This is a genomic window from Streptomyces sp. NPDC047043, from assembly GCF_040644055.1.
Classification (GTDB): Bacteria; Actinomycetota; Actinomycetes; order Streptomycetales; family Streptomycetaceae; genus Streptomyces.
Map to the genome: position 1 here is coordinate 57,672 of NZ_JBEYVO010000045.1, position 41,033 is coordinate 98,704.

Genomic DNA, 41,033 nt, shown 5'->3' on the forward strand with positions numbered 1-41,033 from the left:
GACGAGGTGGATGGTCGACGCGTACTGACCGGGGATCGGCCCGTCGTCCCCGACGAGAGCGTGGAAGTACGGATCCTGGCCGAGCACGCTGGCGCAGGCGGCGTCGAGGTCGGCGGGGGTCAACGCCTGGGCCTGGATGGTGTGTTGTGCGTCGCAGGCGTGGGTGATGGGCAGCGCCGCGTTCGTCAGCCGGGCGGTCAGGTCGCAGATGTCGTAGTACGAGCACTGGGCGCGGTCGTAGTAGTCGGCCTGCCAGGCCACGGTGACCCACAGGGCGGCGGTCGAGCCGGTGATGCGGGAGGCGGCCAGCAGTTCCCTGATCAGCGGTCGGACCGTGGACTGCAGGGCGGGGTGCTCGACGTAACGGGCAAGGTTCATCCCGGCGTTGGAGTCCAGGTAGGCGCGGTCGGTGCCGAGCAGGTCCCGGTGCGCGAGGGCGAACGCGCGCAGAGTGCGGACGATGCCCGGGTCGGCGGTGACCGCGCTCACGTAGTCCGTGTTCCAATTGCCGCGCCACAGCGGGGTGTAGACGTCGTTGACGGCCGCGAGCATGCCGGCAACGGTGTCGTAGGAGCTGTCGTAGGCATCGAGCAGCCGCTGGTAGACCTTCAGGTAGCGGGCCTGCTGGTCTGCACTGTCGGTGAGGATGACCACCTCTCCCAGGACATCACCGTTGGCCGACGTGACGTCCCTGGAACGGCCGTTGGCGAAGAAGGCGTCCAGGCCGCGGGTGGTGGATCGGGCCAGGGATGCGCCGTAGGGGCCGGTGTCGGCGGGATGGTTGAACTGCACGTAGTAACCGGCGCGCAGGAAGAGCACGAGCTGCCACACCCCGGACGCGTTGTCGCCCCCGTAGCGCTGCGCCTCGCGCGTGAAGGCGTTCGCCACGGTGACCATCTGGGACTGGCGGAAGATGTCACGGGCGTCGGTGCCGGTCACGGTGAACAGGGTGTTGACGCAGCCCGTGGTCGAGGCCTGCACGAACGCGACGAGCGCGGAGCCGGTCCTGCGGCCGAAGTCGGCGGGGCTGCACGCGGCCGGTTTCGGTGCGGCCGCCGTTGCGTGGTGCGTAGTGGGTGGCGGTGCCAACGGCGGCAACTGGGCTGCAGTGAGGGGGCGGTGCTGTACGGCGGGACGATCGGTGGCGGCTGCACCGGAGCCGGTGGGCGGCGGCGCCTTCCGGGCGCCCGTAACGGAAGCGGGGGCGTGCTGGGCCTGGGGTGCCGCAAGGGCCGGTGTGGACAGCAGGCCGGCGAGGACGATGCAGATGGTGAGGGCGCCGGGCACGCGTCTGGGCAGCGCGAAGCGGTAGCGCATCTGGACTCCTCCACGGATGGATGCGCCTCGGTCGGGGTGGTGAGGCGTGTGAGGCACCCTCTCAACGCGGGCCCGCGCCAACAATGGTGTGTGACATAGCACTGTGCCCCGACAAGCCATAACACCGGCAGCCCGGGGATTCTCCGCCCTACCGCCTACGCCCCGCCGTCACTCCACGTCCGCGCAGCCCAGGCCCTCAAGTGCGGTGACCGTCCGGCGAGTTCGCGGTACGCGGAGGCGGCGGACTGGAACAGCGTCTCCGCCACGTCCCCGGTCACCGCGTCGGGCCGCCAGGCCAGCACGTAACGGCACCACAGCGGCGTACCGACCAGCGGTCTGATCACCACGTCCGGGATCGGCCGCAGCGTCGCCTGGACGACGGACACCCCGAGACCGTCCGCGATCATGCTCTGCAACTGCGCCTGGTCGCCCAGGAATTCGTGCACGGCGACCGGCGAGAAACCGGCCGCCGCACAGGCGGTGTAGAAGACCCCCGGCCAGCCCGCCCCGTCGTCCGGGGTCAGGAACCACGCCTCCCCGGCCAGGTCGGCGAGCGAGACCTGGGCCTGCTGTCCGAGGCGGTGACGGGAGGACAGGGCCACGAACGTGGGCTCGGTGACGATCCCGCGATGCGTCACCGAGTCCGCGTGCTCGAGCTCCATGCCGGGATAGTCCGCGGCGACGGCCGCGTCCACCGCGCCCTGCTCCAGGAGTTCGACGATCCGCGCGGAGGAGTACACGCTGCTGACCGCCAGCGAGAGGTCCGGCAGCCGGACGCGCACCCGGGAGACCAGGCCCGACAGCACCGGGGAGTTGGTCGCCGCCACCCGCAGGGTGCTACGGCATCCCGCGGCCTCGGCGGCCGGACGGCAGCCGATCGCGGCGGCACCGGCCAGGACGTCCCGCGCCTGGGCGACGACTTCGAGGCCGTACTGTGTCAGCCTCACGCCTGTCGTCCCGCGGTCGAACAGCGTCTGGCCGAAGTACCGCTCGATGCGCCGCAGTTGGGTGCTGATGGCGGGCTGCGAGTAGCCCAGGTCGACCGCGGCCCGGCTGACGCTCCCGGCATCGGCGATCGCGCACAGCACGCGCAGATGCCGAAGCTCCAGCTCCATCGGCCCGCTCCCCCGTCCGTCGGCTCCGACCGCTCCCCTGTCCGGTCACCCGAACAGGAGCGTTCCATCGAGGCGTCGCACAGACAAGACGCAGGTCAGCCACGGACCGCTCGCCGGCCCCGGTCTCAGGCCAGGGTCACCTCGACCGGCAGCTTCTTGATGCCGTTGACGAAGTTGGACCGCACCCGCGGGACGTCACCGACCAGGCGGATGCCCGCCAGCCGCGGGATCAGCTCCTCGAACATGATGCGGATCTCGGTACGGGCCAGCAGGTTGCCCAGGCACAGGTGGGGGCTGCCCTTGCCGAAGGTGACGTGGTCGTTGTCGGTGCGGGTGACGTCGAAGTCATAGGGGTTGCCGAAGACCTCCTCGTCGCGGTTGCCGGAGGCGAACCACATGACGACCTTGTCGCCCTCCTTGACCTGCTTGCCGCCGAGTTCCACGTCCCGGGTCGCGGTGCGCCGGAAGTGGTAGACGGGCGAGGCCCAGCGCAGGAACTCCTCGACCGCCCCCGGGATCAGGGACGGGTCCTGCTGGAGGCGGGCGAGCTGCTCCGGGTGCTGCAGCAGGGCCAGCATGGAGTGGCTGATGGTGTGGCGGGTGGTCTCGTTGCCGGCGACGACCAGGAGCAGGAAGTAGTTGTCGAAGTCCTGCGCGGACAGCGGCACTCCGTCCCGCGGGGTGGTGTTGACCAGCTTGGAGACCAGGTCGGTTCCGTCGCCGCCGCGCCGCTGGCGGGCCAACTCCCGTCCGTACTCGAAGACTTCGATCGAGGCCGGGGAACGGAAGGGCAGGTCGCGGTACTTCTCGCTCTCCGCGCTGTGCAGCAGGACGTCCGCGTAGTCGGGGTCGGTGTTGCCGATGATGCGGTTGCCCCAGTCGATGAGCTGCTGGTTGTCCTCCGGCGGCACGTCGAGGAGACGGGCGAGGACGTTGATCGGGAAGTCCGCGGAGACGTCGGCGACGAAGTCGAAGGTGCCCTTGGCGAGCGCCGCGTCCAGGGTCTTGGCGGTCAGGCCGCGCAGGAAGTCGCCGTAGCTGTTGATGACGCTCGCGCCGAACTGCCGCTGGATCACGCTGCGCAGGGCCCGGTGGCGGACTCCGTCCATCTCCAGGATGGAGGCCCGCTTCTTGATCTGGTCCTCGTCGACCTCCTCCAGGTTGACGAACTTCGTCGAGGTGAAGGTCTCCGCGTCACGGTCGACGCGGGCGATGTCCGCGTGCCGGGTCACCGCCCAGAAACCGGAGTTGGGCTCCTCCTCCGGCTGCCAGTGCACCGGGTCCTCGTGGCGCAGGGTGTGGAACATCCGCCAGGGCGTGATGCCGTCGGTGAAGTTGTCGAGGTTGGCGAGGTCGACGTCGGCGAGCGGCATCGGTTCGTTCACGGCCGGGGTCAGGATCTCGGTCATCGGTGGCTCCCAAACGTCACAGGTGGTAGGCGTACTCGGTGAACTCCCAGTCGGTGACGTGCCGCCCGAAGCGTTCGACCTCGTTGCGCTTGTAGCTGAGGTAAGAGGTGGTGAAGTCCTTGCCGAGCACCTCGGTCAGGGCGGTGTCCGCCTCCAGCGCGTCGAGGGCGGCGGGCAGGCTCATGGGGAGTACGGCCGCGCGTGCGGTGTCGTAGCCGTAGCCCTCCAGCGGGGCGGGCGGTTCCTCCCCCGCCTGGACCCCGAGCAGGGCGGCGGCGATGGTGCCCGCGATCAGCAGGTACGGGTTGGCGCTCGCGTCGCCGAGCCGCAGCTCGAGGCGGGCGCCGGAACCCCGCTCGGGCGGGATGCGGACCATGGCGCTGCGGTTGTCCAGGCCCCAGTCGATCAGCCAGGGCGCGAGGGTGTCCGGGCCGAAGCGTTTGTACGAGTTCACGGTCGGGTTGGCCAGCGCGGCGAGGGCCGGGGCGTGGGCGAGGATGCCGGCGATCGCGTGGCGGGCGGTGGCCGAGAGTCCGTAGGCACCCGTCGGGTCGTCGAAGGAGTTGCGGCCCTGCTCGTCGTCGCACGAGAGATGGAGGTGGAAGCCGGAGCCGCCGGCGTCGTTGAACGGCTTGGCCATGAAGGTGGCGAGCCGGCCCTCCTTGCGCGCGAGTTCCTTGACGGCGGCCTTGAACCGGAAGGAGCGGTCGGCGGCCGACAGCGCCTCGGAGTGGGTCAGGTTGATCTCGAACTGTCCGCCGTCGAATTCGTGGTTGCCGTTGGTGACGCCGACGCGCAGGTCGCGCAGCAGGCGCAGGGTGCGCAGCAGGTGGTTGTCGGGGTCGGCGCGCAGACCGGCCGTGTAGACGACGCCGGCGGCCGCGGAGTACCGCTTCCATCCGCTCGGGGACGCCGGGTCCTCGTCGCACAGGAAGTACTCGAGCTCGGGGCCTGCGATCGGGCGCAGCCCCTGCTCGGCGCACCGGGCGAGGACCGCGCGCAGCAGGTCGCGGGGCGACTCGGGGGCGGGCGCACCGGTCGCCGGGTCGACGGTCTCGCCGAGACAGGCGGCGACCCCGGGCTCCCAGGGAAGCGCGACCAGGGTGTCCAGGTCCGGGCGTACGTGGATGTCGGGCAGGCCGGCGTCCAGGCCGCCGGTCACGGGGACGACGTCGCCCTGCGGCGAGGTGTGGTAGACCGCCCGGCAGAAGGCGAGCCCGTGCTCGCACGCCGTCGGCAGCTGCTCGACCAGGACGTCGCGGGCGCGGTCGGTGCCGATGAGATCGGGATAGGTCACACGGACCACGTCGATGCCCTCGGCGGCGAGCCGCTCCTGGTACTGACGGACGTCCGGTGTTTCGGATGCGCTCACCGTGATCTCCTCGGCGGCCGACGGATTGTTTGAAGCCAAACGATAAGAAGGGCCCCATCCACCCGCAAGGGGGTGGGGTCAAAAAATTATCCACCTGGACAGCTATTGACCAGGGGCATGCGGCTTTCTATGTTGTTTGAAGCCAAACGAAGCTGTACGAACTCCCCCTCTCCCCGACGCCCTCACTCCCAGGAGGACCGGCCATGAAGGTCGTCGTCGACATGAACAAGTGCCAGGACCACGGCCAGTGCGTTTTCGCGGCCCCCGACGTCTTCTCGCTGGACGACGACGGGCACCTGGCCTACGTCTCCGACCCGGACGACGCGCTGCGCGACGAGGTCGAGGAAGCCGCCGACGTGTGCCCGCTCCAGGCCATCCGGATCGAGGACTGAGCCCCGTGACCGGACACATCGTCGTCGCGGGCGCCTCCATGGCCGGCCTGCGCGCCGCCGAGCAGCTGCGCGCGGCCGGCTGGACCGGGGCCATCACGCTCGTCGGCGACGAACCGCACATGCCCTACAACCGGCCGCCGCTCTCCAAGGAGGTGCTCGCCGGAAAGGCGCCCTTCGAGTCGCTGGCCTTCCGCCCCCGCGCGAGCGTGGCCGACGTGCAGTGGCGCCTCGGCACCAGGGTCGTCGCCGCCCGCCTCGCCGAACGGATCGTCGAGCTCGACGACGGCGAGGCGCTCTCCTACGACGGTCTCGTCGTCGCCACCGGTATGCGCCCGCGGCGGCTGCGCTGCCCCGGCCCGCTCACCGGCCGCCACACGGTCCGCACCCTCGCCGACGCACAGGGCCTGCGGGACGAGCTGACCCGGCCCGGTGCCCGGGTGGTCGTCGTCGGCGCCGGGTTCATCGGCTGCGAGGTGGCCGCCACCGCCGTAGGACTCGGCGTCGCGGAGGTGACCGTGGTCGATCCGCTGCCGCTGCCCATGGTCGGCCCGCTCGGCGAGCTGCTCGGACGCACGCTGCTCGAGCGGCACGAACAGCGCGGGGTGCGCTTCGCGCTCGGCACGGGAGTCGCCGGGTTCGAGGGCGAGGACCGTGTCACCGGCGTGGTGCTCGACGACGGGACCGTGCTGCCCGCCGACGTCGTGGTGGAGTCGGTCGGCTCGCTCGCCAACACCGAGTGGCTGGACGGCAACGGGCTCGATCTCTCCGACGGCGTGCTCACCGACGAACAGCTCAGGGTCGGTGGACGGCCGGATGTGGTCGCAGTGGGCGACGTGGCCCGCTTCCCCAACGCCCGCTACGACGGCGTACCGCGCCGGGTCGAGCACTGGTGCATCCCGACCGACACGGCCAAGCACGCGGCCAAGGTGCTGGTCGCCCATCTCACCGGCGTCGAGGCCGAGTCGGCGCCCTTCTTGCCGCTGCCCACCTTCTGGAGCGACCAGCACGACTTCCGGCTCCAGTCCTTCGGCGCGCCCGTGCTCGGCAAGGACGACGTACGGATCCTGCACGGCGACCCGTCCACGGACGTCCTCGTCGGCTACCACCACGGCGGCCGGCTCGTCGGCGTCGTGGCGCTGGGCGGTCCCGCCGCCGTGTCCGCCGCCGCCCGCCACCGCGCCGAACTGCTCGAGCAGCCCGCCCTCACCGCGTAAGGAACGCCCGCCATGTCCAGTCTCCGTGGTTACTTCCATCCCAAGACGGCGAGCGGTGCCTCGTCGCTGATTCCGTCGCCGCCGTGGCGCTACTCGGGCGACCTGCTCACCGTCGAGTACCGGACCGATCCGGCGCGGGTGCGTGAACTGCTGCCCGAGCCACTGGAGTTGGCCGACGAGGACCCCGGCGCGGTCGCACTGATCTGGGCCGACTGGCAGTCCTGCTCGGCCTCCGGCGACGAGCTGCTGGACCCGGTGCTCTCCCAGTACAAGGAGGCCTTCGCGGTCGTGCGCTGCAAGTACCGGGGGCAGACGTACTCGCGGTGCGTGTACATCTGGGTCGACAAGGACTTCGCCATCGCGCGCGGGCTGCACCAGGGGTATCCGAAGAAGCTCGGGTCGATCCATCAGACGCGGCCCCATCCGTACGGGCCCGCTCCGCACGTTTCGGCGGGGGCGCGGTTCGGGGCGACGCTCGCTGCCGCCGACCGGAGGCTGGCCCAGGCCGTGGTGACCTTGCGGGAGCCGTCGGAGACGAACGGCTTCGTGAACGGGCATCCGATGGTTCATCACCGGTGGCTGCCGTCCATCGAGAAGGGCAAGGGGCTTGCGCTCGACGAGCTGATCGAGTCGGGGGCGGATTCCTTCGAGGGCGGTCAACCGTGGGTCGGGGACGCCGAGTTGGAGCTTTTCGAGGCTCCTACGGAGGAGTTGGCTCGGTTGGGGATTCGAGAGCCCATCGCCGCGTATTACCGGCAGGTCGGGGTGGTTTGGGACGGTGGGCGGCTTCTGGAGTCGGGCACGTCGGGTGCGTCCGCCGCGTAAGGCCGTCGTCGATGCGCGGCTTGTTCGTGGCTGGTCGCGCCCGCGCGGCGGAGCCGCATATCGATACAGCCCCGCGCCCTCGGCAGGACACCTCCCCCTCTCGTCCGAAATGGAGCCCTTCTCATGCCTGACAAGATCATCGTTTCCGGTGTTTCCGTTGACACCCGGCACTGGATCGGGGGTCAACGTGTCGCTTCCGCCCAGACGTTCGCCGATTCGTCGCCGATCGACGGTGCCGTCCTCGGGGAGATCGCCCGCGGTGGGCCCGCCGAGGCGCAGGCCGCCGTCGCTGCCGCCAAGGCCGCCTTTCCCGGCTGGGCGGCGACCTCCCGTGCCGAGCGTGCCCGCATTCTGCATGCCGTCGCTGACGGTGTGGAGAAGCGGATCGAAGAGCTGGCCATCGTCGAGACCACCGACAACGGCGCCCTGTTGCGCTCGCACCGGCGGGGTGTGATGCCGCGAGTGGCGCACAACTTCCGGTTCTTTGCCGACTGGCTGCTGGAGTTGGAGAACGAGGACTTCGAGACCCGCGGGCACACGAATCATGTCTCGTGGGACCCGGCGGGGCCCTGTGTGCTGATCACTCCGTGGAACGCCCCGCTGATGCTGGCCACTTGGAAGGTCGCCCCGGCACTCGCCGCCGGCAACACCGTGGTGCTGAAGCCCGCCGAGTGGTCGCCGCTGACCGCCTCCCTGCTCGCGGACATCGCCGCCGAGGCGGGGCTGCCCGCCGGAGTGCTCAACGTCGTCCAGGGTTACGGCGCCGAGATCGGCGACGCCCTCACCTCGCACCCGGACGTGCGGCGGATCAGCTTCACCGGATCGGTGCCGACGGCCAAGCGGATCGCCGAGTCGGCCGCCGTCAACCTCACCCCGCTCAGCCTCGAACTGGGCGGCAAGTCACCGCTGCTGGTGTTCGCCGACGCCGATCTGGATCTCGCCGTCGACCTCGCGGTGGAGCAGTACGACAACGCCGGGCAGGTCTGCCTGGCCGCGACGCGCTTCCTTGTCGAGGAGTCGATCGCGGAGGAATTCACTCGGCGGTTTGTCGACAGGGCGACCAGTCTGCAGCAGGGCGATCCGCGGGACGAGGGCACCGACATCGGGCCCAACATCCATCCCCGTCAGCTGGAGAAGATCGACGGCTTCGTGCGGCGGGCGCTCGCGGCCGGGGCCCGCGCGGTCATCGGCGGGCAGCGCAAGGACGGGCAGTACTACGCGCCGACCCTGCTCACCGATGTCGCCCAGGACTCGGAGATCGTGCAGGAGGAGGTCTTCGGGCCGGTCCTGACCCTGCAGACCTTCAGCAGCGAGGACGAGGCCGTCCGCCTCGCCAACGACACCCGCTTCGGGCTGGCCGCCACACTCGCCACCGGCGACCCCGAGCGCGCCGAACGCGTCACCGCACAGCTGGTCGCGGGCACGGTCTGGGTCAACTGCTTCTTCGTACGGGACCTGCAGGCCCCGTTCGGCGGCTCGCGCCTGTCCGGGGTCGGTCGTGAGGGCGGCACCTGGAGCTTCGACTTCTACTGCGACCTGAAGAACACCGTGACCGCCCCCAACGGATGGAGCCGGAACCATGGGTGAGATCGTCGGGGCCGGGCTGCTCGCCCACGTCCCCACCATCGTCCTGCCGGAGGCCGAACGGCTGGAGCTCAACGAGGGCAAGGAGATCACCCTCGTCACCGGGCTCCAGGAGCTGCGCCGGGAGGTGTTCGAGCGGGACGACTACGACACCGTCGTCGTCCTGGACTCGCACTGGGCCACGACGGTCGAGTTCGTCGTGACCGCCCAGCAGCGCCGCGCAGGGCTCTTCACCTCCGAGGAGCTGCCGCGGGGGATGTGCCGGATGCCGTACGACTTCCCGGGCGATCCCGAACTCGCCCGCAACGTCGAGAAGTTCGCGGACAAGCACGGCACCTGGATCACCGCGATCGACGACGAGTACCTGCCGATCTACTACGCCACCATCAATCTGTGGAAGTTCCTCGGCGAGGGGCTGCCGGACAAGCGGTGGGTGACCATCGGTGTCTGCCAGACCGGCGACATGGAGGACCATCTGCGGCTGGGGCGTGCGCTGGCCGACGGGATCGCCGCGACCCCCGGGCGGCGTGTGCTGCTCATCGCCTCCGGCGCGCTGTCGCACACCTTCTGGCCGCTGCGCGAACTGCGCGACCACGAGGCGAGCGACCCGGTGCACATCCGCACGCCCGAGGCCCGCGCCGCGGACTACGAGCGCATCGCCTGGTTCAAGGAGGGCCGGCACGACAAGGTCCTCGACACCATGGCCGAGTTCTGGAAGTACAAGCCCGAGGCGAAGTTCTTCCACTACCTGATGATGGCCGGCGCACTGGGCGAACAGGCCTGCATCGCCAAGGGCCGCCAGTACGGCGAGTACGAGAACTCCGTCGGCACCGGCCAGGTGCACCTGTGGTTCGACCGCCCGGCCGACGGCTGGACCGGCACCCCTCACCGACTCCCCTAGGAAGGCCCGCCATGCCCGAATACCGCCGCATCCTCCTCGACGGCGCCGCCGTCCAGGTCACCGTCGACGGGGACGAACTCGTCGCCGGGGACGGCCGACGCGTCAAGACCGAGGAGGCCCGGCACCTGCCGCCGGTCGTGCCGTCGAAGGTGATCGCCGTCCACCTCAACCACCAGAGCCGCGTGGACGAGTTCCGGATCCAACTCCCGGACACCCCCACGTACTTCCACAAGCCGACCTCCGCGCTCAACTCCCACCAGGGCGCGATCGTCCGCCCCGAGGGCTGCAAGTGGCTCAACTACGAGGGCGAGGTCGCCATCGTCATCGGGAGGACGGCGCGGAACATCTCCGCCGCCGAGGCAGGGGAGTTCATCGCGGGCTACACGATCGCCAACGACTACGGCCTGCACGACTTCCGCGACACCGACGCCGGTTCGATGCTCCGGGTGAAGGGCTCCGACACCCTCTGCCCGCTCGGCCCCGGCCTGGTCACCGACTGGGACTTCCGCGGCAAGAGCCTGAAGACGTACGTCAACGGCCAGGTGGTGCAGGACGGTTCGACCGACGAGATGAAGTGGGACATGCACTACCTCGTCGCCGACATCGCCCGCACCATCACCCTCTTCCCCGGCGACGTGCTGCTGTCCGGCACCCCGGCCAACTCCCGCCCCGTGCAACCCGGCGACGTCGTCGAGGTCGAGGTGGAGGGCCTCGGCAGGCTCACCAACCACATCGTCACCGGCCCCACCGCGATCCGCACCGACGTCGGCGCCCAGCCCACCGAGTCCGAGGAGGTGCTGTCCACTGCGCTCGGCGGCGACTGGGAGTTCCGCGGCATCCGCCCGCCAAGGCGCTGACGTACCGGGCGGAAGGGGGCAGGTAGGGTCACCGCATGACCGACTCCGCCGACGCCCCCAAGAGCCGACGCAAGCCCCGAAAGCGCCTGCACTACGGCGAGGGGCGCGAGGCCCTGCTCAACGCCGCCGTACGTGTCGTGGCGCGCGGCGGGCTGCGCAAGCTCACCTACCGGGCCGTCGCGGAGGAGGCCGGGGTCACCCACGGCCTCGTCGTGCACCACTTCGGCTCGCGCGACGCGCTGATCGAGGAGGCCCTCACCCACACGATCCGCACATCGCTGAGCACCAGCTCCCTCGAACCCGGCACCGGCAAGGTCGCGGACTTCTCGGCAGGGCTGTCCGAGATGGTCACGGCGGATCCGGACACGCAGGCGTTCCAGTACGAGCTGCTGCTGGAGTCGCGCCGCCGGCCGGAGCTGCTGCCGCATCTCCGCGAGCTGTACGACGAGTACTTCGACGCCACACAGCGCGAGCTGAGCCGTATGCTCCCGGCCGGCGCGGACAAGGCGCTGACCCGTCTGGTCTTCGCCGCGCTCGACGGTCTCGTCCTGCACCAGCTCGTCCTCGGCGAGCCCGAGGTCACGGACTCCGCCCTGGAGGAGCTGCGCGCCCTGCTGCGACTGCTCGACGCCGATGGCGACAGTAGCGGCGACACCCCCACATGACCATTTGACCTGCGCGTTTTCAGGCCCTGGACGTACCGCGTCCGGGGCCTTTCGCTGTCCCGTCGGGGTTCGTTTGATTCCGTACGAGTAAAGAGTCGGTTACGGGCGTCCCGACCGTTGACGAAGCTTTCCATTTGGATAATTCTCGGTTCATGACCGCTGAAGCCGCCACAGTCGACCTGCTCCCGTTCCGCGACCCCGACTACCGCGCGAACCCCGTCCCGTACTACGCCCGGCTCCGCCGCGAGGCGCCCGTCCACCGGCACCCGGTCGGCGTGTACGTCGTCTCCCGCTACGCGGACGTCGCGAAGCTGATCCGCAACCCCACCCTCAGCGTCCGCAGGCTCGACTTCGGCGTGGCCGATCCGCTGCACCACACGGTGCTCGGCCAGGACGCGCCCGACCACACCCGGCTGCGCCGCATCACCAACCGATGGTTCACGCCGAAGGCGGTGGAGGACTGGGCCGAGGTGATGCAGGCGTCCGTGGACGCCGTGCTCGACGAGGTGGCCGCGGGCGACGGCACCCTCGACGCGGTGGACGACCTCGCCCTGCGCTCCACCTTCCGAACGATCTGCCACATCTTCGGCGTCGAGCCCACCGAGATGCTCGAGATCCAGCAGGCCACCTACGACATCGGGCTGAGCCTCGGGCCCGGGTCGGACGAGGAGGACCGGCGGGTCACGAGCGAGGCCTTCGAGTGGTACGAGGAGCACATCCGCGGCCTGATCGCCCACAAACGCGCCCACCCCGGCGACGGTTTGATCGACCACTTCCTCGCCGAGCAGGAGGCGGGGAACATGACCGAGAAGGAGGTCGTCTTCTCGGTCCTGCTCTTCTTCGCCGTGGGCCACCTCGACATCAAGCACCTGATCGTGCAGGGCATCCGGCAGCTCGCCGAGCACCCCGAGTACATCGGGATCTACCGCGACCACCCCGAGGCCCGGCCCGGCTTCATCAACGAGGTGCTGCGCATCGAGAGCCCGGAACAGATGGTCTCCCGGCTCACCACCCAGGACACCGTCATCGGCGACACGACCGTGCCCGCAGGCGAGGTCCTGGTCCTGCTGATCGGCTCCGCCAACCGCGACCCGGAGGCCTTCCCCGACCCGGACCGCTTCGACCACACCCGCCCGCTCGACGCCGGCCGGCACCTGGCCTTCGGCTCGGGCCAGCACGGCTGCGCGGGCCAGGTGCTCGCCCGCGCCCAGGCCGACGTCGCCCTCACCACGCTCGTGAACCGCTTCGGCTCGATCGAACTCGCCGGCGAGCCCGCCTTCGCCCACACCGAGTTCCTGCGCAGCATCACCCGCCTTCCGATCAGGTTGCGCTGACCACCCGCCCAGGACGGTTACGGCTCGGCAAGAAGCCGGGAGCCGGGCGAAATTCTTCGCGCACCCCCCTTGCCAAACGGATAGTTCCGTCCCACGATAAGGCAACTCGTTTGGCCCTAAACGAATCCCTCCCTCCCCGTCCCGACAGGTGATCCGAATGGACAGTCAGACGGCGGTCACCCCGCACACCGCTCAAGATTCATCCATGACAGGCCGGCTCAAGCCCGATTCCCTCGGCGTCCTGGGCATCCTCTTCTTCGTCCTCTCCGCCCAGGCCCCGCTGACCGGCATCGCCGGAGCCGTCCCCATCGCCGTCGCCATCGGCAACGGCGCCGGCACCCCCGCCGCGTATCTCGCGGCCGGCGTCGTGGTCCTGCTCTTCTCCATCGGCTTCGTCGCCATGGGCCGCCACGTCGTGGACGCCGGCGCCTTCTACACGTACATCGGCAAGGGGCTGGGCCGCTCGACCGGCTCCGGCAGCGCCGGCGTCGCGCTCTTCGCCTACTGCGCGGTCCAGGCCGCCATGTACGGGCTCTACGGCGCGACGGTGAGCGGCCTGGTCGAGCACTACACCGGCGCACACATCGCATGGTGGGTGTGGACGCTGGTCACCATGGTGATCGTCCAGATCCTCGGCGCGGCCGGGATCGAGATGGGCGCCAAGGTGCTGGCCGTCTTCGTCCTGGCGGAGTTCAGCATCCTGATCGCCTTCGCCCTCGTGACCTTCGCGAAGGGCGGCGGCCCCGAGGGGCTCGGCTTCGGCGACAGCTTCTCACCACACGCCGCACTCCAGGGCGCCCCCGGTGTGGCGCTGATGTTCGCGGTGGCGTCGATGTTCGGCTTCGAGGCCACCGCCATCTACGGCGAGGAGGCCCGGGAGCCCAAGAAGACGGTGCCGCGCGCCACCTATCTGTCGGTCGCCGTGATCACCGGCTTCTTCGCCTTCACCTCGTGGATGCTGGTCTCCGCGCACGGCGCCTCCAAGGCGACCGCGGACGCGGGCAAGGCGCTGGCGTCGGGCGACGCCACGTCCTTCGTCTTCGCCCCCATCACCGCGCAGTTCGGCGGCCGGGCGGGCGACGTGCTGCCGATCCTGCTGGCCACCTCGCTGTTCGCCGGCATCCTCGCCTTCCACAACTCGGCCAACCGCTACCTGTTCTCCCTGGGCCGCGAGGGCCTGCTGCCGCACGGGCTGACCACACTCAACCGCCGCCACTCCCCCTGGCTGGCCGGCCTCGTCCAGACCGTGATCGCGGTGGCCCTGGTCATGCCCTTCGCGGTCCTGGGCAAGGACCCGGTGCTGACGCTCTTCTCCTGGTTCAGCGGGGTCGCCGTACTGGCGATCATGCTCCTGTACTTCCTGACCTCCGTCTCGGTGGTGTTCTTCTTCCGCCGCTCGCGTGCCGACACCCGGCCGTGGAACACGCTGGTCGCGCCGGTTCTGGGCGCGCTCGGCATCGCCGGTGCGATCTGGCTGATCATCGACAACTTCACCACGCTCATCGGCGGCGACCGGACCACCGCCGTCTGGCTCCAGCTCACCGTCCCCGCGGTGCTGGTCCTGGGGCTCGCAGTGGCACGGCTGACCCGCAACCGGCACACCGCCACGGACTGACCCCGCCGCTCGACACCCGACGTCCCGCACACGGCTGACGGCGGCACCACTCCCCGGGTGCCGCCGTCGGCCCGGTCATCAGGGCAAAGCCCTTACGCACCGCCCCTTCACACATAGGAGAGTTGATGTCGGCCCTCACCCACGACGGCCTGCTGCGTCGCGCCAAGGACCTGGAGCTGCCCGGCGGACACCACATCGACGGGGTGGACGAGCCGGGCGGAGGAACCGCCTTCGCGGTCGTCTCGCCACGCGACGGGCAGGTCCTGCGCGAGGTCGCCGACGCCCGGCCCGCCGAGGTCGACCTGGCCGTGGCCGCCGCACGTCGGGCCTTCGACTCCGGACCCTGGCCGCGCCTGGCACCCGCCGACCGCGGCCGCATCCTGCTGCGCATCGCCGAACTCCTGGAAGAACAGCGGGAGTTGCTCGCCCTGACCATCAGCCTGGAGATGGGCAAGCCGATCAGCGACGCGTACGGGATCGAACTGCGGGCCGCGATCAACACCTTCCGCTGGTACGGCCAGTTGGCGGACAAGCTCACCGACGAGTCGCCCCACACCGCTCCGGACGCCCTCGCGCTGATCACCCGCGAACCGGCCGGTGTCGTGGGCGCCGTAGTCCCCTGGAACTTCCCCCTGACGCTGGCGAGTTGGAAGGTCGCCCCGGCACTGGCGGCAGGCTGCACGGTCGTACTCAAACCGTCGGAGAACTCCCCGCTGTCGGCCCTGCTGCTGGGCCGGATCGCGACCGAGGCCGGGCTGCCGCCGGGCGTGCTCAACGTCGTGACCGGTGACGGACCGGTGGCGGGGCGGGCGATCGGTCTCCATCCCGACGTCGACGTCCTGGCCTTCACCGGCTCCACGGCGGTCGGCCGCCACTTCCTGCGCTACGCCGCCGACTCCAATCTCAAGCGCGTCTGGCTGGAGTTGGGCGGCAAGTCGCCGAACATCATCCTTCCGGACGCCCCCGACCTGGAGCAGGCGGCCGCCACCGCAGCCTGGGGCATCTTCTTCAACCAGGGCGAGATGTGCACCGCCCCCTCCCGGCTGCTGGTGCACTCCTCCGTCGCCGAACGCGTCACCGAGGCGATCGTCGCCCGGGCTGGGGAACTGCGGGTCGGCGACCCGCTGGACCCGGCGACCGAGATGGGCGCGATGGTGGGCGAGAGCCACCTGGAGCGCGTCCTCGGCCACATCGGCACCGGCCTCGAGGAAGGCGCACGGCTCCGCTCCGGCGGCGGGCGCGCGCTGGCCGACACCGGCGGCAGCTATCTGCACCCCACGGTCTTCGACCAGGTGGACCCGGGCATGCGGCTGTCCCGCGAGGAGATCTTCGGCCCCGTCCTGTCCGTGCTCACCTTCGACGACCTGGAGGAGGCGGTACGGCTGGCCAACGCCACCGACTACGGCCTCGCCGCCGGCCTGTGGACCTCCGACCTGTCGACGGCCCACAAGGTCTCGCACGCGCTCAGGGCCGGGACGGTCTGGGTGAACTGCTACGAGGAGGGCGACCTGACGGTCCCCTTCGGCGGCATGAAGCAGTCGGGCAACGGCCGGGACAAGTCCCTCCACGCCGTCGAGAAGTACACCGAGCTCAAGACCACCTGGATCCAGCTGTGACACGGCCCCTGATCGCCGTCCCGGCCCGCTTCTCCGCCACGACCTCCGCACTGCGCTACGCCGCAGAAGTCAACGCCCGTGCGCTGATCGAGGCGGTGTGGCGGGCCGGCGGCGAACCGGCGAGCATCCACCCCGCCGAGCACGACGTGGCGGCCCGCCTCGCCCGCTTCGACGGCGTCCTGCTCCCGGGCGGCGGCGACCTCGCCCCGCACCGCTACGGCGCCGCCGACACGCACGACAGCGTCTACGACGTGGACGAGGTGCAGGACGCCTTCGACCTCGAAGTCGCCCGTAGCGCACTGGAGTCGGGCCTGCCGCTGCTGGCTGTCTGCCGCGGTCTCCAGGTCGTCAATGTTGCCCTCGGCGGCACCCTGGAGCAGGACATGGGCGGACCGGACGGCGAGCACCGGCACGTCGTGCACCCGGTGTCGATCCGGCGCGGCACGCTGCTGGAACGGGCCACCGGCGCACAGAAGGTGGAGGCGTCCTGCTACCACCACCAGCGGGTGAGCGGCCTCGCGGCGGGACTGGAGATCACCGCGCGGGCCGCCGACGGCACCGTCGAAGGGCTCGAACTCCCGGGCGGCCGTGGGTGGTTCACGGCCGTCCAGTGGCACCCGGAGGACACCGCCCACGAGGACGCCGCCCAGCAGGGCCTGTTCGACACACTCGTGAGAGCCGCCCGGGACGGACACTGACAGCGCTTGTCGGGCACGGGCGGTACCGCTACTGAAGCCGCGTGAAACCGTGCGTGCGGCTCGGCAGGCCTTCCGCGTTGGGGCCGTAGATCGCCAGCATGCGGGCGTACTCCGGGGCCCAGTAGCGGCCGACGGCGCCGGCCGGGACCTGGACGACGTCTCCCGCCCGCGCCTCGACCGTCTCCCCGTCGCACGCGACGAACAGGTGGCCTTCCAGGACGTAGTTGAACTCGTCGTGTGGATGCTCGTCCGTCCAGGACTCGCCCCGCAGCTCCCATTCCATGAGGGCGGGTCCCGGACGAGGGCCGTCACCGGGCGGGAGGAGGGCGTGCCCGCGCGGGACCCCGTCACGGGGCTCGAGTGGAGCGGAGGGGTACTTCCGCGGCGGCACGTGTTCTCCTCTCGGCGGTGGAACCGTCAGCCGCGCTCGGCGGCCTCGACGATGTTGGTCAGCAGCATGGCCCGGGTCATCGGGCCCACGCCACCCACCGGCGGGGCGAGCGTGCCGGCGACCTGGTCCACGTCCGGGTGGACGTCGCCGAGGATGCCCTCGACGGTGCGGGTGATGCCCACGGACAGGACCGTGGCGCCCGGCTTGATCCAGTCGGGCCTGACGAGGTGGGCCACGCCGGCCGCGGCCACCACCACGTCGGCGACGCGGGTGTGGGCCGCGACGTCCTGGGTCGCCTCGTGGCACAGGGTGACGGTGGCGTGCTCGGTGCTGCGGGTCAGCATCAGGCCGAGCGGACGGCCCACCGTGATCCCGCAGCCGATGACGCAGAACTGCCGTCCGGTGATGGGCACTTGGTTGCGGCGCAGCAGGTCGATGATGCCGCGGGGCGTGCAGGGCAGCGGCCCCGGGATGCCGAGCACGAGGCGCCCCAGGCTCGTCGGGTGCAGCCCGTCGGCGTCCTTGGCGGGGTCGATGAGCTCCAGTACGGCATGGGTGTCGATGTGGGCGGGCAGCGGCAGCTGGACGATGAAGCCGGTGCAGGCCGGGTCGTCGTTGAGCCTGAGCACGGCGGCCTCGACGTCGGCCTGGGTGGCCGTGGCGGGCAGCTCCACCCGGATCGACGCGATGCCGACCTGGGCGCAGTCGCGGTGCTTGCCGCCGACGTAGGAACGGCTCGCGGGGTCGTCGCCGACGAGGATGGTGCCGAGGCCGGGCGTGATGCCTCTGCTCTTCAACTCCTCGACACGGGCGGCGAGTTCACTCTTGATCTCGGCTGCCGCGGCCTTGCCGTCGAGCAGCGTTGCGGTGGTCATGATCGTACGTAACCTCTCGATGCGGGGCGCGTCAGGAGAATACGACGGTGCCGGAGGCCGACCTCGACCAGGACCGGGATGAGAACCTCAGGCTCCGCAACATCGCCTCAAAACGGGCGAATGCCGCCGATGTGTCCCGCTGCTGATCGATGTTCACGGTGGTCCAGGACACCAGTGGGATCCGATCGCCGATGTCGATGACGGCCACGCGCAGCGAGTACTCGGGCTGAAGCCCGTAACAGTCCTCGGCGGCATCCCCGCCCGTCGTGGGGCAGCCGAGGCTGCCGTCGAGCGACCAGTCGGTGGTGGCGGTCATCAGGGTCGCCGGACGCCCGCCGACGGTCGTCTCCACCTTGTCCCGCCACTTCGCGTGGTACTCGGCCTGCCCGCGCAAGAAGGCCAGGTACGCCCTGTAGCTGCCGGGCGGTTTGACCGGGTCGCTCTTTCCCGGCGGGTATACGACCACCAGCAGCAGGAACCTGATCGATGGCCTGCTGCGCGCCTGGCCCCACTCCACCTGAGATCGCGCGGCATCAGACACCGCGGACAGGCGGCTGCGGGACGGTGGTTCCGCTACTGCGTGAGCCCGGCCTTCTCGCAGGCCGACCGGAGGTCTTGGCCGCAGATCTCGTCGACGGTGTACACGCCGTCCTCGACGAGGGTCTGCTCGATGTTGTCCTTCGTCACCGCGCTCGGCTCGAGCAGGAGGGACGGGATGCGTTTGGCGGTGGGGCTGTCGGTCGTGGTCGGGGCGACGGTGCGGAGGTCGTGGCTGCGGCCCAGGGCCACGGCCATGTCGGCGGCCGCGGCGGCTTCCTTGCGGAACGGTTTGTAGACCGTCATGTACTGCTCACCCTTGACGAGGCGGCGTACGGCGTCGAGGTCCGCGTCCTGGCCGGTCACCGGAGGCAGTTTGGTGACCCCGGCGCTCTTGAGCGCGGAGATGGCGCCGGCGGCCATGGCGTCGTTGGCCGCGAGGACGCCGTCGATGCGGTTCGGGCCGAGGGCCGCGATGGCGGCGGACATGTGGGCGTGGGCGTTGTCGGTGCTCCAGCCCTGGGTGTCGTAGGACCTGCCGATCTTCACCTCGCCGGCGAGGACGGAGAGTGCGCCCTTGCGGTACCAGGCCGCGTTGGGGCTGGTGGGGTCGCCGTTGAGCATGACGATCTGCTTGCTCCGCGCCCCACTGCCCATGGCCCTCAGCAGCGCCTGGCCCTGAAGTCTGCCGACCTCGCCGCCGTCGAAGCTGACGTAGCCCGAGATCGGCCCCTCCGCGAGGCGGTCGTAGGCGACGACGGGTACGCCCGCCTCGTGGGCCGCTCGGATCGAGGAACGCAGGGCCTTGGTGTCGGCGGCGTCGAGGATCAGGACCTTGACCCCCTTGGTGATCATGGAGTCCATCTGCTGCCGCTGCCTGGTCGCGTCGTTCTCGGCGTTGGCGTACTCCATCGTGCAGCGCGGGCACAGCTCCTTCAGCCGCTTCTCGATCAGCGGTTTGTCGGACTGCTCCCAGCGCGGCACGGACCGGCTCGGCAGCAGCAGGCCGACGGTGAAGCCGCTGGTGTCGGCCTGGCCGTCGCCGCCGCAGGCCGCCTGGGACAGCGTCAGCAGTCCCGCGGCGAGGACCGCGAGAACGTGCCGCCCGCGCAGCCTCACGGCGGCCCCCCTCCCACCGTCCCGGGCTCGGAGGCCGCGGCAGCCTGCTCCCGCGGCGGTACGGCGATCTCGCTCCACACCTGCTTGCCGCCCGCCACCGGCGTCGAGCCGAAGGACTCCGACATCGCCTCGACCAGCAGCAGGCCCCGGCCGCCGGTCGACTCCCAGTCCACGATCACCGGCTTGGCGGGCGCGCGCGGCGAGGCGTCACTCACGCCGACCCGCACCCGGTCACCGCGCAGCACCAGATCGAGGCGGACCGGGCCCTGGGTGTACACCAGGGCGTTGGTGACCAGTTCGGACACGACGAGCAGCACCGCGTCGGCCACGTCCTCGGCCTTCCAGCGGCGCAGCGTGCGTGCCGTGAAGCGGCGGGCGTGCATGACGGCGTCGGGCAGCCGCCACACCACCCAGCCGGCCCGGGTCGGGCGGATCCCCATGCCGTCGTAGCGCAGCAGCAACAGCGCCACGTCGTCCTCGCGGCGGCCGACGTCGCCGAGCAGTTCGTCGGCCATACGGCCCAGGTCCGCAGGGTCGGCCGCAGCGAGTGCGGCGCGCGTCAGGTCCATGCCCTCGTCCACCGGCAGGCCGGCGGCTTCGACCAGGCCGTCGGTGACGAGGGCGAGCACGGTGCCGGGGCTCAGCGCGACGGCGGTCATGGGGAACTCGGCCTCTTCGAGGATGCCCAGCGGGAGTCCGCCCTCGACCTCGATCTCCTCGGTGCTGCCGTCGGGAAGGCGCACCAGCGGGGCGAGGTGCCCGGCCCGGACGAACAGGGTGTTGCCCTCCTCCAGGTCCAGTTCGGCATAGCAGCAGGTGGCGAAGAGGTCGGTCTCCATCCCGACGAGGAGACGGTTGGCGTGCGAGACGACCACGTCGGGCGGGTGGCCTTCCACCGCGTAGGCCCTGACCGCCGTACGCATCTGGCCCATGATCGTGGCGGCTCCGGCGCTGTGGCCCTGGACATCCCCGATGACCAGCGCCACCCGGTCCTCGGACAGGGCGATGACGTCGTACCAGTCGCCGCCCACCTGCAGGCCGCGCCGGGCGGGCAGATAGCGGGCCACTGCCTTGCCGCCGGGGAGTTCGGGCAGGCGGCGGGGCAGCAGGCTGCGCTGCAGCATGGTCGCCAGCTGCTGCTCGGCGTCGTGCTCGTGGGCGCGCTTGAGGGCCTGGCCGACCAGTGCCGCCGTGGCGGTCAGCAGGGACCTCTCGTCGGGCACGAAGTCATGCGGCTTGTCCCAGCCGACCAGGCACACGCCGGCGACCTGTCCCCTGGCGGGCAGCGGCAGCACGGCCAGGCCTCCGCTGCCGATGCCGTCGAGTCCGGGTTCGAAGGCGGTGCCGGCCGGCCACAGGTCCATCCGCCCGTCCCGCAGGGCGAGTTGAAGGGTGGGCAGCGCGCCGATGGGTGCGTCGGGCCACTCGGTGCGCCACTCGTCGCGCCAGATCTGGGGCCAGGCGGCGGGCTGCGGCGGGTCGAGCACGGTGACCATGAGCCGCTCGCCCTGCAGCTCGGCGAGCGCCACCCGGTCGGCGCCCAGCGGCTCGCGCAGCGCGGTGACCACGACATGGCTGACGTCACGGACGGTTGCGGCCTCGTCCAGGGCGGCGGTCAGCCACTGGATCCTGGAGACCTCGTCGGCGCCGCGGCGCAGGACCGAGGTGGCCGTCACCACGCCGAGCACCTGCTCCGGCCGGTCGGCGGTGCCCTCCGCCACCCGGCAGCTCAGGCTCAGCCAGCGCATCTCGCCGGTGGGGCCGCGGACCCGGAACTCCAGCTCGCGCCGGCCGAACGCCTGCGGGGCCGGCTCCAGGACGGACACCAGGGCGTGCATGTCCTCCGGGAGGGCGTGTGCGAGGAGCGTGTCCGCCTTGCCGTCGAATTCGTCCGGGGTGATGCCGACGAGTTCGAGGAGGGTCTCGTCCGCATCGACCCGGCCGGTGTCCGGCAGCAGCACGAAGGAGCCGACGCGCAGACTGCGCAGGGCGGGAGCCAGCAGCGGAGACCGTACGGAACCGCCGGGGCCGGGCGGCAGCAGACGGGCGACCTCGTCGGCGTACCGCTCCAGGAAGTGCCGCTGCTCGGCGGCGAAGCCGTCCGCGCCGGCGCCCACGACGACGAGACAGCCGAGCCTGTTGCCCTCCTTCCGCAGCGGCAGCGCACCGAGCGACGCCTCCCCGCGCGGCGTCGGGCCGCCCTCGGGGTAGGAGGCCAGGGCCGCGGGGGTCAGCCACAACGGCCGGTCGGTACGGAAGGCGTGCTCCGCGGGTGACCCTCCGGGCAGGGGCAGATGCTCGGGCAGCCGGTACTCGGAAGCGGCGCACCGGGCCGTCTCCGCCAGCCGGAGTTCCTGCTCCTCGCCATCGATCACATAGACCGCGGCCAGAGCCACTCCGGCGAAGACCAGGGCCCGCTCGCCCGCTGCCGCCCGCACCGAGGACAGTGCACCGGTGGCACCGGTGCCCCGGGTGTCGGCTCCGGATGCCGCCGGCTGAGACACTCCGGCCCGGGCACGGCCGTCATGAGGCATGTCCGCAACCTACTTCCCGTCCGTGCCGCAGAAGCGACTGAGATCGGGCACCCCCACACCAGAATTGCATATACGGGCAAACCCCACAGAGTCGCAGTTCGCCCCGCCCGGTGCCACACTGGCGACATGGTCGTCTTGCCACGTCCACGCGGCATGTTCCGGGCGGATCTCTAGCTTCGGCATCGAGCCCGCGTCTGCGGGCGCCCGTCCGCTGCCCGGCCGTATCCGTGGAATGTGAGGAGGCCGGGTATCGCCATGCTCGACGACATAGCCGCCGGTGCCGGGCCGGTCGGGCGCAGGCCCCACCTCGCCGGGACGGGTGTCCATGCCGTCGTGGCCGTCCGGCCCATGCGGGCTCGTACCGTCGCGGGTCGTCGGTCGTGGTCCGTCCGGCCCGTCCGAACCACGCACGCATCCATGACGCCGCGCCCCTTCGCCCTGCGCTGCCGACGCCGCCGAGGGAGGTCTCCCGGATGAGGACCTGGATGCGGCACACGGCGCCGACGATGGCCGCGCTCTCGACGGCCGTCGTCCTGGCGGCCTGCGGTTCGGGCGGCGGTGGCGACCCCGACGGCGGGAGTTCGCCCACGATCGGTCTGCTGCTGCCCGACGCCACCACGGCCCGCTGGGAGACGCAGGACCGGCCCCTGCTGGAGAAGAAGATCAAGGAGCTGTGCGGCGACTGCTCGATCGAGCACGCCAACGCCAAGGGCGATGTGGCGATCCAGCAGGAGCAGATGGACTCGATGATCACCAAGGGGGTCGACGCCATCGTGCTCGTGGCCGTGGACGCCAGGTCGCTCGCCACCGAGGTCAGGGACGCGGCCACCGCGAACATCCCGGTCATCGCCTACGACCGTCTCGCCCAGGGCCCGATCTCGGGTTACGTCTCCTTCGACGGCCAGGAGGTCGGCAGGCTCCAGGGCAGGGCGCTGCTGAGGGCGATGAGCGACGACAGCGCGGGAGGCCGCCAGATCGTCATGATGAACGGCGATCCCAGCGACCCCAATGCGGCGCAGTTCAAGAAGGGCGCCCTGTCGGTGCTGACGGGGAGGGTGAAGATCGGCAAGGCGTACGACACCCTGCAGTGGCGGCCGGAGACCGCGAACATGAACATGTCCGGCGCGCTCGCCGCCCTCGGCGTCGGCAACATCCACGGGGTCTACGCCGCCAACGACGGCCTCGCCTCGGGCAGCATCTCGGCCTTGAAGGCGAACAAGGTCGAACCGCTGCCCCCGGTGACCGGGCAGGACGCCGAACTCGGAGCCGTGCAGCGCATTGTCGGCGGCGACCAGTACATGACCGTGTACAAGCCGTTCGGACCCGAGGCCTCCGCCGGCGCCACCATGGCCGTGGCGGCGGCCCGCGGCAAGGCCCTCGACCAGGTCGGCAAGGACACCGTGCGGCCCACCGGCGGCAAGCAGGTTCCGGCCGTGATGCTCACCCCGGTGGCCGTGACCGTCGGCAACATCAAGGGCACGCTGGTCAAGGACGGCATCTACACGGTCGAGCAGATCTGCGTGCCCCGGCTCGAGACCGCCTGCAGCAAGGCCGGGCTGACCTGAGAAGCACTCACCAAACCGGTTCCGGCCGGCTCCCACCCCGGGAAGGAGATGATGTCGTGTCGGCTCCCCCCTTGCTGGCGCTGCGCGGCGTGTGCAGGCGCTTCGGTGTCGTCGAGGTCCTCCGGGACGTGGACCTGGAGATCCATGCCGGCCAGGTCGTCGCCCTCCTCGGCGACAACGGGGCCGGCAAGTCCACCCTCGTCAAGGTGATCTCCGGCGTCGCGCCCGCGGACAAGGGCGTCATCGAGTGGGAGGGCCGCCCGGTCCACATCAGACGCCCGCACGACGCCCGGGACCTCGGCATCGCCACCGTCTACCAGGACCTCGCGCTGTGCGGGAACCTCGACGTCGTCGGCAATCTCTTCCTCGGCCGGGAGATCCGCAGGTTCGGCTTCCTCGACGAGATGGAGATGGAGAGCCGCACCATCGACCTGCTGAAACGCCTGACCCGGACCATCCCAGATCTGCGCGCCCCGGTCGTCTCGCTGTCCAGCGGCCAGCGACAGGCGGTGGCCATCGCCCGCTCGCTGCTCGGCGAGCCCCGGGTGCTCCTCCTGGACGAGCCGACCGCGGCGCTGGGCTTCGAGCAGACCACCGAGGTCCTCGATCTCGTCGACGCGCTGCGCGACCGCGGCATGGGAGTGCTGCTCATCAGCCACAACATGGGAGACGTGAAGGCGCTCGCGGACCGGGCCGCCGTGCTGCGGCTCGGCCGCAACAACGGCTTCTTCAACGTGAACACCGCTTCCCAGGAACAGATCATCTCCTCCATCACCGGCGCCACGGAGAACGTGCCGCGCCGGACGGCCGCCCATGACGCGGGCTGGTGAAAGGGATGCGTCGCATGGAGGACAACAGGCGGACCGAACCCGACCCGCTGCTCGCCGAGACCCGCCGGCCGCCCCTCCGGCATGTCCTCGCCCACGCCCTGAAGGGCCGAGTCGCCTTCGTCCGGCGCAGACTGCGCGCCGGCGAACTGGGATCGCTCCCCGTGGTCCTCGTCCTCGCCACGGTGTGGATCATCTTCCAGTCCCTCAACGAGAACTTCCTCTCGCCGCGGAACCTGTCCAACCTCAGCGTGGACATCGTGGGCACCGGACTGATCGCCGTCGGCATCGTCTTCGTGCTGCTGATCGGCGAACTCGACCTGTCGGTCGGCTCGATCAGCGGTCTGGCGGCGGCCGTCTTCGCCGTGCTGAACGTGAACAACGGCGTACCGGAATGGCTCGCCCTGATCGTCGCGGTGCTGACGGGCACCGTGACGGGTGCCGTCCAGGGCTTCTCCTGTGCCAAGACCCGGGTGCCGGCGTTCGTCGTCACGCTCGCGGGGCTGCTCACCTGGAACGGCCTCATGCTCTACATCCTCGGCACCAGCGGCACGATCAACCTCGACGAGAACGGCTTCCTCGCCGACCTGACCAGCTACTACTTCACCACCGACGCCGTCGCCTACGGACTGGCGGCGCTCGCCTGCGGCTCGGTCTTCCTCGCGTCGTACCTGGACCGGCGCCGCCGCACGGCAGCCGGCATGCCGCACCGCTCGCTCCGCGAGATCGGGGTGCGCACGGGGGCGCTCGCGGTCGTCGCGTTCACGACGGCCTATCTCCTCAACCGCTTCCAGGGGCTGCCGCTCGCCCTGCTGATCTTCCTCGTGGTGGTGGCCGGCCTCGACATCCTGCTCCGCCGTACGCACTACGGACGGCAGGTCTACGCCCTCGGCGGCGGCGTCGAGGCGGCCCGCCGCGCCAGCCTCAACGTGACCGGGATCCAGACCGCGGTACTCGCCGTCTCCGGCACCATGGCCGCGGTCGGCGGCCTGTTCCTGGCCTCGCGCATCGCCTCCGTCAGCCAGAGTTCGGGCTCGGGCGTCCTGCTCCTCAACGCCGTCGCTGCGGCCGTCATCGGCGGCACCAGCCTGTTCGGAGGACGCGGTACGACCTGGTCCGCGGTGCTCGGCATGCTGGTCATCCAGTCCATCGCCTCGGGCATGGCCATCACGGACACCCCCACCGCCATCCAGTTCGTCATCACCGGGGGCGTCCTGTTCGCCGCGGTGCTCATCGACGCGCTGGCGCGGCGCTCGCAGGAGGCGCACGGGCGGGCCTGAACGCCGACTCCCCGGCCTCCGCGTGCCCTTGGCCGCGGGGGCAGCTCATCCACGCCGTGGATGAGCCGGATACGGGATTCGGATCGCACAGAGGATGGCGGCCCGGCGCCCCACGACCCATAGTCGTCCCTACCCGCACGTCGCTGTCCGGACCAGCCGCCGACGTGCGGCCGTGTCCTCAGCATGCTGTGCGCCTCGGGCGCCCGTGAACGGCATGCCCGCTCCCGTACACCGTCCCCTGGAGTCGCCATGCCCGGTTCCGTTCCGCCGCCGTCCGCCATCGCGGTCGACGACGACGCCGCTCCGTCACCCGTGGCCGTCACGGGCCCCGCTCATCTGCTGCGCGTGACCCTGCTGATGGCAGGCAGCTGTCTGCCGATCCTGGGAGCGGTGCTCATCGCCCCGGTGCTGCCGAAGATGCAGGACCACTTCGCCTCGGTCCCGGGCGCCAAGGCGCTGGTGCCGCTCGCACTGACCGTTCCGGCGCTGGCGCTGGCACTCCTCGCACCGTTCGCGGGCGTGATCGTGGACCGGCTGGGCCGCAAGCGGCTGCTGATCGGGGCGACCCTGCTGTACGCCGTGTTCGGCACCGCCCCGCTGTGGCTGGAGTCGCTGGGCGCCATCATCGCCAGCCGAGCCCTGGTCGGGGTCACCGAGGCGGCGATCATGACGTGCTGCACCACGCTGATCGGGGACTACTACAGCGGCCGGCAGCGGGTGAAGTACCTCGCGCTGCAGACCATGTGTGCGTCCGCGTCGGCCACGGTGTTCTTCGTGCTCGGGGGTGCCGCCGGATCCGCCGGTTGGCGGGTGCCGTTCTTCGTGTACGCCGTGAGCCTGGTGCTGGCGCCGCTGATGGTGACCTCGCTGCCGAACCCGGCGACGCCCGCCGCCGCCGACAAGGCGCCGGTCGCCGAGGCCCGACGTGCGTTCCCCTGGCGGCAGCTGGCGGGCATCTGTGCCCTGACCTTCTTCGGGGCGATGGTCTTCTACACGGTGCCGGTCGAGATGTCGTACCTGCTCGACGACCTCGGGGTGGAGAACTCCGGTGTCATCGGTCTGGCCACCGCGATCGCCAGTGCGGCGACGGTGGCCGGGGCGATCACCTTCGCACGCCTCAAGCGGTCGCCCGAACCGATGCTGCCGACCGTCTTCGGGGTGTGCGCGGTCGGTTTCGGGGTGATGCTCCTCGCCGGGAACGCGCCGCTGCTGGTCGTGGGGGCGGTCGTGAACTGCGTGGGCACGGGGATGTTGCTGCCGGCGCTTCTCACCAGCGCGATGTCCCGGCTGGCGTTCGAGGACCGGGGCCGCGGGACGGGGCTGTGGATGGCGGCGTTCTTCGGCGGAGAGTTCGTCTGTCCCTTGGTGCTGCTCGGTGGGGAAGCGGCAGTGGGCAGTCTCGCCGGTGCGGTGGGGTTGCTGGGGTTGGCGGCGGTTGTCGTTGCAGGTGGGCTTTGGGCTGCTGCTCGGCGTCGGGTGGCAGCTGTTGACTCTCGGCCGCTGCCTGAGCAGTTGGCCTGACGACGGCGGCGGCTTTCAGGGGCGCGGGGAACTGCGCGACCAGCCACGACGGGGTCGCACCCGCATGACGGCCCGTCGTCGCACTCACAAGTCCGAACCCGTAAGAGAAGCCCCCACCTCCGCCGCCTTCTGCCGCAGCCAGATGTGCGCCGCATCCTGCGCATGCACCGGATGCCACCACATCGCCTCCTGCACCGGTACCGCCTCGAAGGGGCACGGCAGGACGCGCACCGCGGCGGCGCGGACCGCTCTTCGGGCCAGGTGCTCCTGGATCATCGCGACCCGGCGGGTGCCCTCGACCATGTGGGGCAGCAGCTGGAAGGTCTGCACCGAGACCTCGACCCGGGGGCTGATGCCGAGCATGCTCAGCTGGCGGGCGGCCGGGGCGTCGTAAGGGCGCTGGTACACGGCCCAGGGCAGGCGGGCCAGGTGGTCGAGGGTGAGGGTGTCACCCACCTCGGGGTGGTCGTCGGCGACCATGCAGAGCCAGCGGTCGCTGAAGAGGTCGACCGCGGGGAAGCCGTCGATGACGCCGTGCGGCATCAGCAGCCCGTCGACGGTGCTCAGCAGGGCGGCGGTGTTGTCCTCGATGGACGGCGCCGGGTGCCGGAAACTGAGCCGGATGCCGGGGGCCTCCTCGTGCAGGGCGCGGGCGAGCGCGGAGCCGAACACGGCCGCGCCGTAGTCGGAGGCGAGCAGGGTGAACTCCCGTGTCTCCGCGGCCGGATCGAAGTCGGGCTGGCTGGCGAAGACCCGCTCCAGCAGGTCGCACGCGGTGGCGCTGCGGTCCCGCAGCGCGATACCCAGCGGGGTGAGCTCGTAGCTGTTGCCCGTGCGGGCGAGCAATTCGTCGTCGAAATGGCGGCGCAGCCGGGACAGTGCCGCGCTCATCGCGGGCTGGCTCAGCCCGACGCGCTCGCCGGCCCGGGTCACGTTGCGCTCCTCCAGCAGCGCGCGCAGGGCCACGACCAGGTTGAGGTCGAGTCGGGACAGGTTCACCGGGCACCACCAATGCACACCAAGGGTTATCCACGCCATGGATCGCGCGCATCCACAGGATTGATTTCCGTGATTGGCCGATCGGGGTCAGAGTAGACCGCATCCCAGCAGGAGGACATCTCATGGCAACACTCGTGCAACCTGCCGGCCCCTTCGCGCTCGGCACGTTCTCGCTTCCGGACGCAGAGCCGTTCCCCGGTCTCCTGGCGAAGGGCCGGGTTCTCGACCTGGCCAGGACCCTGGCCTGGGCACCGTGCGGTCTGCGCGCCGTGGTGGAGCGCTGGGCGGAGGCCCTGCCGGTGCTGCACGTCCTGGCCGGCGAGGACGCCCTGGACTGGCGGCCGCTGGAGGAGCTGCGGGTGCACGCCCCGCTGGAGCCGCGCCAGATCTTCCAGTCCGGCGCCAACTACCGGCAGCACGTGATCGACCTGGAGGTCGCCCACCGCTCCCCCGACGACCCGCGCACCGTCGAGGAGGCCCGCGCGGAGATCGCCGAGGTCATGGACCGCCGGGCCGCCGAGGACCTGCCCTACGTGTTCATCGGCCTGCCCAGCACCGTCGCCGGACCGTACGAGAACGTCGTACTGCCCGAATGGGCCGAACAGCCGGACTGGGAGCTGGAGTTGGCTGCCGTCATCGCCAAGCCGGCCTACCGGGTGTCCGTCGAGGAGGCCCTGGAGTACGTCGCCGGGTACACGATCGCCAACGACCTCACCGATCGCGCCACCGTCTTCCGGCGGGACATGAAGGCCATCGGCACCGACTGGTTGCGTTGCAAGAACGCCCCCGGCTTCACCCCGCTGGGCCCGTGGCTCGTCCCGGCCGAGTCGATCGCCGACCCCGGCGATCTGCGGGTCACGCTCAAGCTCAACGGCGAGACCATGCAGGACGAGTCCACCAAGGACATGCTGTTCGGGGTCGCGCGTCTGGTGTCGTACATCTCCCAAACCGCCAGGCTCCTGCCCGGCGACCTGGTGCTGACCGGCAGCCCGGCCGGCAACGGCCTTCACTGGGGTCGGCTGCTGCGCGACGGAGACGTCATGGAGGGGTCCATCACCGGGCTGGGCATGCAGCGCACCCGATGTGTGGCGGAGGCGTCGGCATGAGCCCGGACCGCCACGACCCCGAGGGCGCGATCGCCGAGGCCGCCAAGTCCTTCTCCAACTGGGGGCGTTGGGGCGAGGACGACGTGCTCGGCACGCTGAACTTCCTCGACGAGGCCAAGCGGCGCGAGGGCGCCGCGCTGGTGCGGCGGGGTGTGAGTTTCTCGCTCTCGCAGCGGTTCGACATGAACGGGCCGCAGAAGGGCTGGCGCCGGCGCACCAACCCCGTGCACACGATGCTGGACACCGGGACCGACGCGGCACTGGGCAACCAGGGCTTCCCGCACGGCATCGGCGGCGCGGACGACGTGATCGCGATGCCGTTGCAGTGCTCCACGCAGTGGGACGGGCTCGGGCACATCTTCGACCACGGCAAGGCCTGGAACGGGCGGGCGGCCGAGAAGGTCGTCACCTCCGACGGCGACCTCGTCACCGGCATCGAGCACATGGCGCCGTACGTCGCCGGGCGCGGGGTGCTCCTCGACGTCGGCCAAGTGGTCGGCGAGGGCGGCGAGTTGCCCGACGGCTTCGCCATCACCGAGGAGCATCTGACCGCGACCGCCGAGGCCCACGGGGTCGGTGTCGGCCGCGGGGACATCGTCCTCGTGCGGACCGGGCACCTCACCCGCGCCAAGCGCGACGGCTGGGGCGACTACGCCGGCGGGCCCGCGCCGGGACTGTCGTTCACCACCGCCGGGTGGCTGCACGGCACCGAGATCGCCGCGATCGCCACCGACACCTGGGGGTTCGAGGTGCGGCCGAACGAGTTCGAGAACGCCTTCCAGCCGCTGCACCAGGTCGTCATCCCCAACGTGGGCCTGCTGATCGGCGAGATGTGGGACCTCGACGCACTCGCCGCGGACTGCGCGACCGACGGCGTGTACGAGTTCTGGCTGACCGCCGCGCCACTGCCCATCACCGGGGCCGTGGGCTCCCCGGTGAACCCCATCGCCGTCAAGTAACCGGCCCGGCCGACCCGTTCAGCCGCCGGATGCGCCCTTCCCCGGACAGCAGCGGCGCATCCGGCCCGCACCCCCGTCCCCACTCCTGGCCCGCACTCCCAGCGGGCGAGCCGCATCCCAGCCGCCCGAAGTCGCGCGGCCCGACCCCGGGAGGTATCCCGACATGGCTGACAACCTCACCCGTTCCGTCCTGGTCGTAGGCGGGGGCGCCTCCGGCAACGCCGTCAGCATCCTGCTGCGTCGCGCCGGCATCGCCGTCGATCTGATCGAGGCCAGACCCGACTGGAACGCCACCACCGGCTCCGGCATCACCCTCCAGGGCAACGCCCTGCGGGTCCTGCGCGAGCTGGGCGTGTGGGAACAGGTGGAAGCCTCCGGATACCCCTTCGGCTCGCTGGGTGTGACCGGCCCCGACGGCACCGTCCTGTTCGTCGCCGAGGACATCCAGACCGGCGGCCCGGACCTGCCCGCCACCCTCGGCATGCAGCGCCCCCGGCTGCAGCAGATCCTCATCGACGCGGTCCGCGCCTGCGGCGCCGGCGTTCGCCTCGGCACCACCGTCGAGGCTCTGGAGCAGGACGCCCACGGTGTCTCGGTGCGCTTCAGCGACGGCAGCGAAGGCCGCTACGACCTGGTGATCGGCGCCGACGGGCTGAACTCCGCCACCCGCGCCGCGATCGGCATCTCCGACAAACCCGAGCCCACCGGCATGGCCATCTGGCGGATCGCCGCCCCACGGCCCCAGAGCGTGACGCGCACCGACCTCGCCTACGGCGGCCCGGCCTACATCGCCGGCTACTGCCCCACCAGCGAGAGCACCATCTACGCCTACGTCGTCGAAGGGTGCCGCGACCGCGCCTCGATCGACCCGGCCACGTACGCCGACGAGATGCGCCGCCTGGCACAGGGCTACGGCGGCGTCTGGCCGGAGATCACCGAGCACATCACCGATCCGAAGAAGGTCAACTACACCTGGTTCGACCGCCTGTTGGTCGAGGGCTCCTGGCACCGGGGCCGGGTCGTGCTCATCGGCGACGCCGTCCACTGCTGCCCGCCCACCATGGCCCAGGGCGCGGCGATGTCCCTGGAGGACGCCCTGGTCCTCGCCGAGCTGCTCACCGGCGGACGGGCCTGGGACGACGAGCTGCTCCAGGCCTTCCACCACCGCCGGATCCCCCGGGTGCGCACGGTTGTCGAGGCGTCCGTGCAGATCGGCCAATGGCAGCTGGACGGGGTGCGCGACGCCGACATCGCCGGGCTGGTCGGCCGCACCATGAACCTCCTCAAGGAGCACCCGTGACCGAGCCCGCGTCGATACCGACCATCGACGTCCACGCCCACCTCCTGCTGCCCGAGGTCGAGGAGGCCGTCGCCGGTCACCCCGGCCTCGCCGAGGCCCGCGCCCTCGACGCCCGACGCAACGGTCCGGCGGCCCTGGCCGTCAACGGTCCGATGGTCGGCGCGCGCGTGCCGAGGCTGACGGATGCCGCCGTGCGCCTGGCGGCGATGGACGGGCAGTGCGTGGACCTCCAGCTGATCAGCCCGTCCCCGTCGCACTACCACTACTGGGCGGGACCCCAACTGGCCGAGCAGGTGTGCCGGTTGGCCAACGAGGGCACCGCCGCGCACTGCGCGAAGGCACCCGACCGGCTGCACGGCCTCGGCCTGGTTCCCCTCCAACACCCCGAGCTCGCCGTGGAGTTGCTCGACCACGCGCTGGACCAAGGGCTGAAGGGTGTCGAGATCTCCTCGCACGCGCCCGGCCGCGAGCTGTCGGATCCGGCGTACGAACCCTTCTGGTCCCGGGCGGAGGAGAGCGGCGCGCTGGTCTTCCTGCACCCGTTCGGCTGCACGCTCGACGAGCGCCTGGACCGCTGGTACCTGTCCAACACCGTGGGCCAGCCCACCGAGAACGCGGTCGCGCTCTCCCAACTGATCTTCTCCGGGGTCCTGGACCGCCATCCGGGCCTGAAGCTGATCGCGGCACACGGCGGCGGCTATCTGCCCACCCACCTCGGCCGCTCCGACCACGCCTGGCGGGTCCGCCCCGACGCGCAGAGCTGCTCACGGGAGCCGAGCAGCTATCTGCAGCAGCTGTACTTCGACTCCCTGGTCCACGACCCGCACGTACTACGGGAGTTGCTGCGAGCCGCGGGCCCGGGCCGGGTGCTGCTCGGCTCCGACTTCCCCTTCGACATGGGCACCGAGGACCCACTGGCCGCACTGCGCGCCGCGGACCTGCCCCACGACGACTTCCACGCGGTGCGGGGCGGCAACGCCGCCGCCCTGCTCAACCTCGCCCGAGGAGGAACCCCCCGATGAGCAACCGCCTGCTCACGCACCTTCGGCACGTCGACCTCGCCGTGCCCGACTACGACAAGCAGCTCGACTTCTACGCCGGCGTCTGGGGCCTGACCAAGGTCGCCGAGGACTCCGGCATCTCCTTCCTCGCCGCCGAGGGCAGCCCCGAGCAGTACGTCGTACGGCTGCGCAAGGCCGACGAGAAGCGGCTGGACCTGGTCTCCTACGGTGCCGCTTCGGCGGCCGACGTGGACACGCTCGCCGAGCAACTCCTTGCCGGGGGCGTGCAGTTGGTCTCCCAGCCGGGCAAGGTCGACACCCCCGGCGGCGGTTACGGCTTCCGTTTCTTCGACGTCGACGGGCGCACCGTCGAGGTGTCGGCGGACGTCGAGGTCAGGCAGCACCGCAAGATCGAGGAGAAGGAGTCGATCCCGGTCAAGCTCTCGCACGTCGTCCTCAACTCGCCGGACCTCGACAGGACCCGGGAGTGGTACGAGCGTCACCTCGGCTTCCGCCTGTCCGACACGCTCGGTCATCCGCACATCGGCGACGTCATGCACTTCATGCGGATCAGCAACCAGCACCACTCCATGGCCATCGCCCGCGGACCGCACACCTCGCTGCACCACGTCTCCTTCGAGATGCGCGGCATCGACGAGTACATGCGCGGCTCCGGCCGGGTGATGCGGGCCGGCTTCCGGAAGATCTGGGGGCCGGGCCGGCACATGGCGGGCGACAACACCTTCACCTACTTCCTCGACCCGCACGGCAACACCGTCGAGTACACAACGGAGTTGGAGCTCCTCGACGAGGACACCTGGCACCCGCACGTGTACGACTTCTCCGAGCCCGAGGTCACCGACCAGTGGGGCACCGCCAACCCCATGAACGAACTGGTCACCAAGGAGTCCTTCAACGACCCCGACCGCGGCTGCTTCGTCGCACCGCCGGTGTGAGGTCCCCGTGCGCATAGCCACCTACCTTCATGAAGGTCGCCGTCGGTGCGGTGTCGTCGAGGACGCCGTCGTACGCCACCTGCCCGACGGCGCTTCTCCGGTCGAGGCCGCGTTCGGAACGAGTCCCGAGGGGGCTGCCGTTCCGCTGGCCGACGTACGTCTGCTGCCGCCGCTCCAGCCGCCGACCATCCGTGACTTCGTCACCTTCGAGGAGCACGTCGAAGGCGTACGGCGCTCGATCGACGGTTCCAGCGGAGTACCGCAGGCCTGGTACGACGCCCCCACCTTCTACTTCACCAACCCGTACGCGGTCATCGGCCCGTATGACGTCGTGCCCGTGCCCCCGGGTTCGGGGATGCTGGACTTCGAGCTGGAGGTCGCCGCCGTCATCGGCCGGGAAGGGCGGGACCTCAGCCCCGAGCAGGCCCGCGACCACATCGTCGGCTACACCATCCTCAACGACTGGTCCGCGCGCGATCTCCAGTCCCGCGAGATGCAGGTCGGCCTCGGCCCCTGCAAGGGCAAGGACACCGCCGCCACCCTCGGCCCGTACCTGGTCACCGCCGACGAGCTGGAGAAGTACCGTGACGCGGACGGCTTCCTGCGGCTCGGGCTCACCGCCGAGGTGAACGGCGAGGTCGTCGGCAAGGACCTGCTGTCCAACATGAGCTGGACCTTCGAGGAGATGGTCGCCTACGCCTCCCGCGGCACCGTCGTCCGCCCCGGCGACGTGCTGGGTTCGGGGACCTGCGGCAACGGCGGTTGTCTGGCGGAGCTTTGGGGCCTACGAGGGGAACAGTCGCCGCGGCCGCTGCGGCCCGGCGACACGGTCACCCTCACCGTGGAGGGAATCGGCACGGTCTCCAACACCGTGATCGCGGGCGCCGATCCGGTGCCCGTGCCGGCCGCCCGGCGCCGCACCCGGGAGCGACCGTGACCGACCTCGGACCCAAGTGGCTCCTCGGCAAGGTCGTGGTCGTCACCGGTGCGGCCGGCGGCCAGGGCGCCGCCGAGGCCGAGGCGCTGACCCGCGAGGGCGCCCGCGTCATCGCCACCGACGTGACGCAGGCGCCCGGTTGCCGCCGCCTCGACGTCACCAGTGAGAAGGAGTGGGCGCAACTCGCCGCCGAACTGCGTGAGACCTACGGGCAGGTGCACGGCCTGGTCAACAACGCGGGCATCACCTGGCGTGCCCGCCTCGACGACGTGCGCCCCGAGGACCTGGCCCGGGTCCACGCGGTCAATGTCACCGGCCCGTTGCTGGGCATCCAGCACCTCACCCCGCTGATGCCGGCAGGCTCCTCCATCGTCAATGTCGGCTCCACCGCCGCGCTCACCGGCCACTATCCGGTCGCGTACACGGCGAGCAAGTGGGCGCTGCGGGGCCTGTCGAAGGCGGCCGCCCTGGAACTCGGCCCGCGTGGCATCCGGGTCAACACCATCCACCCGGGTTTCATCGAAACCGCCATGACCGCCTCGGCCGCCCCCGCCTTCCGTGAGGCGAACATCCGCGAGACGCCGCTGGGCCGCACCGGAAGAGTCGACGAGATCACTCCCCTCGTCGTCTTTCTCCTCTCCGACGAGGCGTCCTTCATCACCGGCGCCGAGATCCCGGTCGACGGCGGCCTCACCGCGCACGGCGGCACCAAGTCGATCTCGGACGCCGTACGCCCGTAGCACCAGCAGAAAGGCCCCCATGGACAAGGTCCACCCGAGCGCCGCCGAGGCGGTCGCCGACATTCCCGACGGTGCGTCGCTGGCCGTCGGCGGCTTCGGACTCAGCGGCATTCCCGAAGTGCTCATCCGGGCCCTCCATGCCCAGGGCGCCACGGCCCTGGAGGTCGTCTCGAACAACTGCGGTGTGGACGGGCACGGGTTGGGAGTCCTGCTGACCGCCGGCCGGATCGCCCGTGTGACGGGCTCGTACGTCGGCGAGAACAAGGAGTTCGCCCGCCAGTACCTCTCCGGCGAACTGGAGGTGGAGCTGGTACCGCAGGGCACGCTGGCCGAGCGGCTGCGTGCGGGCGGCGCCGGCATCCCCGCCTTCTACACCCCGGCGGGAGTGGGCACCCAGGTGGCGAACGGCGGCCTGCCCTGGCGTTACGCCACCGACGGATCGGTCGCCCTCGCCTCCCCGCCCAAGGAGATCCGCACCTTCCAGGGCCGCCGCCACGTCCTGGAACACGGCATCACCACCGACTTCGCCCTCATACGGGCCTGGCGCGGCGACCGTCACGGGAACCTGGTCTTTCGCAAGTCGGCGGCCAACTTCAACCCGCTTGCCGCGATGGCAGGCCGCATCACCGTCGCCGAGGTCGAACAGCTCGTGGAACCCGGCGAGTTGAGCCCGGACGAGATCCATCTGCCGGGCGTCTTCGTCCAGCGGGTCCTGCCTCTCACGCCAACTCAGGGCATGCACAAGCACATTGAGAAGAGGACCGTACGAGCATGATTACGCCGCCCATGGGCTGGACCCGCGACCGGATGGCCGCCCGTGCCGCCGCCGAACTCGCCGACGGCTCCTACGTCAATCTCGGCATCGGCCTGCCCACCCTGATCCCCGGCCACCTCCCGCCCGGCGTACAGGTGGTCCTGCACTCGGAGAACGGCATCCTCGGCACCGGCCCGTATCCGACGGAGGACGAGGTCGACCCGGATCTGATCAACGCGGGCAAGGAGACGGTGACCGTCCTGCCGGGCGCGTCCTTCTTCGACTCGGCGCTGTCCTTCGGGATGATCCGCGGCGGTCACATCGACACCGCGGTGCTCGGCGCCATGCAGGTGTCCGCCGCCGGCGACCTGGCCAACTGGATGATCCCCGGCAAGATGGTCAAGGGCATGGGCGGTGCGATGGACCTGGTGCACGGCGCCCGCCGGGTCGTCGTGCTGATGGAGCACACCGCGAAGGACGGCAGCCCGAAGATCGTCAAGGAATGCACGCTTCCGCTCACCGGCGAACGGTGCGTCGACCGGATCATCACCGACCTCGGCGTCCTCGACGTCACCCCGGAGGGCCTCGCACTCGTGGAGTGCGCACCGGGCGTGACCGCCGAGGACATCGCCGACCGTACGGAGGCGCCGCTGATCCGCAGGCCGTGACACCCGCAGCCGGCGGCGAGGGGTCAGTCGTGACCCCGGTCGAACGGCCACCGTTCGGCGCTGCAGGGGCGTGGCCGATCAGCCGGAAGGCCGACCGGCCCCGGCCCTTTCAGCCGATGGTCAGTGCGATTCGCGGGTCACCTCGGATCCGCTGGAGCCGACGAGGAAGTCCAGGTCGGCGCCGGTGTCGGCCTGCAGGACGTGGTCCACGTAGAGGCGTTCCCAGCCGCGGCGGGGGTTGGCGAAGCCGGTGACGGTTGCCTCACCGGGGGTTCTGCGGGCGAGTTCGCCGGCGGGCACATCGACCTCGATACGGCGGGCTTCGACATCGAGGCTGATGACGTCTCCGGTGCGGACGAGCGCGAGCGGGCCGCCGGCCGCGGCCTCCGGGGCCACGTGCAGGACCACCGTGCCGTAGGCGGTGCCGCTCATGCGGCCGTCGCAGACACGGACCATGTCGCGGACGCCCTGTTCGAGCAGCTTCTTCGGCAGCGGCATGTTGGAGACCTCGGGCATGCCCGGGTAGCCCTTGGGGCCGCAGCCGCGCAGGACGAGCACCGAGTCGGCGTCGACATCGAGTTCGGGGTCGTCGATACGGGCGTGGAAGTCCTCGATGGAGTCGAAGACCACCGCCCGGCCGCGGTGCTTGAGGAGATGAGAGGACGCGGCGGCGGGTTTGATCAGCGCGCCGTCGGGGGCGAGGTTGCCGCGCAGGACGGCGATGCCGCCCTCGGCGACCAGCGGCTTGTCTCGTGTGCGGATGACCTCGCCGTCCCAGATCGGGGCGTCGTCGAGGTCGTCGACCAGCGGCCGGCCGGTGACCGTCAGCACGTCCGGGTCGAGCAGGTCGCGGACCTCGCGAAGCACCGCGAGCAGGCCTCCGGCGCGATGGAGGTCCTCCATCAGGAAGCGGCCGGCCGGCTGCAGGTCCACCAGGACCGGCACACGCGAGCCGATGCGGTCGAAGTCGTCGAGTGTGAGGTCGATGCCCAACCGGCCCGCGATCGCCAGGAGATGGACGACCGCGTTGGTCGAGCCGCCGATCGCCGCCAGCGCCACGATCGCGTTGCGGAAGGAGGCCTTCGTGAGGAAGGTCGCCGGCCGGCGGTCGGCGCCCACCATGTCCACCGCCAGCCGGCCGGTGTGCTGCGCGGCCTCCAGCAGCCGGCTGTCCGGGGCCGGGGTCCCGGCCGTACCAGGGACGACCGTGCCCAGCGCCTCGGCCACGAGGGCCATCGTGGAGGCGGTGCCCATGGTGTTGCAGTGCCCGCGGCTGCGGATCATCGCCGACTCGGAGCGGGTGAACTGCTCCTGGGAGAGCGTGCCGGCCCGGACCTCCTCCGACAGCCGCCACACATCGGTGCCGCAGCCCAGCGGTGTGCCGCGGAAGGTCCCGGTGAGCATCGGGCCGCCGGGCACGACGACCGCGGGCAGGTCCACCGAGGCGGCGGCCATGAGCAGCGACGGGATCGTCTTGTCGCAGCCGCCGAGCAGGACGACGCCGTCGACGGGGTTGGCCCGCAGCATCTCCTCCGTGGCCATCGCCGCCATGTTGCGCCAGAGCATGGCGGTGGGCCGCACGTTCGTCTCGCCGAGCGACACCACGGGCAGGTCCAGCGGGATCCCGCCCGCCTCGTACACACCGTTGCGCACCGAGGCCGCGACCTCGTCCAGATGCGCGTTGCAGGGGGTCAGGTCGGACGCGGTGTTGGCGATGGCGATCTGCGGCCGTCCCGCGAAGGCGTCGCCGGGCACGCCCCGTCGCATCCACGCCCGGTGGATGTAGGCGTTGCGGTCCTGACCCGCGTACCACTGGGCGCTGCGGAGCGTCATCCTCGAGCCCCTTCCGACAATCGGTACGGCGGTCTAGATTCTGGAATCCCATGAAGCATACGGAGACGTACGGCGGACCGACAGACCCCGGCGAGGACGGCCCAACCGGCGCCGGGGGCGGCCGGCTTGTGGGCTCGGACCGGGTGCTGGCGGTCCTCAAGGAGCTCGCGCGGTACCCCGACGGCGTGGGGCTGGAGGAGCTGACGCGTGTGATCGGCAGCCCCAAGACGACCGTGCACCGGGCCCTCGGTGCGCTGCGCCGGGCCGGTCTGGCCGACCAGGACACCCGCGGCCGCTATGTCCTCGGGGACGAGTTCCTGCGTATGGCCTTCGCACATCATGAGGCGCGGCCCGACCACGTCCGGGTCCGTCCCGTCCTGGAGGCGCTGGCGCACCGTTTCGGCGAGACCGTGCACTACGCGGTCCTCGACGGCCATGAGGTCGTCTACCGCGCCAAGGTCGATCCGCCGACCGGCGCCGTCCGGCTGACGTCGGCGATCGGCGGGCGCAACCCCGCGCACAGCACGGCCGTCGGAAAGCTGCTGCTCGCACGGGAGTTGGGCTCTCTGGAGGAGACCGAGGCGTGGATCGGCGCCTTCCCGCTGGAGCGTCGTACGCCAAGGACCTTGTGCACGGCCGCCGACCTGCAGCGTGCGCTGGAGGTCACCCGCGAACGGGGCTTCGGGGCCGACGACCAGGAGAACGAGACCGGCGTCAACTGCCTTGCCCTGCCTGTGTACTTGACCTCTCCCTCGTCCCCTTCAGGAGCCGTGAGCGTCAGCGCGCTGGCTTATCGGACGCCCCTGCCGGCCCTGGTCGACGGGCTGGAGGAGTTCCGCGCCCTGCTCGGCCCTCTCGGCGAGCCGCACCACTGAGCCGCCGGCCGTACCGCCGATCCGCTGTGACCGCCCGTCCCCGCCGCCCCGTCCGGAGAAAGCAGCCTTTCATGCGCGCATTCGTACTGACCGCCCCCGGCGCGTACGAGGTCCAGGAGCTCCCGGCGCCGGTGGCCGGCCCCGGCGAGGTCGTCGTCGACGTCGAGCGGGTCGGTGTGTGCGGCACCGACGTGGAGTTCTTCACCGGCGAGATGGCCTATCTCCACCAGGGACACTCCGTCTACCCGATGCGGCCGGGCCACGAGTGGGCGGGCCGCGTGGCCGCGGTCGGCGAGGGCGTCGACCGCGGCCGGCTCGGCCGCCGGGTCATGGGCGACACGATGCTCGGCTGCGGCAGCTGCCGCCGCTGTCTGCGGGGCCACCAGCACGTGTGCGAGAGGCGGCAGGAGGTCGGCATCCGCGGGGCCCGCGCCGGTGCTCTGGCGGAGCAACTCGCGGTCCCCGCCTCCTCGTTGCACACGCTGCCCGAGTCCGTCGACGCCGTGCTCGGCGCGCTCGTGGAGCCGGGCGGCAACGCCCTGCGCGCGGCACGGGCCGCCGCGCCGCAGCCGGGCGACCGCGTCCTGGTCCTGGGCCCGGGGACGATCGGGCTGCTGGTCGCGATGTTCCTGCGCGCCGCCGGTGCGGAAGTCCACCTGATGGGCTGCACCGAGAACTCCCTCGCCTTCGCCCGGGGTCTGGGCTTCGACCATGTCTGGGCGGAGGAGTCCGTACCGGACCTCCCGTTCGACGCGGTCGTCGACGCCTCGAACGCCGCCCATCTGCCGGGCAGGGCCCTGGAGTTGGTCGAGCCGGGCGGCCGCATCGTGTGCATCGGGCTGGCGGGCGAGCCCAGCAGGATCGACACCCGGACGCTGGCCCTGAAGGACGTCACGGCAGTGGGCGTCCTGTCCGCCTCCCCCGGTCTCGACGCCACCATCCGCGCCTACGCCACCGGCTCGGTCGACCCCCGCCCGCTGGTCGCCGCCACGGTGAGCCTGGACGAGGTCGGCCCCGTACTCGCGGGCGAGCGACCGCCGGACGCCGGACCCGGGCCGAAGATCCACGTCGATCCCCGACGGGCTTGAGGCCCGGTCCGCGGACCTGAGACAACGCCTGGAAGCGGCGATAGCTGCCGGAGCGCGGACACTAGGAAACCTTGTCGATACGTCCTGACAAACCTATTGACATCACCACGGGGCCGTTTCATAGTACGAACACCTAGAGCGCGCTAGTAACGCGCTCTAGGTGAAGCAGGCGGTCCCCACCGATGACCGCTGCAGACCGCTCCCCCGCGCCGCCACACCCGGGTTTCCGCGCTGCCCACACGATCCGCCCGACC

37 protein-coding genes (1 of these 37 only partly in view) are annotated in these 41,033 nt (G+C 71.0%); 26 read left to right on the forward strand and 11 right to left on the reverse strand.

Annotation, left to right across the window (positions count from 1 at the left end; genetic code table 11):
* The 4 genes from ABZ880_RS47670 to ABZ880_RS47685 form a co-directional block, all read right to left on the reverse strand.
* On the reverse strand, nucleotides 1-1,317 hold the 5' portion of the coding sequence (locus tag ABZ880_RS47670) for a collagenase (protein ID WP_361277304.1). Its footprint begins 600 nt before the window's first position; 1,317 of the gene's 1,917 nt are visible here — the first part of the coding sequence; its start codon is at nucleotides 1,315-1,317; its stop codon lies off the left edge, out of view.
* Nucleotides 1,318-1,472: 155 nt separating this feature from the next.
* Entirely contained in the window at nucleotides 1,473-2,432 is a 960-nt protein-coding gene (locus tag ABZ880_RS47675) for a LysR family transcriptional regulator (RefSeq protein ID WP_361277305.1), read from the reverse strand.
* A gap of 125 nt (nucleotides 2,433-2,557) precedes the next feature.
* On the reverse strand, nucleotides 2,558-3,841 hold the full coding sequence (locus ABZ880_RS47680; RefSeq protein ID WP_361277306.1) for a cytochrome P450: 1,284 nt from the start codon (nucleotides 3,839-3,841) through the stop codon (nucleotides 2,558-2,560).
* 16 nt (nucleotides 3,842-3,857) lie between these two features.
* On the reverse strand, nucleotides 3,858-5,213 hold the full coding sequence (locus ABZ880_RS47685) for a glutamine synthetase family protein (protein WP_361277307.1): 1,356 nt from the start codon (nucleotides 5,211-5,213) through the stop codon (nucleotides 3,858-3,860).
* A gap of 203 nt (nucleotides 5,214-5,416) precedes the next feature.
* Between ABZ880_RS47685 and ABZ880_RS47690 the strand changes: the two genes are divergently transcribed.
* The 11 genes from ABZ880_RS47690 (at nucleotide 5,417) to ABZ880_RS47740 (ending at nucleotide 16,914) form a co-directional block, all read left to right on the forward strand.
* Complete coding sequence (locus ABZ880_RS47690; RefSeq protein ID WP_275774798.1) at nucleotides 5,417-5,605, forward strand: ferredoxin; 189 nt, start codon at nucleotides 5,417-5,419, stop codon at nucleotides 5,603-5,605.
* Nucleotides 5,606-5,610: 5 nt separating this feature from the next.
* The gene (locus tag ABZ880_RS47695) at nucleotides 5,611-6,819 is read left to right on the forward strand and encodes an FAD-dependent oxidoreductase (protein ID WP_361277308.1); all 1,209 of its coding nucleotides are present in this window, start codon (nucleotides 5,611-5,613) and stop codon (nucleotides 6,817-6,819) included.
* 12 nt (nucleotides 6,820-6,831) lie between these two features.
* On the forward strand, nucleotides 6,832-7,644 hold the full coding sequence (locus ABZ880_RS47700; protein ID WP_361277309.1) for an acetoacetate decarboxylase family protein: 813 nt from the start codon (nucleotides 6,832-6,834) through the stop codon (nucleotides 7,642-7,644).
* A 123-nt stretch (nucleotides 7,645-7,767) separates the two neighbouring features.
* A complete protein-coding gene (locus tag ABZ880_RS47705; RefSeq protein WP_361277310.1) occupies nucleotides 7,768-9,231 on the forward strand; it encodes an aldehyde dehydrogenase in 1,464 nt (487 codons plus the stop codon).
* The gene (locus ABZ880_RS47710) at nucleotides 9,224-10,129 is read left to right on the forward strand and encodes a 3,4-dihydroxyphenylacetate 2,3-dioxygenase (protein ID WP_361277311.1); all 906 of its coding nucleotides are present in this window, start codon (nucleotides 9,224-9,226) and stop codon (nucleotides 10,127-10,129) included. The genes ABZ880_RS47705 and ABZ880_RS47710 overlap by 8 nt, the downstream gene beginning before the upstream one ends.
* 11 nt (nucleotides 10,130-10,140) lie before the next feature.
* Complete coding sequence (locus ABZ880_RS47715; RefSeq protein ID WP_361277312.1) at nucleotides 10,141-10,986, forward strand: fumarylacetoacetate hydrolase family protein; 846 nt, start codon at nucleotides 10,141-10,143, stop codon at nucleotides 10,984-10,986.
* A gap of 35 nt (nucleotides 10,987-11,021) precedes the next feature.
* Nucleotides 11,022-11,651, forward strand: a complete 630-nt coding sequence (locus ABZ880_RS47720) for a TetR family transcriptional regulator (protein WP_361277313.1) — start codon at nucleotides 11,022-11,024, stop codon at nucleotides 11,649-11,651.
* A gap of 152 nt (nucleotides 11,652-11,803) precedes the next feature.
* A complete protein-coding gene (locus tag ABZ880_RS47725) occupies nucleotides 11,804-12,985 on the forward strand; it encodes a cytochrome P450 (protein ID WP_361277314.1) in 1,182 nt (393 codons plus the stop codon).
* A 157-nt stretch (nucleotides 12,986-13,142) separates the two neighbouring features.
* Nucleotides 13,143-14,600, forward strand: a complete 1,458-nt coding sequence (locus tag ABZ880_RS47730; protein ID WP_361277315.1) for an APC family permease — start codon at nucleotides 13,143-13,145, stop codon at nucleotides 14,598-14,600.
* A 125-nt stretch (nucleotides 14,601-14,725) separates the two neighbouring features.
* Nucleotides 14,726-16,216: an aldehyde dehydrogenase gene (locus ABZ880_RS47735; RefSeq protein WP_361277316.1), complete on the forward strand. Its 1,491-nt coding sequence runs from the start codon at nucleotides 14,726-14,728 to the stop codon at nucleotides 16,214-16,216.
* A complete protein-coding gene (locus tag ABZ880_RS47740) occupies nucleotides 16,213-16,914 on the forward strand; it encodes a gamma-glutamyl-gamma-aminobutyrate hydrolase family protein (protein ID WP_361277317.1) in 702 nt (233 codons plus the stop codon). Before ABZ880_RS47735 ends, ABZ880_RS47740 begins: the two co-directional genes overlap by 4 nt.
* Nucleotides 16,915-16,942: 28 nt before the next feature.
* Here ABZ880_RS47740 and ABZ880_RS47745 read toward each other — a convergent pair whose 3' ends face one another.
* From ABZ880_RS47745 to ABZ880_RS47765, 5 genes are read right to left on the reverse strand one after another with little or no spacing between them, the layout of a single operon-like run.
* Nucleotides 16,943-17,305, reverse strand: coding sequence for a cupin domain-containing protein (locus tag ABZ880_RS47745; RefSeq protein WP_361277318.1), 363 nt, complete (start codon nucleotides 17,303-17,305; stop codon nucleotides 16,943-16,945).
* 26 nt (nucleotides 17,306-17,331) lie between these two features.
* Entirely contained in the window at nucleotides 17,332-18,180 is an 849-nt protein-coding gene (locus ABZ880_RS47750) for a bifunctional methylenetetrahydrofolate dehydrogenase/methenyltetrahydrofolate cyclohydrolase (protein ID WP_361277319.1), read from the reverse strand.
* Between the two features lie 31 nt (nucleotides 18,181-18,211).
* Entirely contained in the window at nucleotides 18,212-18,721 is a 510-nt protein-coding gene (locus tag ABZ880_RS47755) for a hypothetical protein (protein ID WP_361277320.1), read from the reverse strand.
* A gap of 32 nt (nucleotides 18,722-18,753) precedes the next feature.
* Nucleotides 18,754-19,836, reverse strand: a complete 1,083-nt coding sequence (locus tag ABZ880_RS47760) for a substrate-binding domain-containing protein (protein WP_361277321.1) — start codon at nucleotides 19,834-19,836, stop codon at nucleotides 18,754-18,756.
* A complete protein-coding gene (locus ABZ880_RS47765; RefSeq protein WP_361277322.1) occupies nucleotides 19,833-22,370 on the reverse strand; it encodes a SpoIIE family protein phosphatase in 2,538 nt (845 codons plus the stop codon). Before ABZ880_RS47765 ends, ABZ880_RS47760 begins: the two co-directional genes overlap by 4 nt.
* 473 nt (nucleotides 22,371-22,843) lie before the next feature.
* Between ABZ880_RS47765 and ABZ880_RS47770 the strand changes: the two genes are divergently transcribed.
* The 4 genes from ABZ880_RS47770 to ABZ880_RS47785 all read left to right on the forward strand — a co-directional run bounded on the left by ABZ880_RS47770 (nucleotide 22,844) and on the right by ABZ880_RS47785 (nucleotide 27,563).
* Nucleotides 22,844-23,935 carry a substrate-binding domain-containing protein gene (locus ABZ880_RS47770; RefSeq protein ID WP_361277323.1) on the forward strand — a complete coding sequence of 364 codons (1,092 nt, stop codon included), beginning with the start codon at nucleotides 22,844-22,846 and terminating at the stop codon, nucleotides 23,933-23,935.
* 56 nt (nucleotides 23,936-23,991) lie between these two features.
* Nucleotides 23,992-24,765 (forward strand): ATP-binding cassette domain-containing protein, encoded by a 774-nt coding sequence (locus ABZ880_RS47775; RefSeq protein WP_361277324.1) that lies wholly within the window; start codon nucleotides 23,992-23,994, stop codon nucleotides 24,763-24,765.
* Between the two features lie 5 nt (nucleotides 24,766-24,770).
* Entirely contained in the window at nucleotides 24,771-26,042 is a 1,272-nt protein-coding gene (locus tag ABZ880_RS47780) for a sugar ABC transporter permease (RefSeq protein WP_361277325.1), read from the forward strand.
* A 249-nt stretch (nucleotides 26,043-26,291) separates the two neighbouring features.
* Nucleotides 26,292-27,563, forward strand: a complete 1,272-nt coding sequence (locus ABZ880_RS47785) for an MFS transporter (protein ID WP_361277326.1) — start codon at nucleotides 26,292-26,294, stop codon at nucleotides 27,561-27,563.
* Between the two features lie 84 nt (nucleotides 27,564-27,647).
* On the opposite strand, the gene ABZ880_RS47790 is transcribed toward ABZ880_RS47785, so the two are convergent.
* The gene (locus tag ABZ880_RS47790; protein ID WP_361277327.1) at nucleotides 27,648-28,562 is read right to left on the reverse strand and encodes a LysR family transcriptional regulator; all 915 of its coding nucleotides are present in this window, start codon (nucleotides 28,560-28,562) and stop codon (nucleotides 27,648-27,650) included.
* 122 nt (nucleotides 28,563-28,684) lie between these two features.
* Here ABZ880_RS47790 and ABZ880_RS47795 point away from each other — a divergent pair, with 122 nt between their 5' ends.
* The 9 genes from ABZ880_RS47795 (at nucleotide 28,685) to ABZ880_RS47835 (ending at nucleotide 36,983) form a co-directional block, all read left to right on the forward strand.
* Nucleotides 28,685-29,668, forward strand: a complete 984-nt coding sequence (locus tag ABZ880_RS47795; RefSeq protein WP_361277328.1) for a fumarylacetoacetate hydrolase family protein — start codon at nucleotides 28,685-28,687, stop codon at nucleotides 29,666-29,668.
* Nucleotides 29,665-30,627 carry a cyclase family protein gene (locus ABZ880_RS47800; protein WP_361277329.1) on the forward strand — a complete coding sequence of 321 codons (963 nt, stop codon included), beginning with the start codon at nucleotides 29,665-29,667 and terminating at the stop codon, nucleotides 30,625-30,627. Before ABZ880_RS47795 ends, ABZ880_RS47800 begins: the two co-directional genes overlap by 4 nt.
* Nucleotides 30,628-30,790: 163 nt before the next feature.
* A complete protein-coding gene (locus ABZ880_RS47805; protein ID WP_361277330.1) occupies nucleotides 30,791-31,927 on the forward strand; it encodes an FAD-dependent oxidoreductase in 1,137 nt (378 codons plus the stop codon).
* The gene (locus tag ABZ880_RS47810) at nucleotides 31,924-32,949 is read left to right on the forward strand and encodes an amidohydrolase family protein (RefSeq protein WP_361277331.1); all 1,026 of its coding nucleotides are present in this window, start codon (nucleotides 31,924-31,926) and stop codon (nucleotides 32,947-32,949) included. Before ABZ880_RS47805 ends, ABZ880_RS47810 begins: the two co-directional genes overlap by 4 nt.
* Nucleotides 32,946-33,884, forward strand: a complete 939-nt coding sequence (locus ABZ880_RS47815; RefSeq protein ID WP_361277332.1) for a VOC family protein — start codon at nucleotides 32,946-32,948, stop codon at nucleotides 33,882-33,884. The genes ABZ880_RS47810 and ABZ880_RS47815 overlap by 4 nt, the downstream gene beginning before the upstream one ends.
* Before the next feature lie 7 nt (nucleotides 33,885-33,891).
* Nucleotides 33,892-34,821, forward strand: coding sequence for a fumarylacetoacetate hydrolase family protein (locus ABZ880_RS47820; RefSeq protein WP_361277333.1), 930 nt, complete (start codon nucleotides 33,892-33,894; stop codon nucleotides 34,819-34,821).
* The gene (locus ABZ880_RS47825) at nucleotides 34,818-35,561 is read left to right on the forward strand and encodes an SDR family oxidoreductase (protein WP_361277334.1); all 744 of its coding nucleotides are present in this window, start codon (nucleotides 34,818-34,820) and stop codon (nucleotides 35,559-35,561) included. The genes ABZ880_RS47820 and ABZ880_RS47825 overlap by 4 nt, the downstream gene beginning before the upstream one ends.
* Before the next feature lie 19 nt (nucleotides 35,562-35,580).
* Nucleotides 35,581-36,336, forward strand: coding sequence for a CoA transferase subunit A (locus ABZ880_RS47830; RefSeq protein WP_361277335.1), 756 nt, complete (start codon nucleotides 35,581-35,583; stop codon nucleotides 36,334-36,336).
* 11 nt (nucleotides 36,337-36,347) lie between these two features.
* A complete protein-coding gene (locus ABZ880_RS47835; RefSeq protein WP_361277342.1) occupies nucleotides 36,348-36,983 on the forward strand; it encodes a CoA transferase subunit B in 636 nt (211 codons plus the stop codon).
* 120 nt (nucleotides 36,984-37,103) lie between these two features.
* Here the strand turns inward: ABZ880_RS47835 and ABZ880_RS47840 are convergent, their stop codons facing one another.
* A complete protein-coding gene (locus tag ABZ880_RS47840) occupies nucleotides 37,104-38,816 on the reverse strand; it encodes an IlvD/Edd family dehydratase (RefSeq protein WP_361277336.1) in 1,713 nt (570 codons plus the stop codon).
* A 50-nt stretch (nucleotides 38,817-38,866) separates the two neighbouring features.
* Between ABZ880_RS47840 and ABZ880_RS47845 the strand changes: the two genes are divergently transcribed.
* Nucleotides 38,867-39,691 (forward strand): IclR family transcriptional regulator, encoded by an 825-nt coding sequence (locus ABZ880_RS47845; RefSeq protein WP_361277337.1) that lies wholly within the window; start codon nucleotides 38,867-38,869, stop codon nucleotides 39,689-39,691.
* 71 nt (nucleotides 39,692-39,762) lie between these two features.
* Nucleotides 39,763-40,779: an alcohol dehydrogenase catalytic domain-containing protein gene (locus ABZ880_RS47850; RefSeq protein WP_361277338.1), complete on the forward strand. Its 1,017-nt coding sequence runs from the start codon at nucleotides 39,763-39,765 to the stop codon at nucleotides 40,777-40,779.
* The last annotated feature ends 254 nt before the right edge of the window (nucleotides 40,780-41,033 follow it).

Coding starts and splice junctions, on each gene's coding strand:
- ABZ880_RS47675 (WP_361277305.1), bottom strand. CDS start 2,432: ATGGAGCTGGAGCTTCGGCATCTGCGCGTGCTGTGCGCGATCGCCGAT.
- ABZ880_RS47680 (WP_361277306.1), bottom strand. CDS start 3,841: ATGACCGAGATCCTGACCCCGGCCGTGAACGAACCGATGCCGCTCGCC.
- ABZ880_RS47690 (WP_275774798.1), top strand. CDS start 5,417: ATGAAGGTCGTCGTCGACATGAACAAGTGCCAGGACCACGGCCAGTGC.
- ABZ880_RS47700 (WP_361277309.1), top strand. CDS start 6,832: ATGTCCAGTCTCCGTGGTTACTTCCATCCCAAGACGGCGAGCGGTGCC.
- ABZ880_RS47705 (WP_361277310.1), top strand. CDS start 7,768: ATGCCTGACAAGATCATCGTTTCCGGTGTTTCCGTTGACACCCGGCAC.
- ABZ880_RS47710 (WP_361277311.1), top strand. CDS start 9,224: ATGGGTGAGATCGTCGGGGCCGGGCTGCTCGCCCACGTCCCCACCATC.
- ABZ880_RS47715 (WP_361277312.1), top strand. CDS start 10,141: ATGCCCGAATACCGCCGCATCCTCCTCGACGGCGCCGCCGTCCAGGTC.
- ABZ880_RS47720 (WP_361277313.1), top strand. CDS start 11,022: ATGACCGACTCCGCCGACGCCCCCAAGAGCCGACGCAAGCCCCGAAAG.
- ABZ880_RS47725 (WP_361277314.1), top strand. CDS start 11,804: ATGACCGCTGAAGCCGCCACAGTCGACCTGCTCCCGTTCCGCGACCCC.
- ABZ880_RS47730 (WP_361277315.1), top strand. CDS start 13,143: ATGGACAGTCAGACGGCGGTCACCCCGCACACCGCTCAAGATTCATCC.
- ABZ880_RS47735 (WP_361277316.1), top strand. CDS start 14,726: ATGTCGGCCCTCACCCACGACGGCCTGCTGCGTCGCGCCAAGGACCTG.
- ABZ880_RS47750 (WP_361277319.1), bottom strand. CDS start 18,180: ATGACCACCGCAACGCTGCTCGACGGCAAGGCCGCGGCAGCCGAGATC.
- ABZ880_RS47765 (WP_361277322.1), bottom strand. CDS start 22,370: ATGCCTCATGACGGCCGTGCCCGGGCCGGAGTGTCTCAGCCGGCGGCA.
- ABZ880_RS47770 (WP_361277323.1), top strand. CDS start 22,844: ATGAGGACCTGGATGCGGCACACGGCGCCGACGATGGCCGCGCTCTCG.
- ABZ880_RS47780 (WP_361277325.1), top strand. CDS start 24,771: ATGCGTCGCATGGAGGACAACAGGCGGACCGAACCCGACCCGCTGCTC.
- ABZ880_RS47785 (WP_361277326.1), top strand. CDS start 26,292: ATGCCCGGTTCCGTTCCGCCGCCGTCCGCCATCGCGGTCGACGACGAC.
- ABZ880_RS47795 (WP_361277328.1), top strand. CDS start 28,685: ATGGCAACACTCGTGCAACCTGCCGGCCCCTTCGCGCTCGGCACGTTC.
- ABZ880_RS47800 (WP_361277329.1), top strand. CDS start 29,665: ATGAGCCCGGACCGCCACGACCCCGAGGGCGCGATCGCCGAGGCCGCC.
- ABZ880_RS47805 (WP_361277330.1), top strand. CDS start 30,791: ATGGCTGACAACCTCACCCGTTCCGTCCTGGTCGTAGGCGGGGGCGCC.
- ABZ880_RS47815 (WP_361277332.1), top strand. CDS start 32,946: ATGAGCAACCGCCTGCTCACGCACCTTCGGCACGTCGACCTCGCCGTG.
- ABZ880_RS47830 (WP_361277335.1), top strand. CDS start 35,581: ATGGACAAGGTCCACCCGAGCGCCGCCGAGGCGGTCGCCGACATTCCC.
- ABZ880_RS47835 (WP_361277342.1), top strand. CDS start 36,348: ATGGGCTGGACCCGCGACCGGATGGCCGCCCGTGCCGCCGCCGAACTC.
- ABZ880_RS47840 (WP_361277336.1), bottom strand. CDS start 38,816: ATGACGCTCCGCAGCGCCCAGTGGTACGCGGGTCAGGACCGCAACGCC.
- ABZ880_RS47845 (WP_361277337.1), top strand. CDS start 38,867: ATGAAGCATACGGAGACGTACGGCGGACCGACAGACCCCGGCGAGGAC.
- ABZ880_RS47850 (WP_361277338.1), top strand. CDS start 39,763: ATGCGCGCATTCGTACTGACCGCCCCCGGCGCGTACGAGGTCCAGGAG.